We start from the raw sequence: 55,029 nt of genomic DNA, 5'->3' as shown, positions 1-55,029 counted from the left end.
AACGTCACCGATGTGCCCCCGAAAGACCGTGACATCGCCATGGTCTTCCAGAACTACGCGCTCTACCCGCACATGACCGTCGCCGAGAACATGGGCTTCGCCCTGAAGATCGCCGGCGTGAACAAGGACGAGCGCGCCACCCGCGTGCTCGAAGCCGCCAAGCTGCTCGACCTCGAGCCCTACCTCAGCCGCAAGCCGAAGGCACTCTCGGGTGGTCAGCGTCAGCGCGTCGCCATGGGTCGCGCCATCGTCCGTCAGCCCCAGGTCTTCCTCATGGACGAGCCGCTGTCGAACCTCGACGCGAAGCTGCGCGTCCAGACCCGCACCCAGATCGCGTCGCTCCAGCGCCGCCTCGGCGTCACCACGGTCTACGTCACGCACGACCAGACCGAGGCCCTCACCATGGGTGACCGCATCGCCGTGCTGAAGGACGGCGTCCTGCAGCAGGTCGGCACCCCGCGCGACCTCTACGAGAAGCCCGACAACGTGTTCGTCGCCGGCTTCATCGGCTCGCCCGCCATGAACCTCCTGCCTGCAGACATCGTCGACGGCGGCATCCAGTTCGGCACCTCGGTCGCCGCGGTCGAGCGCGACATCACCTCGCAGGCCACGCAGAAGAGCGTCACCGTCGGCATCCGCCCCGAAGACGTCGTCGTCTCGACCTCGGGCGAGGGTCTCAAGGTCGCGGTCGACGTCGTCGAAGAGCTCGGCGCCGACGGCTACCTCTACGGTCACGCCGATGTCGACGGCCAGCGCGCCGACATCGTCGCTCGCGTCGATGGCCGCGCGCACGCGTCGGCCGGCGACACGGTCTACATCACGCCGATCGCCCACCGCATCCACGTCTTCAACACCGAGTCGGGTCTCCGCCTCGGCGACAAGGCAGTGGTCAGCGCGTAATACGCTCCCTGACGACGGCCCGTCTTCGTCCCCGCGCTTCGGCCGGGCGACCGAGGCGGGCCGTCGTCGTCTGACACGCCGCCGGATCCTGCGACCCTCTTCGAACGGAACACCGTGACCTCGCTCAACATCACCTCGGCCACCGCCGACCCGGCCCTGCTCGACCTGCCGTGGAATCTGCCGCTCGACGTGTGGCCCGAAGACTCGATCGCGACGCTGCCGAAGGGCATCTCGCGGCACCTCGTGCGGTTCGCGTACCTCAGCGGCTACGTCATCGCGATCAAAGAGACCTCCGGCGAGATGGCCCGAAGCGAGTACGAGATGCTGCGGACGCTCCAGCGCATGGACATCCCGTGCGTCGACCCGCTCGCCGTGATCACGAACCGTCGCGACGACGACGGCAACGAGCTGAACCCGGTGCTGGTCACCCGTCACCTGAAGTTCTCGCTGCCCTACCGCGCGCTGTACTCTCAGACGCTACGGCCCGACACCGCGACCCGGCTCGTCGACGCCCTCGCCCTGCTGCTCGTGCGGCTGCACATCATCGGGTTCTACTGGGGTGACGTGTCTCTCTCGAACACCCTCTTCCGTCGCGATGCCGGCGCGTTCGCGGCCTACCTCGTCGACGCCGAGACCGGCAAGCTCTACCCCGGCGGCCTGTCGAACGGGCAGCGCGAGAACGACCTCGAGGTCGCCCGCGTCAACATCGCCGGCGAGCTGCTCGACCTGGAGGCCGGCGGTCGCCTCGACGAGGAGATGGACCCCGTCGACATCTCGGCCGGAATCGTCGCGAAGTACCGCAGCCTCTGGAAGGAGCTCACGGGCACCGAGACCTTCTCCGACAAGGAGCGCTGGCGCATCAACGACCGCGTCGAGCGCCTCAACGACCTCGGCTTCGACATCGAAGAGCTCGCCATCAAGACGACCGAGGGCGGCAGCCAGGTCAGGATCCAGCCCAAGGTCGTCGACGCCGGGCACCACTCGCGACGCCTCCTGCGCCTCACCGGCCTCGACGCGCAGGAGAACCAGGCCCGGCGCCTCCTCAACGATCTCGACGCCTACGCGATGCGGCCCGAAAAGCAGGATCTCGACGAAGAGCGAGTCGCCCACGAGTGGGCCGCCCGCGTGTTCGAGCCGGTGGTGCGGGCGATCCCCCGCGACCTCCGCGGTCGCCTCGAACCGGCCGAGATCTTCCACCAGCTGCTCGAGCACCGCTGGTACCAGTCGCAGGCCGAAGGCCGCGACGTGCCGATCGCCGAGGCCCTGACGTCGTACGTCAACGACGTGCTGCGCCACCGCCGCGACGAGAGCATGGTGATCGCGCCCGAGACGGGCTCGATCACCCTGCCCGTCGCCATTCAGGCCGAGCAGGAGATGGACGCCGAGGACTGGCGCTCGAAGGTCTGACCGCGCCTCGCCCTTACCTTTTCGGCTCGGCCGCCCCGTTCAGACGGGGAGGCCGAGCCGAAAAGGTAAGGGCAGAGGCTACTTCTTGGCGGCGCGGCGCTCGGCGCGCAGCTTCGAGATCTCGTAGAGGGTGACGCTCGCCGCGATGCCCGCGTTCAGGCTCTCGGCAGCCGCCGTGATCGGAACCGAGACGATTGCGTCGCACGTCTCCGTCACGATCCTCGACAGGCCTTTGCCCTCGCTGCCGACCACGATCACGAGCGGCTGGTCGGCCAGCTCGAGGCCTGGGAGCTGCACATCGCCGCCGCCGTCGAGGCCGAGCACGAACACGCCGCGCTCTTTGAACGCCTTGAGCGTCTGCGTGAGGTTGCCGGCCATGGCGACGGGGACGCGCGCGGCGGCACCGGCCGACGTCTTCCACGCCGACGCGGTGATGCCGACCGAGCGGCGCTGCGGCACGATGACGCCCTGGCCGCCGAACGCGGCGACCGAGCGGATGATCGCACCGAGGTTGCGCGGGTCGGTGATGCCGTCGAGGGCGACGAAGAGCGGCTTCTGCCCGCGGCGCTCGGCCTGGTCGAGCAGATCGGTCGGGTGGGCGTACTCGTACGGCGGCACCTTGAGGGCGAGCCCCTGGTGCACCGAGTCGGGGCCGGTGAGCCGATCGAGCTCGGGGCGCATGACCTCGAGCACCGGGATGCCACGGCGGGTCGCCAGCGTCAGCACCTCTTTGACGCGGTCGTCCATCTCGAGGCGGGTCGCCAGGTAGAGGGCCGTCGCCGGGATCCGGGCACGGAGGGCCTCCAGCACAGAGTTGCGGCCGGTCACGATCTCGCTGTCGTCGGCCTGCTTCTTGCCGCGCGGAGGTGCCGAGCGGTCGGTTGCCGTGCGGGCCGTGCGGATCGGGCGCTCGGCACTCGACCCGGCTCGGCCACGGGCCGTCTCGAGGCGCTCTTGGGCGGCCTTGCGCTTGCCGGCGGGGTGATAGGGCCGATCGACGGCTTTCGGCGTGGGCTTCTTGCCCTCGAGGGCCTGACGACCCTGGCCGCCCGACCCGACCTGCTTGCCTTTGCTGCCCTGGCGGACGGCGCCGGGGCGACCCTTTCGTGCTCCTGAGGTGTTCTTCACTGTTCCAGGCTCCAATGCGATCCGGTCGAGCTGTCTTCGATGGTGATGCCCGCAGCGGCCAGGTCGGCTCGAATGCGGTCGGCGTTCGTGAAATCCTTGGCCTCGCGGGCGCTCTGGCGTGCCTCGATCAGCTTCTCGACGAGGGTGGCGAGGGCGGTGTGCGCCGACGAGTCGTCGCTGCCGCGCCACTCGGGCGACGCGGGGTCGATGCCGAGCACGGCCACCATGGCGAGCGTGTGCTGCCATTCGCGAGCCGCCGTGTCGAGGTCGTCGTCGTCGAGGCCGGCGTTGCCGCGGCGCACGGTGTCGTGCAGCACGGCGAGCGCCTGCGGCACGTTGAGATCGTCGTCCATGGCCTCGGCGAAGGCGGTCGGCACATCGCGGGCGCCGACGCCGGCGAATCGGGTGTCGGAGAGACGGCGCTGAGCGCGCTCGAGGAAGGTCTCGATCCGGTCGAGCGCGGCTTCGGCCTCGTCGAGCGAGCCGTCGTGGTAGTCGACGGTCGAGCGGTAGTGCGCGGCGCCGAGGTAGTAGCGGATCACCACGGGGCGCGCGAGGGCCAAGAACTCGGAGGCGAAGATCGAGTTGCCGAGCGACTTCGACATCTTCTGCCCGTCGATGTTGACCAGCCCGTTGTGCACCCAGTGCGTCGCGAAGGCGTCGCCCGCTGCGGTCGACTGCGCCAGCTCGTTCTCGTGGTGCGGAAAACGCAGGTCGAGGCCTCCGCCGTGGATGTCGAACGCCGAGCCCAGGTAGCGGCGCGACATGGCCGAGCACTCGATGTGCCACCCCGGTCGGCCGGCGCCCCAGGGCGAGGCCCAGCTCGCCGACGACGGCTCACCCTCCTTCGTCCCCTTCCAGAGGGCGAAGTCGCGCGGGTCGCGCTTGCCGCGCGGGTCGGCGTCGGTCGCCGAGGCCATGTCGTCGAGCTTCTGGTGCGTGAGCTCGCCGTAGTCAGGCCACGACTGCGTGTCGAAGTAGACGTCGCCGGAAACATCGGGGGCGGCATACGCGTGGCCGTTGTCGATCAGGCGACCGATGATCTCCTGCATCTCGGTGACGCTCGCCGTGGCACGGGGCTCGTAGGTGGGCGGCAGGATGCCGAGAGCGTGATACCCGGCCGTGAACTCCAGCTCGTAGCGGTAGGCCCTCGCCCACCACTCCTCCGTCGTCTCGCTGGCGAGGTTCAGGATCTTGTCGTCGATGTCGGTGACGTTGCGAACCAGGGTGACGTCGAGGCCGCGGTAGGTGAACCAGCGCCGCCACAGGTCGTAGACGAGCGCCGAGCGGAGGTGGCCGATGTGCGGAGACGATTGGACGGTGGGGCCGCAGACGTAGAGCCCCACGCGGCCTGCGACGAGAGGTGCGAAGTCCACGAGCGACTGCGCGCGGGAGTCGTAGAGGCGAATGGTCACCGCCTAAGGCTACTTGGCGGCCCCGTCGTGTGAAGACGGCGGGCCTGCCGGCAGGGTGACGACGGCGGTCGCGAAGACGGCGAGGCCCTCCGTGCGGCCGGTGAAGCCGAGGCCGTCGGTCGTCGTCGCCGACACCGAGACGGGGGCGTTCAGGATGCGGGACAGCTCGCGCTGCATCTCGACCCGACGCTTCGCCACACGCGGGCGGTTGCCGACGACCTGCACGACCACCGAGCCGATCACGGCCCCCGCACCGTCGAGGATCCTGCGCGCCCCTTCGAGGAAGACGACGCCCGAGGCCCCCGCGTGCTGTGGGTCGGACGTGCCGAAGCGCGAGCCGATGTCGCCTTCGCCCGCCGCGGACAGGAGGGCGTCGACGATCGCGTGGGCGACGGCGTCGCCATCGCTGTGGCCGACGAGACCCGGCTCACCGGGGAAGTCGAGCGTGCCGAGGCGCAACGGCGGTGCGGCTTCGTCGGCGGGAGCGAACGCGTGCACGTCGATGCCCAGCCCGACCCGCGGCAGAGCCGGCGGAGCGCCAGTAGCGGCTCCCTCCCCCGCCAGCAGCTCGGCCCGCTGGAGATCCCACGGCGTCGTGATCTTGAACGCCTCGTGCGAGCCGGCGACCACCGTCACGCGGCGACCGGCTGCGGCGAACAGCGCGGCGTCGTCGGTGTGGTCGACCTCGGCCGAGGCGTAGGCCGCGTCGAGCTCGGCCCTCGGGAAGCCCTGGGGCGTCTGCATCGCGACCAGCTCGGAGCGGTCGACCGTGTCGAGCACGGCACCGTGCTCGTCGACGCGCTTGATCGTGTCGCTGACGGGCAGCCCGGGCACGATGCCGTGCCCGAGGGTCTCGACCGCCGCTGCGACGAGCTCGAACTGGGCGGCGGGGGTGAAGCAGCGAGCGGTGTCGTGCACCAGCACGGTCGTGATGTCGGGGGCGAGCGCCTCGAGGCCGCGGGCGACCGACTGCTGACGCGTCTCGCCTCCTGCGACCACCGTCACGTGCCGGGCGGCGTGGCCCGCGGCCGTCGACGAGAGCGCCCGCGCCTCGCCGAGCAGGGCCTCGGGCGCGACGACGACGATCTGGTAGGGCTCGGGCGAGCGCAGGATGCCACGGAGAGACCACTCGAGGATGCTTCGGCCCGCGACCTCGACGAACGCCTTCGGCCGCCCCTGCGCCAGGCGCGAACCGCTGCCGGCCGCCACGACCACGACCGCACGGGTGGGAGAGGCGGCAGCACCGCCTACGATGCGAGGACCTCGTCGAGCACGCTCTGGGCGTGCTCTTCGTCGGTGTGCTCGGCGAGGGCCAGCTCGGAGACGAGGATCTGGCGGGCGCCCGCGAGCATGCGCTTCTCGCCCGCCGAGAGGCCCTTGTCGTTGTCGCGGCGCCAGAGGTCGCGCACGACCTCGGAGACCTTGATGACGTCGCCCGAGGCGACCTTCTCGAGGTTGGCCTTGTAGCGGCGCGACCAGTTGCTGGGCTCTTCGGCGAAGGGGGCGCGCAGCACCTCGAAGACCTTCTCGACGGCCTCGTGGCCGATGACGTCACGCACCCCGACGAGGTCGACGTTCTCGGCGGGGACCTCGATGACGAGGTCGCCCTGAGTCACCTTGAGCGTGAGATACAGCTTTTCGGTGCCTTTGACGACACGCGTCTTGACCGCCGTGATCTCGGCCGCACCGTGATGCGGATAGACGACGGTCTCGCCGACCTCGAAGTGCATGTGCGGGCTCCGTTCCAGGGCCACCAGACTACCACGGGGTCGCTCGGAGGCGAGGGGTGGGACGTCTGGCACATGGAGTCTGGGCTAGGCTGAGAGCGCATTCGAATCACTCTGGAGGAACCTGTGAGAGCACGTATCGCGGCAACCGTCGTTCTGGCCGGAGCCGTGATGGTCCTCACCGCAGGCTGCAACTTCATCACCCCGCAGGACACGACGTCGATCACGACGACTGAGGCGGGTGTCAGCAGCGAAGTCGGCAGCCTCGACATCCGTAACGCCATCGTCTTCACCGACGACTCGGGCGAGACGGCGAGCCTGTCGATCACGCTGATCAACAACAGCAGCACGTCGAGAGACGTCAACTTCCAGTACGAGAGCACCAGTGGCAAGCAGACCGCCTCGGTCACGGTGCCCGGCAACACGCTCGTGCGCCGCGGCACGCAGAACGGCGACGAGCAGATCATCCTGACGAACCTCGAGGCCAAGCCCGGGGCCCTCGCCAAGATCTTCGTGCAGTACGGCAGTGCGACCGGCAAGAGCATCAAGGTGCCCGTGCTCAACGGCAGCTTCAAGATGTACGCGACGCTGCAGCCGAGCCCGACCGTCTCGAGCACGCCGACCGACGGCGCCTCCACGATCCCGTTCAACGCGCCGACGACGCCCGCCGGCTGAGCCGACTCGCGCGCGACGACGAAGGGCCCCGACCGCACTCCGGTCGGGGCCCTTCACTGTCGATGGGTGGGTCAGTTCCGTCGGCAGGGCGGTCAGGCCTCGATGCGGTAGCCGAGACCGCGCACGGTGACGAGAGCGACGGGCTCGGAGGGCACCGCCTCGATCTTCGAGCGGATGCGCTTGATGTGCACGTCGAGCGTCTTGGTGTCGCCGAAGTAGTCGGAGCCCCACACCCTGTCGATCAGCTGACCGCGGGTCAGCACCCGGCCGGCATTGCGCATCAACAGCTCGAGCAGCTCGAACTCCTTCAGCGGCATGGCGATGTCGCGCCCTCGGACGGTCACGACATGCCGTTCGACGTCCATCGAGATCTCCCCCGCGGTCAGGATCGCGTCGCTCAGCTCTTCGAGGTCAACGCGGCGCCTCAGCACGGCCCGGATCCGGGCGAGCAGCTCGCGGGTCGAGTACGGCTTCGTGACGTAGTCGTCGGCGCCGAGCTCGAGCCCGACGACGATGTCCACCTCGCTGTCCTTCGCGGTCAACATCACGATGGGCACCTGCGAACGGCTGCGCAGCTCGCGGCACACCTCGGTGCCAGGTAGCCCCGGCAGCATGAGGTCGAGCAGCACCAGATCGGCGCCGTCCCGATCGAACGACGAGAGGGCCTTGGGGCCGTCGTCGGCCACAGCGACCTGGTAGCCCTCGCGCTCGAGGATGAACGCGAGAGGCTCGGACAGGGACTCCTCGTCTTCGACGATCAGAATTCGGGTCATGGTTGTGCTTCTCCTCGGACGGGGACCGTGGCCTGGGAGGCCTCGGGAAGGCGGATGGTGAAAGTCGAACCGGAGCCGAGCTGCGACCAGAGCCGGATGTCGCCGCCGTGGTTCTGCACGATGTGCTTCACGATGGCGAGCCCCAAGCCCGTGCCACCCGTGCGCCTGGATCGAGCGGGGTCGACGCGGTAGAACCGCTCGAAGATGCGCTCACGGTCGGACTCGGCGATGCCGTCGCCCTGATCGGTCACGGCGATCTCGACGACGCCCTTGTCGGTGACGGTCGCACCGATGCCGATTCGCGATCCGTCCGGTGAATACTGGACGGCATTGGCGACGAGGTTGTGGACGGCGACCGAAAGCATGTCCTGATCGCCGACGACGGCCGCGTGTTTGCCCCCGCGGGTGACGATCTCGATGCCTCGGGCCTCGGCTTCGACCCGGTTGCGCTCGACGGCGGACCGGATCACGTGGCGCACGTCGACGAGTTCGGGGCCGTCGAGAGGGTCGGCCGACTGGAGGCGGGACAGCTCGATGATGTCCTGCGTGAGGCGGCCGAGGCGCAGGGACTCGCGGGTGAGGCTCCCCGCGAAATAGCGCACCTGATCGGGGTCGTCGGCGGCCGATTCGAGAGCCTCGGCGAGCAGGCCGACAGCCCCGATCGGCGTCTTGAGCTCATGGCTGATGTTGGCGACGAAGTCGCGCCGCACCTCTTCGAGCCGATGCGACTCGGTGTGATCCTCGGCCAGCACGATCACGTAGCGGTTGCCGAGGCGCGAGGCGCGCACCCGCATCCTGAGGTCGGTCTCCTGCCTCAGGGAGCGCGCCAGAAGCAGCTGCTCTTCGACCGGGTGCTCGGCATCGCGGGCACGCTCGATGAGGTCGACCATCTCGGGGTGCACCACGTGCTGACCCAGCACGAGACCGTTCGCGAGCGCCATCGCCGATGCCTTCTGCACGTTGTTCGACGGGTCGACCACGAAGCCGGCGGAGTCGAGAGTCTCGAGCACCGCGCCGACGCCGTCGGGCAGTGAGACGTCGCTGAGGGCTCGGGCCCGTCGGCCCCGGTCGACCGCCAGGACGACGAGGAGCACGAGGCCCGCGCCGACGACGATGCCGAATGCCAGCGAAAGCGGCACCAGCCAGGGGTTGTGCATGCCACTCAGGCTAGTGAACGGCAGGTGGACCGCCAGTGCCGGGAGCGTTTTCGTCCAGGCGGATCGGCAAGAGTTCTCTTGGGCATCACCGGGCGTTAACCTTTCCGGGAGAGGCTCACTCACACTGCGTGGGCAAAGGTCTGCCCATTGCAGACATGTACCTGAGGCCAGGAGGGTCACCACAACAATGCGCGAGGTATTCCAGCTGGAGCTCCAAGAGGTACAGGAGCGGCTCGTCGAGATCGCGACGCTCGTGGCTGCGTCGATCGAGAACGCCACCAAGGCCTTCCACGATTCCGACGTCAACCTCGCCGAGCTGGTGATCGCCAACGACGACCGCATCGACGCGCGCGCCGTCGCCCTCGACGAGCTCGCCATCGACATCCTGGCCCGACAGAACCCCGTGGCACGCGACCTGCGCATCGTGGTCAGCGCCCTGCGCATCAGCGCCTCGCTCGAGCGCATGGGCGACTTCGCCGAGCACATCGCCCAGCTCGCCCGCTACCGATTCCCCGAGAAGGTCGTGCCGAAGTCGCTGCGCCCCACGTTCACCGAGATGGGCCAGCTCGACGTGCAGATCGCCCAGAAGCTGATCACGCTGCTGACGACGGAGGACATCGCCCTCGCCGAGGAGATCCGCAACGACGACGACCGCATCGACGAGCTGCACCTGAGCGTGTTCGACAAGGTGCTCGGCGAGACCTGGAAGGGCGCCCCGGCCGACACCGTCGACGCCACGCTCGCCAGCCGGTACCACGAGCGCTTCGCCGACCACGCGGTCTCGATCGCCAAGAAGGTGGCCTACCTGGCGACCGGCGACTGGGTCGGCGCCGACCTCTGATCCAAGGTCACGGTTTGCGTTAACCTCTTGACGACACTCGTTCGGGAGGTAATGATTCGAGCGTGTCAAATCCCCAAGGCCCAATGACGGGCCGGCGGCAGAGCCCCGAAACGCGGCCACAAGCCCGCGCGCAGAGCCCCGGCTCGCAGACCTCCCTCCGCAAGCGCAACCAGCAGCGGGTCGTCGAGGCCCTGGTCAAAGTCGGCGCCTCCACGCAGGCCGACCTCGCGCGTCGCACGGGCCTCAGCACCGCCACCATCTCGAATATCGTCAGCTACATGGCCAAGAACGGCCTCGTCAGCCTGACGCCCACCACGAGCTCCGGCCGCCGCGCCGTCTCGGTGCGGCTGCTCACGAGCAACGGCACCGTCGCCGCCGGCATCGGCTTCGGCCGTCGGCACCTGCGGGTCGTGCTCGTCTACCCCGACTACACGATCGCGGCCGAAGAGAACGTGGTGCTGCCGCAGAAGTACGACCCGAGGGCCGGCTTCGACCTCGCGAAGCAGGTGCTCACGCGGCTGCTGGAGGAGACGGGCACCTCGTGGGAGGCGCTGAGCGGCGTGGGCGTCGGTATCCCCGGCTCCATCGACCGCCGCGACCTGATGCCCGTGATCGGGACGGTCTGGGCCGAGTGGGCGTTCGTCGACGTCGTCGTCGAGCTCGAGGACCGCCTCGGCGTGCCGGTGGTGCTCGACAACGACGCCAACCTCGGCAGCGTGGCCGAGACGATCTGGGGCCTCCACGGCGGGGCCACCAATCTCGTGTACCTCAAGGTCGGATCGGGGATCGGCGCCGGGCTGATCCTGAACGGCCAGCCCTTCAACGGCGCCACCGGGGTGACCGGCGAGGTCGGGCACGTGCAGGTGGTGCCCGACGGGCAGGCCTGCCGCTGCGGCAACCGCGGCTGTCTCGAGGCCGAGGCCTCTATCCAGGCGATGCTCGACCGGCTCGGCACCGTGACACCGATCCAGTCGACGGAAGACCTGGTGCGGGCCGTCCAAGGCGGAGACGTCGCGGCGCTTCGCGTGATCGAGGATGCGGCGCGGCTGATCGGGCGGGTGGTGGGCGACCTCGCCAGCATCCTGAGCCCCGAGGTGATCGTGCTCGGCGGCCCCCTCGCGGTCCTCGGCGACACCATCCTCGAGCCGATCTCGCGGTCGTTCGCCCGTCACGTCCTGCCTCTGGTCCGCGATGCGACCGACATCGTGGCCTCCACGCTCGACGATCGCGGTGAGGCGCTCGGGCGGCCGCGCTCGTCTTCCATCAGGCCGCAGTCCGCGTCATCTAGCGGATCGGAGGCCTCTGGAGTCATGAACGACCGCGTATGTGAGCGCTCTCGCGACCGAGACTCCTGAAGCCGTTACAAATTCGTTGCGTTAACCTTTTGACGCCAGGCCCGAGCAGGCCTAATGTAATCCCGGGCCCAAGGGCTCCGGGCGAAATGTCCAAGCGGGGCGGCATCACAGCCCAACCCGACAACGATGTCTTAGTAAATGGCGGTGCACAATGGCTGGTGAACCCACCATCCTCGAGATGCGCTCGATCACCAAGGAGTTCCCTGGTGTGAAGGCCCTCGACGACGTGACCCTGACCGTGAAGGCCGGCGAGATCCACGCGATCTGCGGCGAGAACGGTGCGGGCAAGTCGACTCTCATGAAGGTCCTCTCGGGGGTCTATCCCTTCGGCACGTACACGGGCGACATCGTGTACGAATCGGAGATCGTGCAGTTCTCGGGCATCAAGCAGTCCGAGGCCGCCGGAATCGTGATCATCCACCAAGAGCTGGCGCTGATCCCCGAGCTCTCGATCACCGAGAACATCTTCCTCGGCAACGAGCCGGGCAAGCGCGGCGTGATCAACTGGATCGAGGCCCAGCGCCTGGCCAAAGACCTGCTCGCGCGCGTCGGCCTCGACGAGGACCCCGACACGAAGATCAAGTCGCTCGGTGTCGGCAAGCAGCAGCTGGTCGAGATCGCCAAGGCTCTCAACAAGAACGTCAAGCTCCTCATCCTCGACGAGCCGACGGCCGCTCTCAACGAGCAGGAGTCGCAGCACCTCCTCGACCTCATCGTCGGGCTGAAGGGCCGCGGCGTGACATCGATCATGATCAGCCACAAGCTCAACGAGATCGAGCAGGTGTCCGACACCATCACGATCATCCGCGACGGCAAGACGATCGAGTCGCTCGACGTCAAGGCCGACGGCGTCAACGAAGACCGCATCATCCGCGGCATGGTCGGTCGGTCGCTCGAGAGCCGCTTCCCCGACCGCACGCCGAACATCGGCGAGAAGTTCTTCGAAGTCCGCAACTGGACGGTGCGCCACCCGCTCGACCCCGAGCGCCTCGTCTGCAAGAACGAGAACTTCTACGTTCGCAAGGGCGAGATCGTCGGCTTCGCCGGCCTCATGGGCGCCGGTCGCACCGAGCTCGCGATGAGCGTCTTCGGGCACTCGTACGGCAGCTACGTCTCGGGCGAGGTCTACAAAGACGGCAAGGAGATCCGCACCGACACCGTCGAGCGCGCGATCAAGAACGGCATCGGCTACGTGTCCGAAGACCGCAAGGCGCTCGGGCTCAACCTGCTCGACACCATCAAGCGCTCGACCGTCTCCGCGGGTCTGCCGAAGATCACGCACGGCGGGGTCGTGTCGAACGTCGAAGAGTACGAAGTCTCCGAGCGCTACCGCCGGTCGCTTCGCACGAAGGCCAACTCGGTCGACGAGGGCGTCAACAAGCTCTCGGGCGGCAACCAGCAGAAGGTCGTCCTGGCGAAGTGGATGTTCACCGACCCCGACCTGCTCATCCTCGACGAGCCCACCCGCGGCATCGACGTCGGCGCCAAGTTCGAGATCTACGGCATCATCCAGGATCTCGCCGCGCAGGGGAAGGCCGTCATCCTCATCTCGTCGGAGCTCCCTGAGCTCCTCGGCCTCTCCGATCGCATCTACACGATCTTCGAGGGCTCCATCACCAATGAATTGACCGCCGCCGAAGCGAACCCCGAGTCGCTGATGGTGAGCATGACCTCGAAAAGGACCACGGTTCGATGAAGAACTTCAAACGCAACCTCGACGCCGTTCTCGGCGGCAAGGGCGGCGGAATCAGCCAGTACAGCATGATCATCGCGCTCGTCGTGATCATCGTGATCTTCCAGTTCTGGACGGGCGGCGTCACCCTCTCGCCGGGTAACTTCATCAACGTCTTCCAGCAGTACTCGTACATCCTGATCCTGGCGATCGGAATGGTGATGGTGATCGTCGCCGGCCACATCGACCTCTCGGTCGGCTCGGTGGCCGCGTTCATCGGCATCATCGTGGCGCAGGCCATGGCGGTCTGGCACTTTCCGTGGCCGCTCGCCGTCCTCCTCGGCCTCGTGATCGGCGCCCTCGTCGGCGTCTGGCAGGGCTTCTGGGTCGCGTACGTCCGAGTCCCCGCGTTCATCGTGACGCTGGCCGGCCAGCTGATCTTCCGCGGTGCCAACCAGCTCATCGGCAACTCGACCTCGGTGCCCGTCAACAGCAACTTCCAGCTGCTCGGCGGCGGCTTCATCCCCGACTTCGGGCCCGACACCGGATTCAGCAACGGCACCCTGCTCATCGGCCTGGTCGTGATCCTCGCCCTCATCTGGAGCGAGATCCGCGCCCGTCGCAACCGCGTCCGCATGGGTGCGCAGCCGGCTCCGGTGTGGACGAGCGTCGTCCGCATCGTCGTCCTCGGTGCGATCACCGCCTACGCCACGTACCTGTTCGCCGACTACCGCGCCAACACCAGCGTGCCGATCGTCGCCATCATCCTCGGCGTGATCATGATCGGCTTCACGTTCATCTTCAACAACACGACCTTCGGCCGCCACGTCTACGCGGTCGGTGGCAACTCGAACGCTGCCGTCCTGTCGGGTGTCAACGCCCGTCGCGTCAACTTCCTGGTCATGATGAACATGTCGATCCTGGCCGCCGTCGCCGGCATCGTCTTCACCGCGTACTCCGGCGCCTCCGGCCCCTCCGACGGAACGGGCTGGGAGCTCGACGCCATCGCCGCCGTCTTCGTCGGTGGTGCAGCCGTCGCCGGTGGTATCGGCACGATCCCCGCCTCCATCATCGGTGGTCTGGTGCTCTCGTTCTTGGCGAACGGCCTCTCGCTGGTCGGCATCGACACGAACACCACCCAGATCATCCGCGGTCTGGTCCTGCTCTTCGCCGTCGCCTTCGACGTCTACAACAAGACGCAGGGTCGCCCCTCGCTCACCGGTCGCCTCCTCGGCGGCGCCCGGCGGGGCAAAGACAGCGAGGGCCCGACCGACGGCGGCATCAAGGGCGACGGGCAGCAGCCCGAGTCGATCGACGACCAGCCCCAGGTTTTGCTGCCCTGACGCGCGGTCACCCGACCGCCCTTGCCGCAGCAGAAACATGGGAGCGAGCCCCCGGCTCCTCCCGTAGCAAGACGGATGCATCCCTAGGCATCCACAATCCCCCACCACAGAGGAAAGAAGCATTTCAATGAAGAAACAGCTGATCATCGGCGTTTCCGTCGCGGCTCTCACCGCACTCGCGCTCACCGGTTGCTCCGGCGGAAGCAGCCGCGGCGGGTCCGGGTCGACTTCGACCTCGGGCGCGTCCAGCATCCCCAAGGGCTCCACCATCGGCGTCTCGCTTCCTGCGAAGACCTCGCAGAACTGGGTCCTTGCGAAGGCGGCCTTCGAGTCGGCGCTCGCTAAGGACGGCTTCAAGGCCGACGTGCAGTACGCGGCCGCCACCAACACGGTGCCCGACCAGCAGAACCAGATCTCGGGCATGATCACCAAGGGCGACAAGGCCCTGATCATCGCCGCGCAGGACGGCTCGCAGCTCGGCACGCAGGTCAAGCAGGCCAAGGCCGCCGGCATCCCCGTCATCGCCTGGGACCGCAACATCACCGGCACCGCGAACGTCGACTACTACGTCGCCTTCAACAACTACAAGGTGGGCCAGCTCCAGGGCCAGGCTCTCCTCGACGGAATGAAGGCCCGCAAGGCCTCCGGCCCGTACGACGTCGAGCTCTTCGCCGGCGCCTCGACCGACGCCAACGCCCCGGTCTTCTTCGATGGCGCCATGAGCGTCCTCGAGCCGAAGATCAAGGACGGCACCCTGAAGGTCCTCTCCGGCCAGACCACGTTCGCCCAGGTGAACACGGCCGGCTGGCTCGCTCAGAACGCCCAGTCGCGCATGAGCAACCTGCTGCAGAAGACCTACTCGGGCAACCAGGAGCTCGACGGTGTCCTGTCGCCGAACGACACCCTCGGTCGCGCGATCATCCAGGCCATCCAGCAGGATGGCAAGAAGGTCCCGATCGTCACCGGCCAGGACTCGGAGACCGCTTCGATCCCGCTGATCATGAACGGCACGCAGTACTCGACCATCTACAAGAACACCAACGAAGAGGCCAACGCAGCTGTGAAGCTCGTCAAGGACCTCTCCGACGGCAAGAAGGCCACCACGGTCATCGACAAGAAGAACAACTACAACGGCGTGAAGACGGTCCCGGCCGTCGAGCTCACCCCGATCCTCATCACCAAGGAGAACGCGGTCAAGGCGTACGTCACCGACCCGACGCTCGAGGCGCTCGCCAAGGCCGGCGCCAAATAGGCCCTGCCTGACACACTGCATCACAGCACCACAGCACCTGCCCCGCTCGGACTTCGGCCCGGGCGGGGCTTGTGCGTTTCGGGCGGGGCTTGTGCGTTTCGGGCGGGGCTTCTGCGTGCCTGCTAGGCGTCGAACTCGGGCCTCTGCAGGATGCGAGACCACCACGTGCCCGGGGCGATGGACATGGCATCCTGCTCGGTGAGCGTCTGGCGCAGGATCGCGACGCGGTCGGCTCGCGGGGCGGCCGCCGGCGCGACCGGGTCGGCGAGCGTCTCGCCCCGCTGCAGCGCGGCCAGGCGCTCGCGTGCCTCGGCCACCGTCATCTGCGGCACGACCGGGGGTCGATCGCCGAGGTAGAAGACGCGGAAGGCTTCGAGGAAGGCCTCGGTCTTGTCGAGGCCGGTGTTGAGCAGGGCCGGGTTCGCGCCGCTCGGGTCGATGATCAGCACTCGACCGTCGGGCGCCTGGACGATGCGCTCGGCGTCGCGGCTCCAGACGTGACCGACGATCGACATCTCCTCGCCCGCGACGAGCTGCGTCTCGGCGGGGCCGTCACCCGGGTGCGTCTCGCCGGAGTGCTCGTCGAGCTCGATGCCGAACCGTGCGTCGCCTGCCATGTGCGGAGCGTATCGCGAGCGTAGGGAAGGATGGAGGGATGGCTCAGGTCGCGATCATCGTCAACGGCTCTGCCGATCCCCGCAAGTCGGAGATCTCGCGGGCGCTCGGCATCCTGCTCGGGTGCCCCGTGCTGGATCCTGCACCCCTCGACGCCGTGATCACGACGGCCACCGGGCCCGTCGTGGCTGCGGACGACGTGCAGGCCCTCGCAGTCGAGACCGTGTGGCGCACCGTCGGGCTCGTCGAGGCCGGGGTCGTGGTCGACGGGGTGTTCGCTGCGGGCGACCGGGAGGCCGTGAGTCGTGGCATCGAGCTCGGCGGGGGCCCGCGCGTCGTCGAGGTGTGGTGCGGCGAGCCGGGCGGCGAGCTCGGGCTCTCGCCCGTGGTGCAGGTGCCCGACGTGGCTGCTGTCGACATGGACGCCCTCGTGCAGGAGATCGGCGAGCTGTTCGACTGACCGCTGTGCTCTGACGACCGGCACATACTCTAGTCCGCGGGCTAGAGCGTGTGCCGGTCGTCGGAGTTTAGGCGGCGAGCCGCGGCCCGGGCGGGCGTCAGGATCCGAGGGCGCCGGTCACGAAACGCAGGGCCTCGGCCCGCGAGATGCCCAGCTTCGACACCCGGTCGACGTAGGCGCGAGCAGCCTCTTGGGCCTGCCGCTCGGCCGCCTCGCCCTGCGGCGCGACGAAGGAGCCGTTGCGCCCGCGCGTCTGAATGAAGCCGTCGGCCTCGAGCTCGCGGTAGGCGCGCGCGACCGTGTTGGCTGCGAGACCGAGGTCTTCGGCGAGGCGCCGCACCGTCGGCAGGCGTGCGCCCGCGGGCAGCTCGCCACTGCCCACCTGCTCGAGCAGTTGCACGCGCAGCTGTTCGAACGGGGGCGTCGCCGAGCGGGGGTCGATCGTGATCATCGGGTCGCGGCCTCCTGCAGCCTTCGCGCCTCCGCGAGTCGACGGGCCTCTTCGTCGGGTGTGCGCCTGCGTGAGCCGGGCCACAGAGTCGCGAGGTACCAGTCGTAGGTGCGGCTCTGGATGTAGCGGAACCCGATGAGCGCCGCGAAGCCCAGGCCGGCGGGGATCAGGGTGAACCAGGATGCGGCGCCGACGGATGCGGCGACCAGCCAGGAAGCTCCGAGGCTCATCGCGAAGAGAGGCCCGTAGAGCAGGTCACGCAGGTCGAGAGAGCGGAGCGCATCGCTCCACACCAGCTCGTCGGTGCTGACCGCCGGCTGACCGCGACCGACGACGACGCGCGAGGCGATCTCGTAGACGACGATCGCGAGGGCCCCCAGGCCCCCGAGCGCTACCGCGGGCACGGTCACGCCGGCGCGAAGGGTGGCGACCGGGCCGAGGTTCATGACGACCGCGATGAGGGCCATGCCCAGCGCGAAGACGGCCAGCCAGTGCAACTGCGGCGGCACGTAGTCGGCGACTCGTGTCGGCCGCGCGCGTGCGATTCGCGGCCCGTCGCCCGAGCGCAGAGCGGAGCGGAGGGACGACCACGCGACAGCGAGCGCCGACCCGGTCAGCGTGACGGCGAGGACGCCGTAGTAGTCGATCATGATCGACGGGGAGACTTCGGACCATCTCGGGGAGCCGTCATCGAGGGCGGACGTCAACACGACCAGCGCGAGGCTCACCGCGACGCCGACCAGACCACCGGCGGCACCCCATCGCAGTCGCACCCGCATGCGACGCATGAGCTCGTCCGCCAGATCGGCAGGCACCCCCAGGCCGACACGACGGGCGGTCCGCCCGAGCTCCCAGGCCTGGAACGCGGGCAAGCCGGCCAGCACGATCGTGGCGACCAGCGCGACGGCCAGCACGGCGAAGACCACGGCTTGGAAGATCATCGGCGACTCCTTTGTAGCGCCCATTGTTGCAATGTACTGCCACAAACGCAAGGGCCGCGCCGAGGGCTTACCGAAACGGCGCACCCTGGCCGCCGAGGCGGTGAGGGTGCGCCGAAAAGGTCAGGGGCGAGGCTACTTCTTGCCCTGCGCAGCGACCGCGGCGGCACCAGCGGCGGCAGCCTCGGGGTCGAGGTAGGCGCCCGGCTTCGTGGGGCGGAAGTCGTCGTCGAGCTCGTAGACGAGCGGGATGCCCGTGGGAATGTTGAGCTCGGCGATGTCGTCGTCGCTGATGCCGTCGAGGTGCTTGACCAGGGCACGCAGCGAGTTGCCGTGGGCCGTGACGAGCACGGTCTTGCCGGCCGCGAGGTCGACGGTGATGTCGCTCTCCCAGTAGGGCAGCATGCGCTCGATGACGAGCTTGAGCGACTCGGTGCGCGGGGCGTCGGCGCCGAGGTCGGCGTAGCGCTCGTCGTGCGCCTGCGAGAACTCGGAATCGTCGTCGAGAGGCGGCGGCGGCACGTCGAACGAGCGGCGCCAGGTCTGGAACTGCTCGGGGCCGTACTGCTCGAGCGTCTGCGCCTTGTCCTTGCCCTGCAGCGCACCGTAGTGACGCTCGTTGAGACGCCACGATCGCTTGACCGGGATCCACAGGCGGTCGGCGACCTCGAGGGCGAGGTTGGCGGTCTGAATCGCGCGGGTGAGGAGCGACGTGTAGAGGATGTCGGCCTTGAGACCCGACGACGACAGCAACTCGCCGGCGCGCTTCGCCTCGGCGACGCCCTGCTCGCTGAGGCGGACGTCGACCCACCCGGTGAAGAGGTTCTTCTGGTTCCAGTCGCTGTTGCCGTGCCGAAGGAGGATGAGGGTCGAAGTCATGCCTCGAATCCTATCGCCGACGGGTTTCCTAGACTTGGCCCATGCCTATCGGCCAAGTGACGCGCGGCACCACCGGCACCAACCGCCTCCGCCGCGTCGACCGCTGGATCGCCGCGCTTCCGGCCTTCCGCCGCGCGGCCGACCCGCTGGTCGTCGACCTCGGCTACGGCGCGAGCGCGACGACGCCGCTCGAGCTGCACCAGCGACTGGCGAAGGTGCGCCCCGACGTCGAGGTGGTGGGCATCGAGATCGAGCCCGAGCGAGTGCGAGTGGCGCAGCTGGAGGCGCGGCCGGGAGTCTCCTTCCGGCTGGGCGGGTTCGAGGTGCCGCTCTCGCCGACGGACGAGGCGAGGGGCCGGCATCCTGCGATCATCCGGGCCTTCAACGTGCTGCGGCAATACGACGAAGACCAGGTCGCGCACGCGTGGGACCTGATGACGTCGCGCCTGGCGACCGACGGCATCCTGATCGAGGGCACCTGCAACGAGGTGGGCCGCGTGGCGAGCTGGGTCGACGTGACGAGCGAGGGGCCGCAGACCTTCACGGCGTCGCTGCACCTCGGGTCGCTCGAGTCACCGACGATCATCGCCGAGCGCCTGCCGAAGGCGCTGATCCACCGCAACGTCGAGGGCGAGCGGGTGCACTCGTTCTTGCAGGATCTCGACCGGCAGTGGGCCTACAACGCCGGGCTCGCGGTCTACTCGCCCGTGCAGCGCTGGGTCGGCACGGTCGAGGGGATGCGCGCCGCCGGCTGGCCCGTGCTGAACGGCCGCTCGCGCTGGCGCCTCGGCGAGGTCACCGTGCCCTGGTCGGCCGTCGCTCCCCTCTGACCTCTCCCCCTCCGTTTTACCTATAGGTAGGGCGTTTGCGGCCAGAAATTTCTGTGCGCGAACGGCTTACCTATAGGTAAAACGGGGGGAGGGGGTCAGCGGCGGGTGGCGCCGAGGCGCGGGAGGCGGGGCACGCCGGCTGCGGCGCCGGCCTCGGGCGGCACGATGGTCTGCTGCGCGGCGGCCACGACGGTGTCGCCGGCGACGACCGACAGGGGTGCGGCAGTGTCGGTCGAGCGCTTGACCACGGCCAGCGCGACGGGGCCCAGCTCGAAGTGGACGGCGCTGGAGGTGACGTGACCGACCTCGCGAGGCGAGTCGTCGGACAGTGCGGCCGGAGGCAGCACCACGAGCGAGCCGGGCGCGGGCAGCACGTTGTCGGAGCCGTCGAGGTGCAGCATCACCAGGCGACGCGGCGGGTGGCCGAGGTTGTGCACCTTCGCCACGGTCTCTTGCCCTCGATAGCAGCCCTTGTCGAGGTGCACGGCGCTGCGCAGCCAGTCGAGCTCGTGCGGGATGGAGCGCTCGTCGACCTCGGCGGTGAGGCGAGGTCGCCACGCGGCGATGCGCAGCGCCTCGAAGGCCAGCAGGCCGGCGGCGGGCACGTCGGAGGCGGCGAGCGCGGGCAGGTCGTCGCGCGCCACCAACGTCTCGCGATACGTCCACTCGCCGGCCGGATGGCCCGCCTCGGCGGCGTAGCCCACTCCCCCGATCGCGATCTCGTGCCAGGGGTCGACCCAGACGAGCGGCACACCAGCAGGTGAGGCGGCAGGAAGCCCGAGGTCGGCGAACGCGCCGATCACGGCGAAGTCGGCGCTGCGATCGGCGACCTCGACGCGCAGCATGAAGCGCATGCGGTCGAGCCACGTCGTGAAGGCCAGGGCTTCGGCGTGCTCGACGAGCAGCCACGTCGTGACGCCGTCGTCGAAAACTCCCGCGGCGTGCTCGAGGCGGCCGGCAGGATCGAGCAGCAGCGTCTCGGTCGATTCGCCGTGTTGCAGCCCCTTGAGGCTCTGGCTCGTCAGCGAGTCGAGCCACGACAGTCGGTCGGGCCCGGTGACCGTGAGGACGCCGCGAGCACCCATCTCGACGAGGGCCGTACCACCGATCAACCGGCGCTGCTCGACGAGCGGGTTGCCGTAGTGCGCGGCCGTGCCGGTGGCCTCGTCGGCGACGAAGCCCGCGCGCGATGCGAACGGGGTGCGGGCCTCTGCGCCGGCAGGAGACGTCTCAGTCGACATGCGCGAGCCGCCCCGACGCGTGCGTTCGCAGCTCGTTGCCGAGGGCGGCGACATCCCAGGCCCACAGCAGGTGGTTCTCGACGAGGCCGTACATGCGCGTCGCCGCCGAGTATTCTTTCGCGTTGCTCGATCTGACGACGGCGTCGGTCGCGAGATCGATGCGCGGCCCTTTGACTCGGCCGAGATAGAGCTCGTTGACGCCGGTGGGGTGCACGAGCGCGACCTCGATGTCGAAGCCGTCGTCGGGGGTGCGCAGGATTTCGACGGCCCGGGGGGTCGTGAACGGCTGGATGCCCACGCCCGGCAGCATCGCCGGCCCACGGTCGCCCTCTTCGGCGGGGCGGTCGAGGCGCCAGTAGCCCGTCTCGCTGACGAGAGGGGTGTGCTCTTCGTCGAGCAGCCACGAATAGGAGGAGTAGTTCAAGAACGGCAGGCCGTCATGACTGAAGCTGACGCGCTGCCCGAACTCGTGCGTGCGGCGGGTCTCGTCGCCTTCGCCGGTCTTGTAGTCGACTACACCGGTGCCCTCCCAGACGCCGATGAGCCACGACAGCGGCACGAGCTCGGCGGGGAGGTCGACAGGGATCTCGATCACGATTCGGTCAGCGCTGGCCCTTGAACAGTCGCACGACGACCGTGACGGCGACGAAGACGATGCAGAGCGACGCCAGAATGAGCAGGCCGATGTAGAACATCTCGAGAGGAAGCAGCGAATCCATGGCCCAAGACTACCCGCGACGCGAGCGATATCGCTTCAGATCGAGACAAGCGCCAGGATGCCGGTCGCGATCGCGAGCACGACGAAGCTGCCGGCGAGGCTCAGCATGGCTCGATCGACGAGCCCGTCCTTCTCGCGAGTGGCCAGCTGGAGGCAGAAAGTCAGGATGATGGTCGCGCCGAGCACGAGCGGCAGCCAGGTGAGGAAGCCGTCTCCGGAGGCCGTCAGGCCGACCACGATCGCACCGATGATCGCGACGACCCAGACGGGGATGGTCGTGGCGAGACGGAGGCGGGCGCTGCGAGTGGTTGCGTGCACGGTTCCATCCTCTCGCATCCTGGCCACTAGGGTTGTCCGGGGGCATGCCGGGCTCGATTAGACTCTCGGCAGTCCGTATCTACTGGAGGTCGTGTGGCGCAGCTCTTGGTCCTCACCTCTGCACCGACGCCCGATGTGCTGCCGGCACTGGCCCTCTTGAGCCACCGTACGCGCCAGATCCCCGCCGAGCCGTCGCATCTGGTGAACGCCCCCTCCAGCGATCTGATCTTCGTCGACGCTCGGGGCGACCTGTCGAGCGCGAAGTCGCTGTGCAAGATCCTGCGCACCACGGGCGTCACGGTGCCCATCGTGCTCGTGCTGACCGAAGGCGGTCTCACCGCGGTCAACTCCGAGTGGGGCGTCGACGACGTGATCCTCGAGTCGGCCGGGCCCGCCGAGGTCGACGCGCGCATCCGCCTCGTCACCGGTCGTCTCGCGCAGACGCAGTCGGGCTCGAAGATCCAGGCCTCCGGCGTGGTCATCGACGAGGCCAGCTATTCGGCCAAGGTGCACGGCCGCCCGCTCGATCTCACCTTCAAAGAGTTCGAGCTGCTCCGCTTCTTCGCGACGCACCCGTCGCGCGTCTTCACCCGCGAGCAGCTGCTCAGCGAGGTGTGGGGCTACGACTACTTCGGCGGCACCCGCACGGTCGACGTGCACGTGCGGCGCCTCCGCGCCAAACTGGGCGACCTCGAGTCGCTGATCGGCACCGTGCGCAACGTCGGCTACCGCTTCAACGTCTACGACGACGACACGCGTGACGTGCCGGTCCTGTCCTCCTAGCCCTCCCGGCATGGACTTCGCGCTCCTCTCCTCTCTCGCATCGACGGCCCAGGCCGCCGACGGGGCTCCCCCGTTCTCCGACCAGGCGCTGGTCGAGGCGCGGCGCGGCGACGCGACCGTCCTCGGGGATGCCAGGGCGGCGGCGATCCTGCGACCCGGCGAAGCCGAACTCGTGGTCGATCCCGCGGCTCGCCGGCACGGCCTCGGCACCGGCCTGCTGCGCACCGTCGTCGAGACGACCGAGGGGCCGCTCGCCGTCTGGGCACACGGCGACCACCCGGGTGCGCGGCGCCTCGCCGACGAGTTCGGGTTCGGGGCGACCCGTCGCCTCCTGCAGCAGCGGGCCTCGGTGCCGCAGGATGCCACGGCTCCCCGTCTGCCCGCAGGCACCGTCACGGCCTCGTTCCGCCCCGGCCTGGACGACGCCGTGTGGCTCGACCTGAACGCGCGCGCCTTCGCCACGCACCCCGAGCAGGGCTCCATGACGCAGGGAGACCTCGACGACCGGAAGGCCGACGCCTGGTTCGACGCCGACGACCTGCTGATGCTGTGGCAGGGCGACGAGCTCGTCGCGTTCTGCTGGTTGAAGGTCGAGCCGGATGCCCGCGGCTTCGCCGATCAGGATTCGCCCGCGACCGGCGAGCCGGGCGAGTTCTACGCGGTCGCCGTGTCGCCCGAGCGCCAGGGGCAGCACCTCGGCGGGGCCGCGGTCGACGCCGGGCTCGCGCGGCTTCGCTCTCGGGGCGTGGCCACGGCGTCGCTCTACGTCGAGGGCGACAACACCGCGGCGTTGCGCCTCTATGCCGCGCGGGGCTTCACCGACTACGCCGTCGACGTGCAGTACACCCTCTCGCGCTGACCCCGTCCCTGGCGAGTTATCAACAGTTCACCTCCCGCAGACCCTGGCGACGTGCCCAGGTGGCAGGATTGAGCAATGGACAGCGAACCTTACGTCGACGGTGCCGCCGTCTCGAACGACCTGATGGACGACTTCGACGACATCGTCGCGTTCGACGACGACGGGTCGCTGCCGACCGACCGTTATCTGGATCGTGAGATCAGTTGGCTCGCGTTCAACCAGCGCGTGCTCGAGCTCGCCGAAGACCCGGCCACACCGCTGCTCGAGCGGGTGAACTTCCTCGCCATCTTCGCGTCCAACCTCGACGAGTTCTTCATGGTGCGCGTCGCGGGCCTCAAGCGCCGCATCGCCACCGGGCTGGCCGTGCCGACCAACATCGGCACCGCGCCGAAAGACGTGCTCGCCGCGATCAACGCCAAGGCGTACGAGCTGCAGCTGCGCCACGCTCGCGCCTTCGCCGAGGACGTCAAACCCGACCTCGACACCGCGGGTATCCACATCGAGATGTGGTCCGACCTGGCCGAGGCCGATCGCGAGACGATGCACGACGTCTTCTCGACGCAGATCTTCCCCGTGCTCATGCCGCTCGCGGTCGACCCGGCGCACCCGTTCCCCTACATCTCCGGTCTCTCGCTCAACCTGGCCGTTCGCGTGCGCAACCCCAAGACCGAGAAAGAAGAGTTCGCGCGCCTCAAGGTGCCGCAGGTGCTGCCCCGCTTCGTGCAGCTGCCCGACGACAAGAGCGGTCGCCTCCGCTTCATCCCGCTCGAAGACCTCATTGCGAACCATCTGCAAGACCTCTTTCCCGGCATGGAGGTCAACGAGCACCACGTCTTCCGCGTCACGCGCAACGAAGACGTCGAGATCGACGAAGACGAATCCGAAAACCTGATCCAGGCCCTCGAGAAAGAATTGCTGCGCCGTCGATTCGGCCCGCCCATCCGCCTCGAGATCACCGAAGACATGGACGCCGTGACGCTCGAGCTGCTCGTGCGCGAGCTCGACATCACCGACCAGGAGGTCTATCGCCTCCCGGCGCCGCTCGACCTCGCCGGCCTGTTCGAGGTGGCCAAGATCACCAACCCGAGCTGCACTACGCCAAGCACCTGCCGACGACGGCCGTGCAGCTGCTGCCGACCGAGCCCAACATGAAGCCCGACATCTTCGCGAGCATCTCGCGTCGCGACGTGCTCGTGCACCATCCCTACGAGTCGTTCGCGACCAGCGTCCAGGCCTTCCTCGAGCAGGCCGCCACCGACCCCAACGTGCTCGCCATCAAGCAGACGCTCTACCGCACGTCGGGCGACAGCCCCATCATCGAGGCGCTGATCGACGCGGCCGAGGCCGGCAAGCAGGTGCTCGCCCTCGTCGAGATCAAGGCGCGCTTCGACGAGCAGAACAACATCACCTGGGCCCGCAAGCTCGAGAAGGCCGGCGTGCACGTGGTCTACGGCCTCGTCGGGCTGAAGACGCACTGCAAGCTCGCGCTGGTCATCCGCCAGGAGAAGGGCGGGCGGCTGCGTCACTACACGCACATCGGCACGGGCAACTACAACCCGAAGACGAGCCGCATCTACGAAGACATGGGGCTCTTCACCGCCGACGACCAGGTCGGCAAAGACGTCACGCGCCTGTTCAACGAGCTCTCGGGCTATGCCATCGAGAAGAAGTTCAAGCGCCTGCTCGTCGCACCGCTGCACCTCCGCAAAGGCCTGGTCAAGCGGATCGCCGTCGAGGCCGAAAACGCCCGCGCGGGCAAGCCCTCGGGCATCCGTATCAAGATCAACTCGATGGTCGACGAAGAAGTCATCGACGCGCTCTACCACGCGAGCAACGCCGGCGTGCCGGTCGACATCTGGGTGCGCGGCATCTGTTCGCTCAAGGCCGGCATCCCGGGTCTCAGCGAGAACATCCGGGTGCGCTCGATCCTCGGCCGCTACCTCGAGCACTCGCGACTCTTCTCGTTCGTCAACGACGACGACCCTCAGGTCTACATCGGCTCGGCCGACATGATGCACCGCAACCTCGACCGCCGGGTCGAGGTGCTGGTCCGTCTCGTCCAGCCCGACCACCTCGTCGAGATCGAGTCGCTCTTCGACCTCGCGATGTCGCCCGAGACGTCCTCCTGGCACCTCACACCGGACGAGGGGTGGGAGCGCCATTCGCGCAACCAGGACGGCGAGCCGCTCAACGACATGCAAGATGGACTCATGAGGCAGATCAGCAGAAGAAGGCGCTCGACGCGGTGAGCATCGCTCGAGCCTCCACGACCACGGCCACGACGGTCGTCGCCGCCGGCGCGGTCTGCTGGCGTGTCGTCGACGACAAGATCCGGGTGCTCCTCATCCATCGCGAGCATCACCACGACGTCTCACTGCCCAAGGGCAAGGTCGACGAGGGCGAGGCGACGCCCGAGACCGCCGTGCGCGAGATCCGCGAAGAGACCGGTTACCGGGTGACGCTCGGGGCTCCTCTCGGCACCGCCGAATACCTCCTGCCGGGTGGCCGAGACAAGGTCGTGCACTACTGGGCGGCCGAAGTCGACGACGAGTCGTATGCCGAAGCCGGTTCGTTCCGCCCCAACGACGAGGTCCAGCAGATCGAGTGGGTGGCGATCGCAAAAGCGCGCACTCAGCTCACCTACGAGCGCGACGCGGAGGTGCTCGACCGGTTCGCCGACCGCGTCTCGACCGACCACCTCCGCACGTTCGCGATAGTGGCCCTGCGGCACGCCAAGGCTCTCTCACCGAGCGAGTGGTCGGGGGTCGACGCGACCCGGCCTCTGCATCCTGCCGGCCGGAAGCAGGCGAAGGCCATCGCACCCGGCATCGCCGCGTGGTCGCCGAGCAAGATCATCGCCAGCACCGCCGCCCGCTGCCAGGCCACCGTCGAACCGCTCTCCGGTCGCCTGCACGTGGGTGTCAAGCAGTCGGACGACATCTCGCAGGATGCCTTCGAGACCGGCACGGATGCCGTCGCGGGCGTCGTGAAGAAGCGCCTCAAGAAGGGCGTCAACGCCGTGCTCTGCAGCCACGGCCCGGTGCTACCCGAAATCATCCGGCAGGTATCGGCTCAGACACGCGGCGGTCACCGCCTCGACCTGCGGCGCTACTCGTCGCTCGGCACCGCCGATTACACCGTGCTGCACATCTCGACCAGCGATCAGACGCTCGTCGCCGTCGAGACCCACGGCCCCGCCCAGTAGACCGATTCGTCGGATGCACGCGCCGGGGTCGGCATCCAGGATCCCCGGCGGGTGTTACCCGGCCGTTCACCTTCCGTTCACCGATACAGGCGAACGTCGTTAACGCACGGACGTAGCCTCGCTCGCGGGTCAGCACCGGCCCAGTCCAGCATCACGACTTCTACTTCCCGTAAAGGAAACTCTGTGAACAAGAAGCGAATCGGCAGCATCGCCGCCATCGCCGTTGTGGGCGTCCTCGCCCTCAGCTCGTGCGCCGCCAACGAGTCCTCGACGCCGGCCGCCAGCGCCACGTCCGGCTCCGGCTCGTCGAGCGCCCCCGTCTCGGGCACCATCAACGGCATCGGCTCGTCCGCTCAGGGCGTCGCCGAGACCACGTGGGCCGCCGGCTTCCAGACCGCCAACCCGAACGCCACGGTCAACTACGACCCGCAGGGTTCGGGTGCCGGTCGCACCAGCTTCGCCTCGGGCGCCGCGAACTTCGCCGGCTCCGACGCCGCCCTCGCCACCGCAGACCTCTCCGGCTCGTTCGCCGCCTGCGCCACCGGCACCAAGGGCATCGACATCCCCGTCTACATCTCGCCGATCTCGCTGGCCTACAACATCAGCGGCGTGAAAGACCTGACCCTCGACGCCTCGACCATCGCGGGCATCTTCTCGGGCTCGATCAAGACCTGGAACGACCCGGCGATCAAGGCCCTCAACTCGGGCGTCTCGCTGCCGTCGGCCGCGATCACCGTCGTGCACCGCTCGGACGACTCGGGCACCACCGAGAACTTCACCGAGTACCTGGCCAGCCAGGCGCCCAAAGTGTGGACGAAGCCCGCTTCGCAGACCTTCCCCTACACCGTCGGCGACGCCGCCAAGGGCACCTCGGGTGTCGCCTCGGCCGTGCAGAACTCGACCAACAGCATCGCCTACATCGACAAGTCGGGCGCCGGCTCGCTGTCGCTCGCCAAGGTCAAGTTCGGTGACAAGGCCACCACGATCAGCGCCACCGGTGCTGCCGCCGTCGTCACCAAGTCGCCGCTCGTGTCGGGTCGAACCAAGAACGACATCGCCGTGAACATCGACCGCAGCCTCACCGCCAAGGGCGACTGGCCGATCGTGCTCGTCTCGTACCTCATCACCTGCCAGACCTACAAGAGCTCGACGGTCGGCAAAGAGGTCAAGGCGTACGCCGAGTACGTGACCAGCCCGGCCGCTCAGAAGGCCGCCGCCGCCCAGGCCGGCTCCGCGCCGCTCTCGGGCACGCTGTCGACCGACGCCCAGAAGGCCGCCGCCAGCATCAAGTAGCAACCCGGCCAGACCGACCCGGGTCGCGCATGCTTGCGACCCGGGCCCGGTCTGGCTCACTCGTTCGGCCCGCACCACCGCCACACCGCAACACCGCTCGACCAGCACCGCAACACCGCTCGACCAGCACCGCCACCCGAACTGTCATGCGGCCCCCCGGCCAGATCAGGAATCCACTTCATGACCGCATCCGCGGAACGCCCCGCCCCGACGCGCAGCAGTCGCCCCAAGGCCACGGTTCGCATCGGCGACCGGGTCTTCTCTCTCGCGACACTGATCTCGGGGTCGCTGATCCTCCTGGTCCTGGTGCTCGTCGCGCTGTTCCTCATCGTGCAGAGCATCCCGGCCTTCACCGCCAAGCCCGGCACCCTGCCCGACGCGTCGAAGAACTTCTGGGTCTACGTGGGCCCGCTCGTCTTCGGAACGATCTGGGCGGCGATCCTGGCCCTGATCATGGCGACGCCGTTCTCGCTCGGCATCGCGCTGTTCATCTCGCACTACGCACCCCGCCGCATCAGCCAGGTGCTCGGCTACATCATCGACCTGCTGGCCGCCGTGCCCAGTGTCGTCTTCGGCCTCTGGGGCGTGCTCGTGCTCGCCCCCTTCGTGCAGCCCTTCTACAACACGCTCGTCACGCACGCCGGCTGGTTCCCGCTGTTCGCCGGCCCCGTCTCGGGCACCGGCAAGACCATCCTCACCGCGGCCATCGTGCTCGCCGTGATGTGCATCCCGATCATGACCGCCGTCATGCGCGAGATCTTCCTCCAGGCGCCGCGCCTCCACGAGGAGGCCGCGCTGGCCCTCGGGGCGACGCGCTGGGAGATGATCCGGATGGCCGTCCTTCCGTTCGCTCGCTCGGGCATCGTCTCGGCCATCATGCTCGGCCTCGGCCGCGCGCTCGGTGAGACCCTGGCCATCGCCATCGTGCTGTCGCCGGCCACCGTCATCAACGTCTTCCTGCTCACCAGCACGAACCCCAACACGATCGCGGCGAACATCGCCCTGCAGTTCAATGAGGCGCAGGGCGTCGGGCTCAACACCCTCATCGCGTCCGGACTGATCCTGTTCGTCATCACGCTGGTGATCAACATGCTCGCCCGCTTCGTCGTCAACCGCCGCAAGGCCTTCTCGGGAGCCAACTGATGTCGGTCGCCGTCCGCCCCTCCAGCGCCACCCGCTCGAACACCCTCACCGCCGGCAAGCTGCCGAAAGCCGCGCCCTGGGGCCTCCTGGTCATCAGCTGGGCCATCTTCACCGTCGTCTTCCTGCTGCTGAAGGCCTCGGGATCGACCAAGGACTTCAACATCGTCGGGGCGCTCTTCTTCGGCACCATCCTCTTCGACGTGCTCATCGTCGTGATCTCGATGGTGGTCGAGGGCGGGCGCAAGGCGAAGGACCGCCTCGTCACCTCGCTCGTGATGAGCGCCTTCATCGTCGTGTTGCTGCCGCTCGTCTCGCTGATCTACACGGTGATCTCGCGCGGTGTCGCCCGCTTCGACGTCATGTACTTCACGTACTCGATGCGCAACGTCATCAGCGTCGGCGGCGGTGCCCTGCACGCGATCGTCGGAACCCTCGAGATCACCGCGTTCGCGACGCTGATCAGCGTGCCCATCGGCATCCTGACGAGTGTCTACCTCGTCGAGTACGGGCGCGGTCGACTCGCCCGCGCCATCACGTTCTTCGTCGACGTCATGACGGGCATCCCGTCGATCGTCGCCGGCCTCTTCGCCTACTCGCTGTTCGCCCTCTTCGCCGGGCCGGCCATCCGCGCCGGCGTCGTCGGCTCGATCGCGCTGAGCGTGCTGATGATCCCGGTCGTCGTGCGGTCGAGCGAAGAGATCCTGAAGATCGTGCCGAACGAGCTGCGCGAGGCGAGCTACGCCCTCGGCGTGCCGAAATGGCTGACCATCCTGAAGATCATCCTGCCGACCTCGATCGCCGGCCTCACCACCGGCGTCATGCTGGCCATCTCACGCGTCATCGGCGAGACCGCGCCGCTCTTGCTCACCACGGGCTTCACGACCGACATGAACTACAACCTCTTCAGCGACCGGATGATGACGCTGCCGGTGTTCGTGTACACGCAGTACGCGAACCAGGGCCCCATCGCGACGCCGTACCTCGAGCGCGCGTGGACGGGTGCTCTCGTCCTGATCCTGATCGTCATGGCGCTCAACCTGATCGCGCGGCTCGTCGGCCGCCTCTTCTCGCCCAAGCTCCGCTAGCCCCGCATTCTTCTAGCCCCGCATTCATAAGGAAACCGTGTCCAAGCGCATCGAAGTCAAAGACCTCAACGTCTACTACAGCAAGTTCCGCGCCGTCGAAGACGTCAACATCACGATCGAACCCCGCACCGTCACGGCCTTCATCGGCCCGTCGGGCTGCGGCAAGTCGACCTTCCTCCGCACGCTCAACCGCATGCACGAGGTCATCCCCGGCGCCTACGTCGAGGGCGAGGTGCTGATCGACGGCAACGACCTCTATGCGCCCGGCGTCGACCCGGTCCTCGTGCGCCGCCAGGTCGGCATGGTCTTCCAGCGCCCGAACCCCTTCCCCACGATGTCGATCCGCGACAACGTCCTCGCCGGCGTCAAGCTCAACAACCGCCGCATGTCGAAGGGCGACCAGGACTCTCTCGTCGAGAAGAGCCTGCTCGGCGCCAACCTCTGGAACGAGGTCAAGGATCGCCTCGACAAGCCCGGCTCCGGTCTCTCCGGCGGCCAGCAGCAGCGCCTCTGCATCGCCCGCGCGATCGCGGTGTCGCCCGACGTCGTGCTGATGGACGAGCCCTGCTCGGCCCTCGACCCGATCTCGACGCTCGCCATCGAAGACCTCATCGAGGAGCTCAAGCAGGAGTACACGATCGTGATCGTGACCCACAACATGCAGCAGGCCTCGCGCGTCAGCGACAAGACGGCCTTCTTCAACATCGCCGGCACCGGCAAGCCCGGCAAGCTCATCGAGTACAACGACACCGCGACCATGTTCTCGAACCCGACCGTGCAGGCCACCGAAGACTACGTCTCGGGTCGTTTCGGTTGATCTGACCTCGTTCGCCCTGGGGTGGGCACCCGCGTTCGACAAGGGGCACCGTGTTCGCACGGTGCCCCTCTTCGTGGCACTAGTTTCTTGCCGAAGGGGCGGAGACGCATCGACTGCCATCAAGAATCACGCTTCTTCGCCCTCTCGACGAAGTGAAGGCACGCCTCTACCGCAACGGCCCCGCACCTAGTGAGGTGAAGGGCCGTGGGCGCAGGAGGCGAGACCTAGACCGAGATCGCGACGATCGGCTTGGTCGTGGGCTGGCGTGAGCCGCCGTTCGGCTCGACCGTGATGCCCACCGTGTCGCCCTTGGCGAGGTTGCCCTGGAGCACCTGCGTGACATCGTTCGACGAAGCGCTCACCGTGCCGGCCGACTTGATCGACTTCCCGTTGATGTACCAGAGCTGGTAGGTCTTGTCGCTCGGCAGCGAGGTGACACCGTTGAGGACGACCGCCGAACGCTGAAGCTTGTCCGACCAGTAGAGCGTGGCCTTGCCACCCGTCGAGACGTCGGCGACGGAGTGGGCGACGTCGGAGGCGGACAGGATCTGGGAGACGTCCGACCCTGCCTCCGACGATACCGACGAGGTCGGGTGGGTGATGTTGTTGGTCAGCGAGACACCGCCGAAGACGATGACGGCCGCGGCAGCGGCACCGATCAGGAGTGCACCGGGGCGCATGAACCAGCGCTGGCGTGCCAGGGGGATGGGCTGGAGGATCTGCGCGCCTGAGGTCTCGGTGGCCGAGTCGGCGTGGCGACCGGCGGCCGAGGCGACCGACGGGGTCGACGTGGCCGTGGCATCCTGCGGCTTCTCGAGGGGAGGGAGCTGCGGGGTGGATTCGATGAGGCCCAGGATGCTGGCCCGGAGGGCTGGCGAGGGCGCGACAGGCTTCACGGCGTGGCCGAGGAGCAGAGCCGTTTCTTTCAAGTCGGTCACCTCCGTTCTGATGTCGTCGGACTCGCTCATGCGAGCCTCGAAAAGGGTTCGTTCGTCGTCGTTCAGGGCGTTGAGCACGTAGGCGCCCGACAGGCTGTCGACCTCGGGGACGCTGCCATTGCCAGACGTCGAGCTGCGGTCGCTCATGACGCCACTCCTAGCTCGTCGCGCAGGCGGATCATGCCGTCGCGCAGTCGGGTTTTCACTGTTCCGATCGGAACGTGAAGCATGGTGGACACCTCGCTGTGGGTGTAACCGCCGTAGTAGGCCAGTTCAACAGCCTGACGTTGGAGATCGGTGAGACGTGAGAGGGCCCGTTCGACCCGCTCGTGCTCGATCCGGATCTCGACCTGCTCGGTGACCGAGTCGTAGTCGGTCTCGAAGTCGCGGATGCCGATCTTGGTGTCGCGGTCTCGGCTCGACTGGCTGGCGCGAACCCGGTCGACCGCTCGGCGGTGGGCCATGGTGAGCATCCAGCTCGCGGCACCGCCCTTCGACGTGTCGAAGCGAGCAGCCTGCTGCCAGATCTCGAGGAAGACCTCTTGCGTGACCTCTTCGGACTGCGAGTGGTCTTTCAGCAGCCGCTTGATGAGGCCCATGACGCGAGGCGCCGTCTGGTCGTAGAGCTCGGCGAACGCCTCGCGATCGCCGGTGGCGACCCGGCCGAGCAACTCTTCGGGCGACGCGGGCGCGACGACATCGTCGTATCCGGGGGTTTCTCTGTCGCGACTCACGAGTTCCAGCATGTCAGGTTGCACCTCCATCCGCACTTCTGGTCGATACACGACGGACAACAGTGGAGCCCCCGTACGAGGACCGTCTGGGATGGCATCACGCCCGGCTCGTACGAGAACTCCACTGCTGTGAACCGACCCGTCGGGGGCCGGCTCGCATGCGGTGGAGATCGCGGTGTATCTCTCAGAAGGGTGTTCGGCACCGGGGCGTGAGCGGATTGGACGAAAGTCGGAGAACTTCTCGACGACTGTCAGATTGGCTGCTGCGCTGTATGGCCGGCCCGAAACAGGCAGGCGCCTCGGCAGGCACCCTGACGAGAAAGCACCGGGCCGCAGAACGCCTCTCGGCGCGAGGCCGCTCGGAGCGGCGAATTTTGGAGCCCGGGGTTACTGCGGCCCGGCGGTCTCCACTGTAGCGACGTCTCACGCAGTCGCGCCCGGAGTCCGCATACAGCGAACGCGTGCGCGGTGGGCGAGTCGCAAGTCAGGACAGGCTGCCATCGCGCCAGAGGGCCGCGCACGCCGACAGATCGTGAGCGAGCTCGGAGAGACGCAGCGCGCGGCGCGTGAACTCCTGCGACCGATCCGGCTCGATGACGTCGAGGTCGTCGGCGACGCTCGTCGCGCCGAGCGACGCGAGCCGGCAGAAGGCCGCACCGCGGTCGAGTGCCAGACCGAAGTCACCGTCGAAGACACCGCGCAGGATGCGATCGGCCAGCTCGAGGATCTCCTCAGGGGTCGCCGGGGCAGGGGCACCTGCGACCACCGGGTCGATGGTCGACGTGATCGCCACCCCGCGCTCGAAAAGATAGGTGATGTCATCGGGATTGGCGCGGATGACGGCCCGCGCGAGGTAGATGCGCCAGAGGGCGCCGGGCAGGCTGTGCGGCGTGGCGCCCGCCCAGAGCTCGGCGAGGGCGTCGATGCCGTTGCTGTCGGTGAACGCGACGAGGCGGTCCAGTATCTCGGGGCGGGGATCCTGTCGCACTCTCGCGAGCAGCGCGTTCGCAGACTCGTGGGCGACGCGGTGCATCACGGCCGGGTCGTCGCCGCCCTGGAACGCCTCGAACTCATGGCCGGAGAACTGGGCAGGGCGGTGGAAGTCGCGGGGTGACATTGGGTCAAGGGTACTCGCCGGTATGTCGCCGACCCTTGGGCGGGCTTGCTACGCTTGGTGATCGTGCTAGGGCCTCTAGCTCAGTCGGTAGAGCATCGGACTTTTAATCCGTTGGTCGTGGGTTCGAGCCCCACGGGGCCCACTCGAATGGGCGTCGCTCCTGCGGGGCGGGTCGCCCGCTTCGTCGAAAGGGCGAAGAAGCACGCTTCTTTTCGTGGATCGATGCGTTCTTGCCCTCTCGACGGCAGGAGACTCCGGCCGACGGCTCTCCTACCGCTTCGACTTCGGCGCGACCTCGAGCGATTTGTTCTCGAGCGCCTGAGCGATCGCGATGGACGCGGCCGCGTGCGACTGCTGAGCCAGCAGGAGGCGGTCTTCGACGGATCGCTTCTCGTCCGTCGAGGCGTTGAAGAAGTTGCTCGCGGCGGTGATCCAGGGGGTGATCTCGGCGAATGGCATGGGTGCCTCCTTGGGCGTCGGGGTGCTCGTTTCACCCTACCGACGCGCGCCTCCGGCGTTCTGCCCGACCGGCCACCGCGAGTGCGTGGATTCCGCCGCTCTCAGGTCCACCGGGGCCGGAAATCGCGCATTCGGCGATGCGCGACTGTTGGCGCCACACGTCGCACGCACAGAGCTTTGCGCCGCACCTGCGAGCGGCACAGTCTTGTTATCGCGACGCGAGAGGGCCCGCGTAGCTGACGCCCCAGGATCCTGACCAGGTCTCGCCCTCGTCGAGCCAGATGAGGCTTTCGCCGGACGCGAGTGCGTTGGCCGGAGCCGTCATCGGCTCGGCGGCGAGCGCCAGGCCCTTCACGCCCTTGCGCGGGAAGTTGCGCGGGGTGAAGATCTGCACGTAGGGGAACGACTCGTCTTGCCACATCGTGGTGCTGGAGCCGTCGGGCGCGGTGAGGCGCGTGCGCCGTCGACCATCGGTGTCCTGCTCGAAGTCGCGGAAGCCTGCGTCGATGTCGAGGTCGCCGAGCAGCGCCCCGGCGGTGAGGTCGAACGGGGTGCCGGTGACGGGCGCTGTGCCGACGGGGATGCTGCGGACGTTCGTCTCGAACCGGGTGTGCGCCCTGACCGTCACTGTGAGGGTGGCCGGGTCGTGGTCGCCGACACGGAAGAACGGGTGCGAGCCGACCGCGAAGGGCGCACGCCCGGGGCCGCGATTGGTGATGGTGTGCGTGACGACGAGCCCATCGGCGACCAGCTCGTGGCGCACCGTCGTGTCGAGACGAAAGGGGTAGCCGTGCTGGGGAAGACGCTCGCGGCCTGCGTGATCGCGTCCGGCTCCACTTCGATCGCGCGATACGGCGAATACCGCAGGAGCCCATGGCTCGCGTTGCCCTTCGCGACCTCGGTGATGTCGAGCTGCTGTGTCGTGCCGTCGAGACTCCACGAGCCGCCGTCCACGCGGTTCGGCCACGGCACCAGGGTGATGCCGCACGCCGACGGAGGTGTCTCGTGCTCGTCGAACGTCTCGGCGATTTCGACCCCGCCGACCTGCAGCCCGCGGAGGCCCGCGGCGACCTCGGTGACGATGGCGGTGACCGTGGGGCCGTCGCCGGTCTCGAGGGTCAGGTGGTACTGCTCGCCGGTCGGGGCAGAGGTGGTCACGGAGGTCTCCTTGTGTCAGCTGGGGGTGCCGTCGGCGGCTTCGGCTTCGATGACCGCGAGGCCCGCGGCACGGAGCGCGTCCACCATCGACTCGTCGGCGCCCGCGGTGATCAGCCCGTCGAACGAGTGGAGGGGGCCGATGACACCGATGTGCGCCACCCCCATCTTGCTCCCGTCGGCGACGACGTACGAACGCCGGGCCGTCCGGGACATCAGCCGCTTGAGGTCGGTCTCGGGCAGGTTGACGTTGGTGACGCCGTGGGCGAGGTCGACCCCGGTGCAGCCGATGAAGGCGATGTCGGCGGCGATGCCCTCGAGCACCGACTGCGCGAGCGGGTTCACGAGCGAGTGTTGGAGCGGCCGCAGGGTGCCGCCCGTGACGATGACCGTGAAGCGCGGCACGGCCTGTTCGAGCGTCAGCGCGATCGTGAGGGAGTTCGTGACGACGGTGACGCCGATGAGGTCGAGGCGCTCGAGGAGGGCCTCGGCGATCTGCGTGGTGGTCGTGCCGACGTCGAGCACGACGCACTGGCCGTCGCGCACGAGGGCCGCAGCCCGGGCGCCGATGGCGCGCTTGGCGTCGGCGCCGACCGCCGAGACCTCTTCGAACGGGCGCTCGACGGGGCTCGCGTCGACCGAGATCGCCCCGCCGTGGACACGCGTGAGGCGGCCCGCCGCCGAGAGCACGTCGAAGTCGGTGCGCACGGTGACCTCGGACGTGCCGAGCTCGCGCGCCAGGTCGGTGGTGCGGGCGAAGCCGTGCGCCTCGACGACGGCCGCGATGCGGTCGCGACGGCGGAGCGAGCCGAGGCCTGCAGGATGCTCGTCGCGACTGGATTCCATCGTCCTAGTTTCGTATACTTTCATTTGGTTTCGCAAGACGAAGTCGTGCTCCACTGGCACGGCAATCCCAAGGAGGGGCATGCCCATCGAAATCCGCCCGACCGTCCTCGCAGACGGCCGCGAGCTGATCTACTTCGACGACGCCGACACGGCCCTGCCACCGTCGCGGAAGCCCGACACGCGCCCCCTCGACCCGCGCCCCGAGACGGCGACGATGCGGCAGGACGTCCTCACCGGCGAGTGGGTCTCGATCGCCGCGTCTCGCCAGAATCGCGCGTTCCTCCCGCCGGCGGAGTTCGACCCTCTCGCGCCGGCGAGCGAGACGAACCCGTCCGAGATCCCCGACCTCTACGACGTCGCCGTGTTCGAGAACCGGTCGCCGTCGTTCGGGCCGCTGCTCGCACCGGAGGCCCCCGACGCGCCTCACGATCTCGCCGACCTGGCGTCGATCGGGCTGGGCCGCACGCGCACGTCCGTCGGCCGCTGCGAGGTCGTCTGCTTCAGCCCCGAGACGCACGGCTCGTTCGCGAGCCTCAGCGAATCGAGAGCACGCACCGTCGTCGAGGCCTGGGCCCAGCGCACCGAGGCACTGAGCGCCCTGCCCGGCATCCAGGAGGTCTTCCCGTTCGAGAACCGCGGCGAGGCCATCGGCGTGACGCTCCACCACCCGCACGGCCAGATCTACGCGTACCCCTACGTCACACCCCGCACCGCGAACCTGCTGCGCAGCATCGAGACCTACGGCCCCACGCTGTTCGCCGACGTGCTCGAGCACGAGCGCACCGGCCCCCGTGTGGTGCTGGCCGGCGAGCACTTCACCGCGTTCGTGCCGTTCGCGGCGCGCTGGCCCATCGAGATCCACCTGCTGCCGCACCGGCACGTGCCCGACTTCGCCGCTCTGTCGGGCGACGAACGCGACGAGCTCGCAGTGATGTACCGTCGCATCCTGCGCGGTCTCGACGTGCTGTACGACGACCCGACGCCCTACATCTCGGCCTGGCACCAGGCCCCGGTGAACGCCGGGCGCGACGTCGTGCGACTCAACCTGCAGATCACGTCGCCGCGGCGCGCGGCCGACAAGCTGAAGTTCCTGGCCGGGTCGGAGGCTGCCATGGGCGCCTGGATCGGCGACCTCGTGCCCGAGACGCAGGCCGAGCGAATTCGAGAGGCGATCGACCGAGCATGACTGATTTCTCCGACGTGTTCGACACCGAGATGGTCGGCCGCTGGGCCGCGCCCGGCCGCGTCAACCTGATCGGCGAGCACACCGACTACAACGACGGCTTCGTCTTCCCGATGGCGATCGACCGGACGACGACCATCACGGTCGGGCGACGCGACGACCGTCTGCTGCGGGTCGCGTCGACCTTCGAAGACGGGTTGCACGAGATGTCGCTCGACGCCCTCGATCCTGAGGCTATGTCGGGGTGGTCGGCCTACGTCTTCGGCATCGCGTGGGCCCTGGGGCAGAAGCTGCCGGAGGTCCTGGGGCTGCCGTCGGCAGCGTCGGCCCTATCAGGGGCGATGGGGCTCGACATCTTCGTCGAGTCTTCCGTTCCGGTGGGCGCAGGGCTGTCGTCGTCGGCCGCACTCGAGTGCGCCGCCGCCGTCTGCTTCGCCGAGCTGTGGTCGCTCGACGTGACGCGACAATTCCTGGCCTCCGTGGGGCAGCTCGCCGAGAACGACGCCGTGGGCGCGCCCACCGGCATCATGGACCAGTCCGCATCGCTGCTCGGCCAGGCCGACTCCGCCGTCTTCCTCGACTGCCGCAGCCTCGACGCCGAGGTGATCGGCCTCGGCTTCGGCGTGGCCTCGCTCGAGCTGCTCGTGATCGACACCCACGTCGAGCACGCGCACGCCACCGGCGGCTACGTCGAGCGGCGGGCGTCGTGCGAGAAGGGGGCTGCGCTCATGGGCGTGCCCTCGCTGCGCGATCTCGACGTCGACGACCTGCCGCGGGCCTCGTCGATCCTCGACGACGTGACGTTCCGCCGCGTTCGCCACATCCTGACCGAGAACCAGCGCGTACTCGACACGGTGCGCACGCTCCGCACCAACGGCCCAGGTGCCATCGGGCCGCTTCTCGACGCCTCGCACGTGTCGATGCGCGACGACTTCGAGATCTCGGTGCCCGAGCTCGACCTCGCCGTGGCGACGTCGCAGGATGCCGGGGCCATCGGGGCCCGCATGACGGGTGGCGGCTTCGGCGGGGCCGCGATCGCTCTCGTGCCGACGGCTCTCCGCGACGCCGTGAGCGCCGCGGTGCTCGACGCCTTCGCGGCGGCTGACTATCGCGAGCCCACGATCTTCGCGGTGCACGCCGCGGACGGCGCCCACCGCGTCGACTAGCCTGCGCGCGCCGTGCCCCGACGCACCCGCCGTCGGGCTCCCGCACCCGCCCTCGGCGTGGTGCCGCTGCCCGCCACCGGCCTCCCGCACCCGCCGCCGGCCTTCCGCACCCGCCCTCGGCGTGGTGCCGCTGCCCGGCGGCGGGTGCCGCTGCCCGGCGGCGGGTGCCTCGGCCGCCGCGCGCGGACGGGACGGGACGGGCCTAGCGGCGCTCGGCGGCCTCCACCACGTTCTTGAGCAGCATGGCGCGCGTCATCGGGCCGACGCCGCCGGGCACGGGCGACAGGTAGCCCGCGACGGCGCTGGCCGCGGGGTCGACGTCGCCACGTAGCTTGTACTTGCCGGTCTCCTCGTTCAGCACGCGCGTGATGCCCACGTCGATGACGGCGGCACCCGGCTTGATCCAGTCGGGCTTCACCAGACCCGCGACACCTGCGGCGGCCACGATGATGTCGGCTCGGCGACACTCGGCAGCCACGTCGACGGTGCGCGAGTGCGTCAGCGTCGCCGTCGCCTCGAGCCTCGTCAGCAGGAGGCCCAGAGGCCGCCCGACAGTGAGGCCCTGACCGATGATCGTGACGTGCTGCCCCGCGATCGGGATGTCGTAGGCGCCGAGCATCTCGACGATGCCGCGCGGCGTACACGGCAGCGGCGTGTCGATCGAGCCGTTGCCGCCCGGCACGGCCAGCACCAGCTCGCCGAGGTTGAGGGGGTGCAGGCCGTCGGCGTCTTTGGCAGGATCCATGAGCTCGAGCATCGACGTCGGGTCGATCCCGTCCGGCAGCGGCAGCTGGATGATGAAAGCGGTCACCAGCGGGTTCTGGTTCATGAACCGGATTGCATCGCGGATGTCGTCCGACGACGCCGTCTCCGGCAGGTCCAGGCGGATCGACTCGATGCCGACCTCGGCGCAGTCGCGGTGCTTGCCCGCGATGTACGAGAGCGAGCCCGGGTTCGACCCGACGAGGATGGTGCCGAGGCCGGGGTGGACCCCTGTCTCTTTGAGCGCGGTGACGCGCTCTCGCAGGTCGTCTTTCACGGCGGAAGCGAGGGCTGTGCCGTCGATGCGAACGGCCTGCCCTGGATCCTGCGCCGTTGACGTAGTCGTCGTCATGGGCGCGACCTACGCGTAGAGCGGGAACGCGTCGGTGAGCACCTTGACGCGTGCGGCGAGCGCAGCGATGTCGGGGTTCGGCATCAGCGCCGAGGCGATGATGTCGGCGACCTCGGTGAACTCGACGTCGCCGAAACCACGCGTCGCCAGCGCCGGGGTGCCGATGCGGACGCCGGAGGTGGTCATCGGCGGCCGGGGATCCCACGGCACCGAGTTGCGGTTGACGGTGATGCCGACCTCGTGCAGGAGGTTTTCGGCCTGCTTGCCGTCGACCTCGCTCGAGCGCAGGTCGACGAGCACGAGGTGCACATCGGTGCCGCCAGTGAGGACGTCGATGCCCGCGGCCTTCGCGTCGGGCGCGGTCAGGCGCTCGGCGAGGAGCTTGGCGCCGCGAATGGTGCGCTCTTGGCGGTCTTTGAACTCGGGCTCCATCGCGAGCTTGAACGCGGTGGCCTTGGCGGCGATCACGTGCATAAGGGGGCCGCCCTGCTGGCCGGGGAAGACGGCGGAGTTGAGCTTTTTGAAAAGGGGCTCGTGGTTCGACAGGATCACACCGGAGCGGGGGCCCGCCAGCGTCTTGTGCACGGTCGAGGAGACGACGTGGGCGTGCGGCACGGGCGACGGGTGGAGGCCCGCGGCGACGAGGCCGGCGAAGTGCGCCATGTCGACCCAGAGGTACGCGCCGACCTCGTCGGCGATGGCGCGGAAGGCGGCGAAGTCGAGCTGGCGGGGGTAGGCCGACCAGCCGGCGATGATGACCTTGGGCTTGTGCTCGAGGGCCTGCGCCCGCACGGTCTCCATGTCGATGAGGTAGGTCTCGGGGTTCACTTCGTAGGCGACGGCGTTGTAGAGCTTGCCCGAGAAGTTGAGCTTCATGCCGTGGGTGAGGTGGCCGCCGTGCGAGAGCTCGAGGCCGAGGATCGTGTCACCGGGGGTGGCGAGGGCAGCCAGCACGGCGGCGTTCGCCTGGGCGCCCGAGTGCGGCTGGACATTGGCGAAGTCGGCGTCGAAGAGCTTCTTGGCGCGCTCGATGGCGAGGTTCTCGGCGATGTCGACGAACTCGCAGCCGCCGTAGTAGCGGCGCCCCGGGTAGCCCTCGGCGTACTTGTTGGTGAGCACGGAGCCCTGCGACTCGAGCACGGCGCGCGGAACGAAGTTCTCGCTGGCGATCATCTCGAGGTAGTCGCGCTGGCGGCCCAGCTCTTGCTCGAGGACGGCCGCGATCTCGGGGTCGACCTCGGACAGCGGGGAGTTGAAGGTGGAGGGAAGGCGATCGGTAGGCGTGGTCGACATGGGGCTGCTCCTTTTACACGGACTGCGGCACCTCAGCGCGAAGCGCGGATGTTTGCTGGTACGAGATGGCCCAGGCGTACGGCCACCAACCGTGTGAGTCGCTCCCCGGTGGTTGACCACCCGAACGCCAGTCGCGACCCGTCGAGCATAACAAGCGACGGTGCCGACGCTCAAGGAAACGTGACACCCTTGTGGGTGTGAGCATGACCCTCGACGAGACTGATACCCGGCAGCTCGTCGCCCCCGACGTCCCGTGGGTGACCCTGGTCTGGGACGACCCGGTCAACCTGATGTCGTACGTCTCGTACGTCTTCCGCACCTACTTCGGCTTCGAGAAGACCGAGGCCGAGCGCCTCATGATGCAGGTGCACACCAAGGGCAAGGCGGTCGTCGCCACGGGCTCGCGCGAGCGCATGGAGATGCACGTCGAGGCCATGCACGGCTACGGCCTCTGGGCGACCGTGACGAAGGCCGACAGCGATGCGTAGCGGCGGTCGACACGCGGCCCGCCGACGAGCGACAGGATCCGACTGCTGATGCTCCCCTTCCAGCGGAAGCGCAACGGCGTGCACCTCGGTCTCGCCGAGCACGAGCGCACCCTCATCGGCGATCTGGCGAGACAATTGGTCGACATGCTGCAGGGCGGTGACCAGAAGGATCCTGCGCTCTCGCGCCTTTTGCCCGACGCGTACAGCGGCGACGACGAGGCCGCCGCCGAGTTCCGGCGCCTCACGGCCGACGACCTCACCGAGGCCAAGGTCCGCAACGCCGAGACGATCATCACGACGCTGGGGCAGGATCGCAAGGCGGTGCTGACCCCCGAGGCCGAGCAGGCCTGGTTGCGCTCGCTGACTGATATCCGGCTGACGCTCGGGTCGCGCCTCGCCGTCACGGGCGAGGGCTTCCGGCCCTCGACCGACCCGCAGGTGCTGCTCATGCGCGACATCTACGACTGGCTCGGGTACGTGCAGGAGGCGCTGGTCCGCGCCATCGACCGCTAGCTGCGGTTCATGTCGCGTTGGCGGTGCCGCGCATGAATCTGCGGCTGCGGCGCGGCGTCCGGTTGGCTCGGGTCGGCTCGGGTCGGCTGGCCCGGCCCGGCTCGCGTCGGCTGGCCCGGCTCGGCTCGGGTCGGCGTGCGGCTGGCTCGGCTCGGCGTCCCGTCGGCTCGGCGTCCGTTCGGCGCGGCGTCCGTTCGGCGCGGCGTCCGGTCGGCGCGGCCCGCCTCGGCTCGGCTCGGCTCCAAAAGCGAATCGCTTTTTGTTTTAGGTCGCTCGACTACGTAGTTGAGCGCAAGGCCCCGCCAACGTGCCGCTCGACTACGTAGTTGAGCATGAAAGCCAGTACACCGGAGGCGCTCCACTACGGAGTTGAGCGCGGAGGGGCGCAGGCCGGGCACGCTCCACTACGTAGTTGAGCACGAGGGCCGGCACACCGGAGGCGCTCGACTACGTAGTTGAGGGGCCCAAAAGGGAAAGCACTTCTCGGCTGGGCTACGGGCCGGCGCCAGCGACGCAACGCGGCGGCCGGCGGCGCGCGAGCACGCAGCACGCAGCACGCAGCACGCGACGGGCAAGGCCAGGCAGGGCAGGCCTACCGCGGCACGCGCCGAGCTGCCCCGGCGGCAGCAGCCCGGGGCGGGCGGCGGCGTGCGAGCACTCGGTCGGAGACCACCGTGATGACGAACATGACCGCGGCGACGACGGCGTACAGGACGGGCAGCGCGCCGAGCCCGGCGCCAGCCAGCACGAGGCCACCGACGAGGGCGCCCGCGCCGATGCCGGCGTTGAACGACGACGTGTAGAACGAGTTCGCGAGGTCGCGGATGCGGGCGGGCGCCCGCTCGAGCAGTCGGATCTGCAGCAGCGGCGGCAGCGACCCGAACGTGATGCCGAGCACCACGAACACGACGAACGAGGGCGCGGGTCGACCTTCGAGAGCGAGCAGCCCGAGCACGGTCAGCGCCGTCAGCGCCATGAACAGCGGGATAGTCAAGCCGGTGCGCCGCCCGAGCGCCCAGCCGACGAGCAGCAGACCGACTGCGCCCGCGATGCCGTAGGCGAAGAGCGCAAGGCTCAGCTGCCCGTCCGACAGCCCTGACGTGCGGGTGAGGAACGGCGCCACGTACGTGTAGAGCGAGTAGTGGCCGATCATGAAGATGCCGGTCACGACGCAGCTGAAGACGACACCGAGCTTGCTGGGGTCGGGCAGGGCGCGGAGGCGGGCGTCCTCCCGCGCCGACGAGTCGCCGATGATCGGGATCGACCCGGTCGCCAGAGCACCGGGGCCGACCGGCGTCGCACCCGTGGCCGCGTCGCTGGCCTCGCGACGGAGGGTCTCGGCATCCTGCGCCCCCGACCCCACGTCGGGCAGGAGCCGCCAGACCAAGAGGGCCCCGCCCACCATCAGGATCGCCAGGATGCCGAAAGCCCAGCGCCACCCCACCGCCTGCCCGAGCGCGGTGCCGAGCGGCACACCGAGCACGAACGCGAGCGTGCCTCCGCTCGAGGAGACGGCGAGCGCGCGCCCGACCTGCTCGCGCGGCACGAGGTGAGCCGCGTACGCCCCCGTGATCGCCCAGAACACCCCGTGCGCGAGGCCGCCGAGGATGCGGGCCACGACGAGCAGCCCGAAGGTCGGCGCGAGAGCCGTCCCTGCCGCGCCGATCGCGATGACGATGATGAGCCCGACGAGGAGGCGGTGCCGCGGGATACGCGACAGGAGATGCGTCAGGATCGTCGACGTGAAGACCACGGTGAACGCGAACACCGACACCAGAAGGCCCACCGACGTCTCGCTGACGTGCAGATCGGCGCCCATCTCGGGCAGCAGGCCGGTCGGCAGCATCTCGCCCGAGATCGAGAAGAAGGAGGCCACGGCGAGGGCGATCAGGCCGCCCCACGGAAAGCGGGCGGCGGGCGACGTCGACAGCGGTGAGGGCACGTTCAAGCCTATCGACCAGGTGCGGTGGAGTACGACTGGCGACATGCCCGCCGCTTCGAAGAACGTGCAGAACCACGACGACAAGACCTGTCGCTCGTGCGGCCGTCGCATCGAATACCGGGCCAAGTGGGCGAAGAACTGGAGCGAGGTCGCGTACTGCAGCGACGCCTGCCGCCGCCGCAAGGTGCAGCCTGTCGACCGGAAGCTGGAGGACAGCATCCTGACGCTTCTCGAAGCCCGTGCGGCGACGTCGACCATCTGCCCGTCGGACGCGGCCCGCGACGTCTCCGGGAAAGACGACGAGGGCTGGCGCGACCTCATGGAGCCCGCCCGCCGGGCCGCCCGTCGCCTCGTCGCCCGCGGTGAGGTCGACGTCACGCAGAAGGGGCAGGTGGTCGACCCGTCGACCGCCAAGGGGCCCATCAGGATCCGGCGGCACCGGTAGGCCCGTCGCGCTCGGCTAAGTTGGGCGGGTGCGCCGCCTGCAGACCCGACCGTGGCTCGCGGCCCTCGTCGTCTACGCCCTGTCGCGGGTCGTCTCGACCGTGCTGCTCGGCACGATGTTCACCGTCGCGACGGTGAATCACTGGGCGTTCGCCAGCCACCGCGCCCACGCGTCGCTCATCACGTTCTCGGCGTCGTGGGACAGCTCGGCCTACAAGGGCATCGCCGAGCACGGCTACCCGACAGCGCTGCCGGTCGACGCCGCCGGACACGTGCTGCCGAACGCGTGGGCGTTCCTCCCCGTCTTCCCGGCGATCGTGCGCGCGCTGACGACGGCGCTCGGGCTGAACGCCGTGGTCAACGGCTACTACACCGTGGCCGTCGTCACCGCGACGCTCTTCGGGGCGGGGGCGGTGCTCATGCTGTCGGCGATGCTGCGTCAGCGCGTCTCGAACGAGCGAGCCCTCTTCGCGGTCGTGCTCTTCTGCATGGGTCCGATGGGATTCCTGCTGCAGGCCGCCTACGCCGAGAGCGCCTTCCTCTTCTTCTTGTTCGCGGCCCTCTGGTGTCTGCAGACGAGTCGGTACCTGCTGCTGGTCCCGTTCGCGGTGGTGGCGGCGTTCACACGGCCGGGTGTCCTCGCGCTGGCACTGACGCTGGGCATCCACTTCGTCGTGCGAATCCGCGAGCGCAGGATCGGGACGGCACGGTTTCCCCTGCGAGATGCGGTCTCGATCGGGGTCGCTGCTCTGGTCACGGCGGTGGCGGGTCTCGCGTGGCCTGTGGTCGCCTCCGCCGTGACCGGGCGCTCGAGCGCCTATCTCGACACCGAGCTCGCGTTCTGGGTCGGGTTCGTCGGGCATCGGCACTTCGCGCCGCTGACCCCGTGGTTCGCGATGGCGACGACGTTTCTCGGGCCTGTCGGCATCGTGGTGGTGGTGCTCGCGCTCGCGGCCGCCGCCTTCTGGTTGACGCGGCGCGGAACGAAGGCGCTGGGGCACGAGATCGTCGGCTTCACGGCGTCCTACTGGCTCTACCTCGTCGCAGTGTTCCTGCCGCAGCAGAGCCTCGTGCGCCTGCTGATGCCGGCCGCGCCGATGCTCGGGAGCCCGGTCTTCTGGGGGCCCGGCGTCGCGGGCAGTCGTCGGCGTCGCATCCTGCTGGTGGCCGGGGCGATCCTGCTGCAGGCGGTCGCCATCGTCTTCCTCTGGTTCCTCGGCTACCCCTGACCGTCGGGCGTGCGGACGAGGTAGGTCGGTGACGCCGCGAAGCCCGCGCGCTGGTAGAGCGTGACGGCGCCGTCGCTGGAGTGCACTGTCACGTGGCCGAGCTCGAGTTGGTCGGCGCGCGACAGGACCGCGCCCATCAGTCGCCCGCCGATGCCACCGCCCCTTGCATCCGGCACGACGTACACGCTCTGGACGTCGCCCGAAGCACGCTCCAACTGCGTCGGGCTGGGCACCCGCGAGACGACCGCGAGCCAGGCCATGCCGACGACGACTCCGCCCCGCACGGCAACGGCGCAGTGGTGATCAGGATGCCGGGCCGCGAAGTCGACGAAGAAGCTCACGAACTCCTCGTGACCGACGACCGGCACCCGGCGGTTCTCGGCCAGCCAGCGCCAGCGCAGCTCGGCCACGGCGTGGATCTCGTCGGCCCGGGCCGGCCGGATGTCGACGTCGTCCATCGCACCATCCTATATCGACAGGTAAACTTGCAATACTAACTGCGCAGGCGTACTGTACAAATCATGCAGACGGCCACCAGCATCGACGTCGCCGACCGGCTCATCACGGCCACCGGCCGCATCCGCCGCTCCGTTCGGCGAGACGCTCTCCCCGGCAACGCTGCCGACGACACCAACCTGACGCTGTCGCAGGAGGCCGTGATCGGCCACCTCACCCGCGGCGGCGCCATGACGACGGCCGATCTCGCCCGACTCGAGGGCGTCCGCCCCCAGTCGATGGGCCTGACGGTCGCCGGGCTCGAAGAGCTCGGGCTGATCGCCAAGAAGCCCGACCCGGCCGACGCGCGGCGCAGTCTCCTCGAGCTGACCGATGCCGGCGTCGAGTCGCGGGCCAGCGCCCGCGACCGCCGGGCCGGAGTCCTCGCCGGCCGATTCGACGCCCGCCTCACCCCCGACGAGCTGGCAGCCATCGAGCACGCCCTCGACCTCATCGACAGAGTCGTCGACCGCTGACCTCCCCTTCACCCCGAAATAAGTAGGCGACCACCACGACCACCACAGCCCCCACCACCCGGCGAGCACCCCGCGAGACCGGCTTCGGCCCGCGCTTCGTCGTCCCGATCCTGTTCGGCCCGCTGCTGAACCCGATCAACACCACGATGATCGCCGTCGCGCTCGCGCCGATCTCGAAAGACCTCGGCATCGGCAGCGACCAGGCGATCTGGCTCGTGTCGTCGCTCTACCTCGCCAGCGCGATCGCGCAGCCCACGATGGGCAAGCTGGCCGACCGGTTCGGCCCGAAGAAGATCTTCCTGATGGGCATGGTCATTGTGATCGTGGCGGGCCTCCTGCCCGAGTTCGCGCCCAGCTTCGGCGGGGCGCTGCTCTCGCGCGTGCTGATCGGCATCGGCACGTCGAGCGCCTACCGGCGGCGATGAGCGCGATCCGCAACCAGTCCGATCGGCTGCAGGTGAAGACGCCGCCGCTCGTGCTGGGCGGCCTGTCGATCTCGTCGCTGGTGTCGGCCGCGGCCGGGCCGCCCCTCGCCGGCGTGCTGATCGGCGCCTTCGGCTGGCACTCGATCTTCCTCGTCAACGTGCCGCTCGCGGGCGCCGGCCTCGTGCTGGCCGCCCTGTGGATGCCGTCCGACCGCATCCGCCCCGTCCGTGAAGCGCCGCTGCCCGTGCGCCAGGCCATCGATCCGCTCGGCCTGACCCTGTTCGCCATCGCGATCGGCGGCCTCCTGGTGTTCCTGCTCGACCTGTCGGCCGGGCTCTACTGGCTGCTCGCCGTCACCGTCGTGGCGATCATCGCCCTGATCGTCTGGGAGCGCCGTGCGGTCGCCCCGTTCATCGACGTGCGCATGCTCGCGTCGAACGGCCCGCTCACCCGCACCTACCTGCGGCTGTTCCTCCTCTACGGCATCGCCTACACGATGACCTACGGCTTCTCGCAGTGGGTGCAGGATGTGGCGCACCTCTCGTCGCAGACCGCGGGGCTCGTGCAGCTGCCGGGCGCGATCCTGGCCGGGGTGGCGTCGTTCTGGTTCGCTCGCAAGCAGGGCGTGCGGGCTCCGCTGATCGCGGCAGCCCTGGTTCCGCTCGCCGGCGGCATGCTGATCCTGGCGCTGACCGGGGCGTCCAGCGTGTGGATGTTCGTGGTCGTCACCCTGTTCTTCACGATCCCGCAGGGGCTCGCGTCGGTCTCGAACCAGGCGGCGCTCTACCGCCAGGTGCCCGCGTCGGGAATCGGTGCGGCCGCCGGGCTCTCGCGCACGGCGATCTACATCGGCGCGATCGCCTCGACGAGCCTGATCGGCGTCGCCTACGGGCAGGCGCCGACGACCCCGGCACTGCACGAGCTGGGCTGGGTCATCATCGGAATCGGAGTGGCGCTGAGTGCGCTCACCATCCTCGACCGCAAGCTGAAGGCGCCGAAGCCGGGCGCCACCGACGCCCCCGACGGGGCCGCCACGACTCTCGAGGCGGACGCCGCGAGCGCCGACGAGCCCGAGTCGGTCACCACCCCGTAGCGGGCCTCTCCCCTTACCTTTTCGGCCTTACCTTTTCGGCTCGATCTGACCCGCAGGACGGTCGGATCGAGCCGAAAAGGTAAGGGTGCGGGCCGCGGAGGGTCAGAGCCCGGTGAGGTCGAGCACCTCGGCGGTCGACGCGGCCTGCACGGTGGGCGCCGGGCCACCCGGCCACGGGCGGCCGAGACTGACCCACCCGGTGCGGAGCCCTGCATCCTGCGCCCCACGGATGTCGTTGTCGGCGCTGTCGCCCACCATCCACGTCTCGGCGATCGCCGCCCCGCGCTCGTCGACCGCACGGCGGAAGATCTCGGGGTCGGGCTTCACGAGCCCGGCCGCCTCCGAGATGACCGCCCCGTCGATGAGGTGCTCGAGCCCGACGTGCGACAGCTTCATGGTCTGCTGTTTCACGCTGCCGTTGGTCAGCACGGCGAGGTCGACCCCGCGGTCGGCGAGCGCCGTGAGCCGCTCGCGCACGCCCTCGTTCAGCTCGACGTAGTCGACGTGCTCGTGTCGGATGCGGTCGACGAGGTCGTCATGCTCGTCGTCGAGGCGCAGGATCCGGCGCATCGCCTCCGCGACGTCGTCACGCTCGGCATAGCCGCTGTCGTCGATCGCGATGACCTGGTCGGCGGCCGAGGGGTCGGCCCCGGTCTCCTCCGCCACCCGGCGCACCCACGAGCCGAACGCCGCGTCCCGATCGATGAGCGTGTTGTCGAGGTCGATCAAGAGGAGCGGCATCCCTCGACGCTAGCCCCGGGCCGAAGCCGACGGCCGCGGTGCCATACGCTGGACGGGTGACCGAGACCCACTGGACCCTGACGCTCGTCTGCGAAGACCGCCCGGGCATCGTGCACGCCATCAGCGGCGCCGTCGTCGAGGCCGGCGGCAACATCACCGAGTCGGCGCAGTTCTCGAGCCACGACACCGGCACCTTCTTCATGCGACTGCAGGTCGTCTCGTCGACCGGGCGCGACGCGTTCACGGCGGCTCTCGCGCCGGTCGCCGAGCACTACGCGATGGAGTGGAAGCTCGACCTGGTCGGCCGGCCGCTCCGCACCCTGGTGCTCGTCAGCAAAGCCGCGCACTGCCTCAACGACCTGCTCTTCCGGCAGCGGGCCGGGCAACTGCCCGTCGAGATCCCGCTCGTGCTCGCGAACCACCCGGATCTGCAGGGGCTGGCCGAGTTCTACGGGGTGCCGTTCGAGCACCGGGCCGTGGTCGGGCCCGAGCTGAAGGCGGAGTTCGAGCGTCGCATCCTGGAGGCCGTCGACGAGTACGACATCGAGCTCGTCGTGCTCGCCCGCTACATGCAGATCCTGAGCCCTGAGCTGTGCGCGGCCCTCGGCGGCCGGGCGATCAACATCCACCACTCGTTCCTCCCCGGCTTCAAGGGTGCGAACCCCTACCGCCAGGCCCACGCCCGCGGCGTCAAGCTGATCGGCGCCACCGCCCACTTCGTCACGAGCGACCTCGACGAGGGCCCGATCATCGAGCAGAACGTGGTGCGGGTCGACCACACCCGCGACGCCGCCGACCTGATGGCCATCGGGCAGGACGAGGAGTCGCGCACCCTCACACAGGCGGTCCGATGGTTCGCCGAAGACCGCGTGCTGCTCGACGGGGCCCGCACCATCGTCTTCCGCTGATCGGCCGCCCCAGCTCGCGTCCGCTCTGGCACGATAGAGGCAGCATGTTCGACACACCGAAGAGGCGCCCCGGTCGCGGCGGCGGGGGCAACGGCCAGCCGCTGCGGGCAGGCGACGTCCTCCGCTTCTTCCTCGAGCTCTTCGCGTTCTTCAGCCTCGCCTTCTGGGGCTACATGGCGTGGCCCTTCCCGCTGCCCGGCATCTTCTTCACGCTCGGCCTGCCGATCTTCGCGATCGTGATCTGGGGGCTCTTCCGGTCGCCCAAGGCCGTGATCAAGAGCGACCCGGTCGGGCGCGCGATCGTCGAGATCGCGATCATGGGCGCCGCCGTCTACACCTGGTTCAGCCTCGGCTACCCGGTCGTGGGCGTCGTCTTCGGCGTGCTGGCGCTCGTCTCGGGCATCCTCAACTTCCGTCGCGAGAACGCGTCGTGATGCGTCGGCCGGCTCGGGGCGGGGGCTCACTGTGAGTTTCGTCGTCACGAACGCCGTGGCAGTGGACGCCGGCGGCGAGCGCCTCGGCGCCTGGCTGCTGATCGACGGCGACACCATCCAGGCGGTCGGCACCGGCAACGCGCGCGCATCCGGGCTGGTGCCCCTCGAGGCCGAGACCGTCGACGCCGGGGGGCGCACAGTCACTCCGGGGCTGATCGACCTGCACGTGCACGGCGGCGGGCGCCACTCGTTCGACGACGGGGCGAGCGACATCGAGGCGGCGCTCGCGGTGCACCGGGCGCACGGCACCACCCGCACCCTGCTGAGCCTCGTGGCGAACCCGCTGCCGGCGCTGCGCGGATCGCTCGAGACCATCGGCACGCTGATGAAGGCCGATCCGCTCGTGCTGGGCGCGCACCTCGAAGGCCCCTTCCTCTCTCCCGACAACCGAGGCGCGCACCGGCACGACTACCTGGCCACTCCCGATCCTGAGGCCGTCGCGTTTCTGCTCGAGGCGTCGCCCGGCACGGTGCGCAGCGTCACGATCGCGCCCGAGCTGCCCCACGCACTCGACGCGATCGAGACCGTGGTAGCGGCCGGGGCGGTCGCGGCGGTCGGCCACACGCAGGCCGACTACGAGACCGCGCGGGCCGCGTTCGACCGCGGGGCGACACTGCTGACGCACGCGTTCAACGCCATGCCCGGCATCCATCACCGCGCACCCGGCCCGATCGTCGCGGCGATCGACGACCCCCGGGTGACTCTCGAGCTGATCCTCGACGGCGTGCACGTGCACCCGTCGGTGGCGCGCGTGCTGTTCGAGCAGGCTCCCGACCGCGTCGCACTCATCACCGACGCGATGGCCGCCGCCGGCTCGAACGACGGGCAGTACCGGCTCGGCACCCTGGACGTCACGGTGCGCGGCGGCACGGCGCTCCTCTCGGACGCGCTGGCCACCGGGGTCGAGACGATCGCAGGATCCACGCTCCTCCTCGACGAGGCGCTGCGGCTCGCGATCGGCACGCTGGGCCTGTCGCCGGTCGACGCCGTCACCGCCCTCACGCGCACACCGGCCCGCGCTCTCGGCGTCGACGGCAACCTCGGGCTCCTCGCCCCCGGCCACCAGGCCGACCTCGTCGTCTGGAACGACGACTGGACGGTGCAGCGCGTCTGGGCGGCCGGCCGACGACTCTGACATGATCGACGGATGACAACGAAGTCACTCCTCGTCATCGGGGGCACGGGTCAGATCAGCGCGGCATGCGTCCGCGACGCCGTCGCGCGGGGGTTCGACGTCACTGTCGTCAACCGGGGCGCGACCAGCAGCAGGCACGTGCCGGCCGAGGTCGAGACGCTCACGGCAGACGTGCGCGACGAGCGCTCGGTGCAGGATGCCCTCGGCAGCCGCCGGTTCGACTCCGTCGCCGACTTCCTCACGTTCACGCCCGACCAGATGCAGTGCGCGATCCGCCTCTACGGCGAGATCTGCGACCAGTACGTCTTCGTCAGCTCGGCGTCGGCCTACCAGAAGCCGCCCGCCGCTCTGCCGATCACCGAGAACACCCCGCTGTTCAACCCGTTCTGGCAGTACTCGCGCGACAAGATCGCCTGCGAGCGGCTGTTGCGCGACGAGCACGCCAGAGGCCGCGTCCGCGCGACCGTCGTGCGCCCATCGCACACCTACGACCGCACTCAGGTGCCGCTGCTCGGCGGCTGGACGGTCATCGACCGCCTGCGCCGCGGCCTGCCCATCTCGCTGCACGGCGACGGCACCTCCCCTTGGGCTCTGACCCACTCCGACGACTTCGCGCCGGCCTTCCTCGCCGTCCTCGGGGCCGAGGCTGCCATCGGCGAGGCGTTCAACATCATGTCGCCCGAGCTGCTCACCTGGAACATGATCGCTCTCGACCTCGCCGACGCAGCCGGGGTCGAGGTGCCGCACATCGTGCACCGCACCACGCACGACACCGTGCAGATCGCGCCCGAGTGGGACGAGCCACTGCGGGGTGACCGCACTCACGCGGCGATCTTCGACTGCACGAAGATCCTCGAGCTCGCGCCGACGTGGCAGCAGACGATCCCGTTCGCCGAAGGCGCCCGACGCATCGTGCGGTGGTACGACGCCGACGAGTCGCGCCGCGTCGTCGACCCGCACATCGACGCGCTGTACGACCGCCTGACCGCGTCCGAGCGCCAGGCGGCCTGACGGTCTTGCTGCCTGACCGGCTGACCGGTCTGCCGGCCTGCTGGCTTGACCGGTCTGCCGGCCTGATCGCCGGCCCCAGCCGCTGTCCTCCGAAGGTCCGACTGCGGCGGAGGCCCGCCGGCACCTAGTCTTCGAGAATGAAGACGGAGCACCGCCGGGTCTGGGAGCGCATCGCCATCATCTCGGGGATGGTGGGTGGGCTCTTCCTCGTCGGCGCCTTCACGCTGATGCTGACGACCGCCCCGATCATGGCGTCGGCCATCTGCCTGCCGGTCGGGTTCGTGGCGCTCGTGTTCGCGATCCTGCTGGCCCTGTATCTGCGCCGCGGCGTGGCCGCCGAGTCGTGGCCGCGCTCGGGGCGTAAAGCCCCTCGCTGAGAAGCTCGCCGACGGGGCCTCGCTGACGAGCCGTCGACCAGGCTCTCGGCCGAGCCGCGACCGCTAGCGCACCCCCACCGGCAGCCACGACTGCGCCAGCACCTCGTCGCGGAAGCGCGTGAGTGCGGCAGCATCGGCGCCGGCCCCCTCGAGGGCCAGAAGCCCCGCGCCGAGCAGCGGCGGCACCGTCACGACGTGGGTGCGGGCGAGCGGTGCGCGCTCGGCGAGACCCGCGTGGATGCCCGCGAAGAGCCGCTCGTCGCGCGCGGCGAGCACCCCGCCGCCGAGCACGACGGGCACCGGCACGTCGAGCAGCTCGAGCCGCGTCAGGGCGGTCGCGACGAGCGTCACGATCTCGGCGGCCTGCTGGTCGACGACGCCCTGCGCCACCGCGTCGCCGAGGCTGGACGCCTCGAACAGCACCGGGCTCAGCAGCGAGACCACACGCCCCTCGAGGCGCCCGAAGTGCAGCGCCTCGGTGACCTCGCGCACAGTCGACAGGCCCAGGGCGGCCGGCACGAGTCGCTGCAGCATCGACGCCGGGCCCCGGCCGTCCTCGGCGCGGGCCGCATGCCAGAGGGCCCGCCCGCCCAGGAAGGAGCCACCGCCCCAGTCGCCCGAGATGTCGCCCAGGGCGGGGAAGCGCGCGGTGGCGCCGTCGTGTCGCACCCCGATCGCGTTGATGCCGGTGCCGCAGATGACGGCGACTGCATCCTGCTCACGGTCGGGCCCGTCGTGCAGGCCACCGCGCAGCAGGGCGAAGAGGTCGTTGTCGATCACGTCGGCGTGCCACTGGGCGAGCGCCTCGGTCGCCGTGACGATCTCGGCAGGGAGGTCGAGCCCCGAGAGGTAGACGTGGGTGCGGGCGACGCGCACGTCGAGGCCGTCGAGAGCTGTGGCCCTCAGGTCGTTCAGGATGCCGAGGGCCGTGTCGAGGCCGAGCACCTGCGGGTTCGACCCCGGGCCGCGGGCGTGCGCCACGAACTCGCCGTCGAGGCCCACCACGATGACGTCGGTCTTGCTGCCGCCGCCGTCGACAGCCAGCACCACCTCGCGCGGGGCACCGGCTGCAGCCGGAGCGCTGCTGTCGGCGACACCCCTGCCCGCCGCCCCCGTGTCGGTCGTCATCTCGCCCACGCGAGGTGCTTCGCGTTGTCGGCCAGCAGCAGATCCGTCATCTTCTCGGCCTTCTCGAACTGACCGACCATCGGGTGCGCGAGCAATGCCCGCACGATCCGGTCGCGGCCCCCGTGCACGGCAGCGTCGAGGGCGAGCCGCTCGTAGCCGGCGACGTGCGCGATCAGCCCCTGCATGTCGGCGGGCAGCGGCTCGATCGGCAGCGCCGTCAGCCCGGCCGAGCCGACGACGGTCGGCACCTCGATCACGTGGTCGTCGGGCAGGAAGGGCATCGTGCCGTCGTTGCGGACGTTCAGCACCTGGGTGTCGCCCTTGTTCGTCGTCAGCGAGGCGAGCACGTTGACGGCGGCGTCGGAGTAGTAGGCCCCGCCTCGCGACTCGAGCTCGACCGGCTTGGTGTCGACGGCAGGATCCGCGTACTTGCGCAAGAGCGCCCGCTCGGTCTCGTACACGACCTGAGCCCGCGTCGGCTCGAAGATCTGCTCGCGGAAGACCTCGTCGAACGCGTAGTAGTAGCGGAGGTAGTACGACGGCAGCGCCTGCTGCATGAGCAGCTGACGCGGGTCGGCGTGCACCGAGATCGCGGTCTCCTCCAGGTGGTCGCGCAGCAGCGACGGCAGCACGTCGGTCTCGACGCCGTCTTTCGTCACGTGGACTCCGCGCTCCCAGGTGAGGTGGTTGAGCCCCACGTGGTCGAGGCGCACCGCTTCGGGGGCGACGTCGTAGCGGTCGGCGTAGCGACGCTGGAAGCCGATGGCCACGTTGCAGAGGCCGACGGCGCGGTGGCCGGCCTCGAGCAGCGCCCTGGTGACGATGCCGACGGGGTTCGTGAAGT

57 protein-coding genes, 1 tRNA gene, 2 pseudogenes and 1 riboswitch (2 of these 61 running past the window's edge) are annotated in these 55,029 nt (G+C 69.1%); of the genes and pseudogenes, 33 read left to right on the top strand and 27 right to left on the bottom strand.

Annotated elements, in window-relative coordinates:
• Both AX769_RS06885 and AX769_RS06880 read left to right on the top strand, forming a co-directional pair.
• A protein-coding gene (locus AX769_RS06885; RefSeq protein WP_066277461.1) for an ABC transporter ATP-binding protein crosses the window boundary here: on the top strand, window positions 1-900 show its 3' portion. The gene continues 201 nt to the left of window position 1, outside the view; only the last 900 of its 1,101 coding nucleotides appear in the window; its start codon lies beyond the left edge, outside the window; its stop codon occupies window positions 898-900.
• 114 nt (window positions 901-1,014) lie between these two features.
• Window positions 1,015-2,307, top strand: a complete 1,293-nt coding sequence (locus tag AX769_RS06880; RefSeq protein ID WP_066277460.1) for a DUF4032 domain-containing protein — start codon at window positions 1,015-1,017, stop codon at window positions 2,305-2,307.
• Window positions 2,308-2,385: 78 nt separating this feature from the next.
• Here AX769_RS06880 and rlmB read toward each other — a convergent pair whose 3' ends face one another.
• Genes rlmB through AX769_RS06860 form a run of 4 tightly spaced genes read right to left on the bottom strand, consistent with a single transcriptional unit; the run spans window position 2,386 to window position 6,580 of the window.
• A complete protein-coding gene (gene rlmB, locus AX769_RS06875) occupies window positions 2,386-3,435 on the bottom strand; it encodes a 23S rRNA (guanosine(2251)-2'-O)-methyltransferase RlmB (protein WP_066277458.1) in 1,050 nt (349 codons plus the stop codon).
• Complete coding sequence (cysS, locus tag AX769_RS06870) at window positions 3,432-4,850, bottom strand: cysteine--tRNA ligase (protein WP_066277456.1); 1,419 nt, start codon at window positions 4,848-4,850, stop codon at window positions 3,432-3,434. Before cysS ends, rlmB begins: the two co-directional genes overlap by 4 nt.
• 9 nt (window positions 4,851-4,859) lie before the next feature.
• Window positions 4,860-6,065, bottom strand: a complete 1,206-nt coding sequence (gene ispD / locus AX769_RS06865; protein ID WP_369824071.1) for a 2-C-methyl-D-erythritol 4-phosphate cytidylyltransferase — start codon at window positions 6,063-6,065, stop codon at window positions 4,860-4,862.
• Window positions 6,066-6,097: 32 nt separating this feature from the next.
• Entirely contained in the window at window positions 6,098-6,580 is a 483-nt protein-coding gene (locus AX769_RS06860) for a CarD family transcriptional regulator (protein ID WP_066277447.1), read from the bottom strand.
• 123 nt (window positions 6,581-6,703) lie between these two features.
• On the opposite strand from AX769_RS06860, the gene AX769_RS06855 reads away from it, so the two are divergent.
• Window positions 6,704-7,252, top strand: coding sequence for a hypothetical protein (locus tag AX769_RS06855; RefSeq protein WP_157887493.1), 549 nt, complete (start codon window positions 6,704-6,706; stop codon window positions 7,250-7,252).
• A gap of 92 nt (window positions 7,253-7,344) precedes the next feature.
• Here the strand turns inward: AX769_RS06855 and AX769_RS06850 are convergent, their stop codons facing one another.
• Together AX769_RS06850 and AX769_RS06845 are read right to left on the bottom strand one after the other, a co-directional pair.
• Window positions 7,345-8,025 (bottom strand): response regulator transcription factor, encoded by a 681-nt coding sequence (locus tag AX769_RS06850; protein ID WP_066277443.1) that lies wholly within the window; start codon window positions 8,023-8,025, stop codon window positions 7,345-7,347.
• Window positions 8,022-9,182: a cell wall metabolism sensor histidine kinase WalK gene (locus AX769_RS06845; RefSeq protein WP_066277441.1), complete on the bottom strand. Its 1,161-nt coding sequence runs from the start codon at window positions 9,180-9,182 to the stop codon at window positions 8,022-8,024. Before AX769_RS06845 ends, AX769_RS06850 begins: the two co-directional genes overlap by 4 nt.
• 187 nt (window positions 9,183-9,369) lie before the next feature.
• On the opposite strand from AX769_RS06845, the gene phoU reads away from it, so the two are divergent.
• From phoU to AX769_RS06820, 5 genes are all read left to right on the top strand, one after another.
• Window positions 9,370-10,023 carry a phosphate signaling complex protein PhoU gene (gene phoU, locus AX769_RS06840; protein WP_066277438.1) on the top strand — a complete coding sequence of 218 codons (654 nt, stop codon included), beginning with the start codon at window positions 9,370-9,372 and terminating at the stop codon, window positions 10,021-10,023.
• A 62-nt stretch (window positions 10,024-10,085) separates the two neighbouring features.
• Window positions 10,086-11,378: an ROK family transcriptional regulator gene (locus tag AX769_RS06835; protein WP_369824070.1), complete on the top strand. Its 1,293-nt coding sequence runs from the start codon at window positions 10,086-10,088 to the stop codon at window positions 11,376-11,378.
• A gap of 151 nt (window positions 11,379-11,529) precedes the next feature.
• Window positions 11,530-13,074: a multiple monosaccharide ABC transporter ATP-binding protein gene (gene mmsA / locus AX769_RS06830; protein WP_066277435.1), complete on the top strand. Its 1,545-nt coding sequence runs from the start codon at window positions 11,530-11,532 to the stop codon at window positions 13,072-13,074.
• The gene (mmsB, locus tag AX769_RS06825; RefSeq protein ID WP_066277433.1) at window positions 13,071-14,393 is read left to right on the top strand and encodes a multiple monosaccharide ABC transporter permease; all 1,323 of its coding nucleotides are present in this window, start codon (window positions 13,071-13,073) and stop codon (window positions 14,391-14,393) included. Before mmsA ends, mmsB begins: the two co-directional genes overlap by 4 nt.
• 127 nt (window positions 14,394-14,520) lie before the next feature.
• A complete protein-coding gene (locus tag AX769_RS06820; RefSeq protein ID WP_066277425.1) occupies window positions 14,521-15,645 on the top strand; it encodes a sugar-binding protein in 1,125 nt (374 codons plus the stop codon).
• A 122-nt stretch (window positions 15,646-15,767) separates the two neighbouring features.
• Here AX769_RS06820 and AX769_RS06815 read toward each other — a convergent pair whose 3' ends face one another.
• Entirely contained in the window at window positions 15,768-16,262 is a 495-nt protein-coding gene (locus tag AX769_RS06815; RefSeq protein WP_066277419.1) for a hypothetical protein, read from the bottom strand.
• A gap of 38 nt (window positions 16,263-16,300) precedes the next feature.
• Between AX769_RS06815 and AX769_RS06810 the strand changes: the two genes are divergently transcribed.
• A complete protein-coding gene (locus AX769_RS06810) occupies window positions 16,301-16,720 on the top strand; it encodes a hypothetical protein (protein ID WP_066277416.1) in 420 nt (139 codons plus the stop codon).
• Window positions 16,721-16,817: 97 nt separating this feature from the next.
• Here AX769_RS06810 and AX769_RS06805 read toward each other — a convergent pair whose 3' ends face one another.
• The 3 genes from AX769_RS06805 to AX769_RS06795 form a co-directional block, all read right to left on the bottom strand.
• Entirely contained in the window at window positions 16,818-17,171 is a 354-nt protein-coding gene (locus AX769_RS06805; RefSeq protein ID WP_066277413.1) for a GntR family transcriptional regulator, read from the bottom strand.
• The gene (locus AX769_RS06800; RefSeq protein WP_066277411.1) at window positions 17,168-18,112 is read right to left on the bottom strand and encodes a hypothetical protein; all 945 of its coding nucleotides are present in this window, start codon (window positions 18,110-18,112) and stop codon (window positions 17,168-17,170) included. The genes AX769_RS06805 and AX769_RS06800 overlap by 4 nt, the downstream gene beginning before the upstream one ends.
• A 132-nt stretch (window positions 18,113-18,244) precedes the next feature.
• Complete coding sequence (locus tag AX769_RS06795) at window positions 18,245-18,988, bottom strand: phosphoglyceromutase (RefSeq protein ID WP_066277408.1); 744 nt, start codon at window positions 18,986-18,988, stop codon at window positions 18,245-18,247.
• Between the two features lie 41 nt (window positions 18,989-19,029).
• On the opposite strand from AX769_RS06795, the gene AX769_RS06790 reads away from it, so the two are divergent.
• A complete protein-coding gene (locus tag AX769_RS06790; RefSeq protein ID WP_066277406.1) occupies window positions 19,030-19,818 on the top strand; it encodes a methylase in 789 nt (262 codons plus the stop codon).
• 95 nt (window positions 19,819-19,913) lie between these two features.
• Here the strand turns inward: AX769_RS06790 and AX769_RS06785 are convergent, their stop codons facing one another.
• The 3 genes from AX769_RS06785 to AX769_RS06775 all read right to left on the bottom strand — a co-directional run bounded on the left by AX769_RS06785 (window position 19,914) and on the right by AX769_RS06775 (window position 22,095).
• Window positions 19,914-21,059 (bottom strand): folate-binding protein YgfZ, encoded by a 1,146-nt coding sequence (locus AX769_RS06785; protein ID WP_066277403.1) that lies wholly within the window; start codon window positions 21,057-21,059, stop codon window positions 19,914-19,916.
• The gene (locus tag AX769_RS06780) at window positions 21,049-21,654 is read right to left on the bottom strand and encodes an FABP family protein (protein WP_066277401.1); all 606 of its coding nucleotides are present in this window, start codon (window positions 21,652-21,654) and stop codon (window positions 21,049-21,051) included. Before AX769_RS06780 ends, AX769_RS06785 begins: the two co-directional genes overlap by 11 nt.
• Window positions 21,655-21,813: 159 nt before the next feature.
• Window positions 21,814-22,095 carry a hypothetical protein gene (locus tag AX769_RS06775; protein ID WP_157887492.1) on the bottom strand — a complete coding sequence of 94 codons (282 nt, stop codon included), beginning with the start codon at window positions 22,093-22,095 and terminating at the stop codon, window positions 21,814-21,816.
• Window positions 22,096-22,188: 93 nt separating this feature from the next.
• Here AX769_RS06775 and AX769_RS06770 point away from each other — a divergent pair, with 93 nt between their 5' ends.
• From AX769_RS06770 to pstB, 8 genes and pseudogenes are all read left to right on the top strand, one after another.
• Window positions 22,189-22,878, top strand: a complete 690-nt coding sequence (locus AX769_RS06770) for a winged helix-turn-helix domain-containing protein (protein WP_066277396.1) — start codon at window positions 22,189-22,191, stop codon at window positions 22,876-22,878.
• A 10-nt stretch (window positions 22,879-22,888) separates the two neighbouring features.
• Window positions 22,889-23,737: a mycothiol synthase gene (gene mshD, locus AX769_RS06765; protein ID WP_066277393.1), complete on the top strand. Its 849-nt coding sequence runs from the start codon at window positions 22,889-22,891 to the stop codon at window positions 23,735-23,737.
• Between the two features lie 75 nt (window positions 23,738-23,812).
• Window positions 23,813-25,986, top strand: a pseudogene (locus AX769_RS06760) (RNA degradosome polyphosphate kinase).
• Window positions 25,983-26,942 (top strand): NUDIX domain-containing protein, encoded by a 960-nt coding sequence (locus AX769_RS06755; protein ID WP_239451961.1) that lies wholly within the window; start codon window positions 25,983-25,985, stop codon window positions 26,940-26,942. Before AX769_RS06760 ends, AX769_RS06755 begins: the two are co-directional and overlap by 4 nt.
• A 183-nt stretch (window positions 26,943-27,125) precedes the next feature.
• Window positions 27,126-28,235 (top strand): phosphate ABC transporter substrate-binding protein PstS, encoded by a 1,110-nt coding sequence (locus tag AX769_RS06750; protein WP_066277391.1) that lies wholly within the window; start codon window positions 27,126-27,128, stop codon window positions 28,233-28,235.
• A 180-nt stretch (window positions 28,236-28,415) separates the two neighbouring features.
• Complete coding sequence (gene pstC, locus AX769_RS06745) at window positions 28,416-29,378, top strand: phosphate ABC transporter permease subunit PstC (RefSeq protein WP_066277388.1); 963 nt, start codon at window positions 28,416-28,418, stop codon at window positions 29,376-29,378.
• Window positions 29,378-30,463: a phosphate ABC transporter permease PstA gene (pstA, locus tag AX769_RS06740; RefSeq protein ID WP_066277386.1), complete on the top strand. Its 1,086-nt coding sequence runs from the start codon at window positions 29,378-29,380 to the stop codon at window positions 30,461-30,463. Before pstC ends, pstA begins: the two co-directional genes overlap by 1 nt.
• 37 nt (window positions 30,464-30,500) lie before the next feature.
• Complete coding sequence (pstB, locus tag AX769_RS06735; RefSeq protein ID WP_066277384.1) at window positions 30,501-31,280, top strand: phosphate ABC transporter ATP-binding protein PstB; 780 nt, start codon at window positions 30,501-30,503, stop codon at window positions 31,278-31,280.
• A gap of 224 nt (window positions 31,281-31,504) precedes the next feature.
• Here the strand turns inward: pstB and AX769_RS06730 are convergent, their stop codons facing one another.
• From AX769_RS06730 to AX769_RS06720, 3 genes are all read right to left on the bottom strand, one after another.
• Window positions 31,505-32,365, bottom strand: a complete 861-nt coding sequence (locus AX769_RS06730; RefSeq protein ID WP_066277383.1) for an anti-sigma factor domain-containing protein — start codon at window positions 32,363-32,365, stop codon at window positions 31,505-31,507.
• Window positions 32,362-32,964 carry a sigma-70 family RNA polymerase sigma factor gene (locus AX769_RS06725; protein ID WP_066283279.1) on the bottom strand — a complete coding sequence of 201 codons (603 nt, stop codon included), beginning with the start codon at window positions 32,962-32,964 and terminating at the stop codon, window positions 32,362-32,364. The genes AX769_RS06730 and AX769_RS06725 overlap by 4 nt, the downstream gene beginning before the upstream one ends.
• Window positions 32,965-33,436: 472 nt before the next feature.
• Window positions 33,437-34,069 carry a DNA-directed RNA polymerase subunit beta gene (locus AX769_RS06720; protein ID WP_066277382.1) on the bottom strand — a complete coding sequence of 211 codons (633 nt, stop codon included), beginning with the start codon at window positions 34,067-34,069 and terminating at the stop codon, window positions 33,437-33,439.
• 69 nt (window positions 34,070-34,138) lie between these two features.
• Between AX769_RS06720 and AX769_RS06715 the strand changes: the two genes are divergently transcribed.
• Window positions 34,139-34,211, top strand: a tRNA-Lys gene (locus AX769_RS06715).
• A gap of 128 nt (window positions 34,212-34,339) precedes the next feature.
• On the opposite strand, the gene AX769_RS06710 is transcribed toward AX769_RS06715, so the two are convergent.
• From AX769_RS06710 to AX769_RS06700, 4 genes and pseudogenes are all read right to left on the bottom strand, one after another.
• Window positions 34,340-34,528 (bottom strand): hypothetical protein, encoded by a 189-nt coding sequence (locus tag AX769_RS06710; RefSeq protein WP_066277380.1) that lies wholly within the window; start codon window positions 34,526-34,528, stop codon window positions 34,340-34,342.
• A gap of 208 nt (window positions 34,529-34,736) precedes the next feature.
• Complete coding sequence (locus tag AX769_RS25670) at window positions 34,737-35,291, bottom strand: hypothetical protein (protein ID WP_255359427.1); 555 nt, start codon at window positions 35,289-35,291, stop codon at window positions 34,737-34,739.
• A gap of 113 nt (window positions 35,292-35,404) precedes the next feature.
• Window positions 35,405-35,686 (bottom strand): annotated as a pseudogene (locus AX769_RS25665) (aldose epimerase); the annotation flags it as partial.
• Window positions 35,687-35,701: 15 nt separating this feature from the next.
• Window positions 35,702-36,529, bottom strand: coding sequence for a DeoR/GlpR family DNA-binding transcription regulator (locus AX769_RS06700; RefSeq protein ID WP_066277377.1), 828 nt, complete (start codon window positions 36,527-36,529; stop codon window positions 35,702-35,704).
• Between the two features lie 79 nt (window positions 36,530-36,608).
• Here AX769_RS06700 and galT point away from each other — a divergent pair, with 79 nt between their 5' ends.
• Both galT and galK read left to right on the top strand, forming a co-directional pair.
• Complete coding sequence (gene galT, locus AX769_RS06695; protein ID WP_066277374.1) at window positions 36,609-37,715, top strand: galactose-1-phosphate uridylyltransferase; 1,107 nt, start codon at window positions 36,609-36,611, stop codon at window positions 37,713-37,715.
• Window positions 37,712-38,878, top strand: coding sequence for a galactokinase (gene galK / locus AX769_RS06690; protein ID WP_066277371.1), 1,167 nt, complete (start codon window positions 37,712-37,714; stop codon window positions 38,876-38,878). The genes galT and galK overlap by 4 nt, the downstream gene beginning before the upstream one ends.
• Window positions 38,879-39,080: 202 nt before the next feature.
• On the opposite strand, the gene AX769_RS06685 is transcribed toward galK, so the two are convergent.
• Window positions 39,081-39,992 (bottom strand): bifunctional methylenetetrahydrofolate dehydrogenase/methenyltetrahydrofolate cyclohydrolase, encoded by a 912-nt coding sequence (locus AX769_RS06685; RefSeq protein WP_066277369.1) that lies wholly within the window; start codon window positions 39,990-39,992, stop codon window positions 39,081-39,083.
• Window positions 39,993-40,001: 9 nt separating this feature from the next.
• Complete coding sequence (gene glyA / locus AX769_RS06680; RefSeq protein WP_066277366.1) at window positions 40,002-41,285, bottom strand: serine hydroxymethyltransferase; 1,284 nt, start codon at window positions 41,283-41,285, stop codon at window positions 40,002-40,004.
• Between the two features lie 61 nt (window positions 41,286-41,346).
• Window positions 41,347-41,430, bottom strand: a riboswitch (ZMP/ZTP riboswitch).
• 58 nt (window positions 41,431-41,488) lie between these two features.
• On the opposite strand from glyA, the gene clpS reads away from it, so the two are divergent.
• Entirely contained in the window at window positions 41,489-41,773 is a 285-nt protein-coding gene (gene clpS / locus AX769_RS06675) for an ATP-dependent Clp protease adapter ClpS (protein ID WP_066277363.1), read from the top strand.
• Window positions 41,774-41,821: 48 nt separating this feature from the next.
• Window positions 41,822-42,286 (top strand): DUF2017 domain-containing protein, encoded by a 465-nt coding sequence (locus AX769_RS06670; RefSeq protein WP_066277362.1) that lies wholly within the window; start codon window positions 41,822-41,824, stop codon window positions 42,284-42,286.
• Window positions 42,287-42,878: 592 nt separating this feature from the next.
• On the opposite strand, the gene AX769_RS06665 is transcribed toward AX769_RS06670, so the two are convergent.
• Window positions 42,879-44,228, bottom strand: coding sequence for an MFS transporter (locus AX769_RS06665; protein WP_239451960.1), 1,350 nt, complete (start codon window positions 44,226-44,228; stop codon window positions 42,879-42,881).
• A 43-nt stretch (window positions 44,229-44,271) separates the two neighbouring features.
• Here AX769_RS06665 and AX769_RS06660 point away from each other — a divergent pair, with 43 nt between their 5' ends.
• A complete protein-coding gene (locus AX769_RS06660; RefSeq protein WP_066277355.1) occupies window positions 44,272-44,673 on the top strand; it encodes a DUF3253 domain-containing protein in 402 nt (133 codons plus the stop codon).
• Between the two features lie 28 nt (window positions 44,674-44,701).
• Complete coding sequence (locus AX769_RS06655) at window positions 44,702-45,901, top strand: mannosyltransferase family protein (RefSeq protein ID WP_066277353.1); 1,200 nt, start codon at window positions 44,702-44,704, stop codon at window positions 45,899-45,901.
• On the opposite strand, the gene AX769_RS06650 is transcribed toward AX769_RS06655, so the two are convergent.
• Window positions 45,892-46,359, bottom strand: coding sequence for a GNAT family N-acetyltransferase (locus AX769_RS06650; protein WP_066277351.1), 468 nt, complete (start codon window positions 46,357-46,359; stop codon window positions 45,892-45,894). The genes AX769_RS06655 and AX769_RS06650 overlap by 10 nt on opposite strands.
• 63 nt (window positions 46,360-46,422) lie before the next feature.
• Here AX769_RS06650 and AX769_RS06645 point away from each other — a divergent pair, with 63 nt between their 5' ends.
• The 3 genes from AX769_RS06645 (at window position 46,423) to AX769_RS06635 (ending at window position 48,391) form a co-directional block, all read left to right on the top strand.
• A complete protein-coding gene (locus AX769_RS06645; protein ID WP_066277346.1) occupies window positions 46,423-46,872 on the top strand; it encodes a MarR family winged helix-turn-helix transcriptional regulator in 450 nt (149 codons plus the stop codon).
• A gap of 146 nt (window positions 46,873-47,018) precedes the next feature.
• Window positions 47,019-47,297, top strand: a complete 279-nt coding sequence (locus tag AX769_RS06640) for an MFS transporter (RefSeq protein ID WP_066277344.1) — start codon at window positions 47,019-47,021, stop codon at window positions 47,295-47,297.
• Window positions 47,294-48,391 (top strand): MFS transporter, encoded by a 1,098-nt coding sequence (locus tag AX769_RS06635; protein ID WP_066277341.1) that lies wholly within the window; start codon window positions 47,294-47,296, stop codon window positions 48,389-48,391. Before AX769_RS06640 ends, AX769_RS06635 begins: the two co-directional genes overlap by 4 nt.
• Window positions 48,392-48,493: 102 nt before the next feature.
• On the opposite strand, the gene AX769_RS06630 is transcribed toward AX769_RS06635, so the two are convergent.
• The gene (locus tag AX769_RS06630) at window positions 48,494-49,132 is read right to left on the bottom strand and encodes an HAD family hydrolase (RefSeq protein WP_066277339.1); all 639 of its coding nucleotides are present in this window, start codon (window positions 49,130-49,132) and stop codon (window positions 48,494-48,496) included.
• Window positions 49,133-49,188: 56 nt separating this feature from the next.
• Here AX769_RS06630 and purU point away from each other — a divergent pair, with 56 nt between their 5' ends.
• The 5 genes from purU (at window position 49,189) to AX769_RS06605 (ending at window position 53,057) form a co-directional block, all read left to right on the top strand.
• Complete coding sequence (purU, locus tag AX769_RS06625) at window positions 49,189-50,040, top strand: formyltetrahydrofolate deformylase (RefSeq protein WP_066277337.1); 852 nt, start codon at window positions 49,189-49,191, stop codon at window positions 50,038-50,040.
• Between the two features lie 44 nt (window positions 50,041-50,084).
• On the top strand, window positions 50,085-50,474 hold the full coding sequence (locus AX769_RS06620; protein WP_082763539.1) for a YrdB family protein: 390 nt from the start codon (window positions 50,085-50,087) through the stop codon (window positions 50,472-50,474).
• A 31-nt stretch (window positions 50,475-50,505) separates the two neighbouring features.
• Entirely contained in the window at window positions 50,506-51,669 is a 1,164-nt protein-coding gene (nagA, locus tag AX769_RS06615; protein WP_066277336.1) for an N-acetylglucosamine-6-phosphate deacetylase, read from the top strand.
• A 12-nt stretch (window positions 51,670-51,681) separates the two neighbouring features.
• Window positions 51,682-52,680 carry an NAD-dependent epimerase/dehydratase family protein gene (locus tag AX769_RS06610; RefSeq protein ID WP_066277335.1) on the top strand — a complete coding sequence of 333 codons (999 nt, stop codon included), beginning with the start codon at window positions 51,682-51,684 and terminating at the stop codon, window positions 52,678-52,680.
• A gap of 137 nt (window positions 52,681-52,817) precedes the next feature.
• Window positions 52,818-53,057 (top strand): hypothetical protein, encoded by a 240-nt coding sequence (locus tag AX769_RS06605; protein WP_066277333.1) that lies wholly within the window; start codon window positions 52,818-52,820, stop codon window positions 53,055-53,057.
• Window positions 53,058-53,120: 63 nt separating this feature from the next.
• On the opposite strand, the gene AX769_RS06600 is transcribed toward AX769_RS06605, so the two are convergent.
• Window positions 53,121-54,185 carry an N-acetylglucosamine kinase gene (locus AX769_RS06600; RefSeq protein ID WP_066283273.1) on the bottom strand — a complete coding sequence of 355 codons (1,065 nt, stop codon included), beginning with the start codon at window positions 54,183-54,185 and terminating at the stop codon, window positions 53,121-53,123.
• A protein-coding gene (locus AX769_RS06595; RefSeq protein WP_066277330.1) for a 6-phospho-beta-glucosidase crosses the window boundary here: on the bottom strand, window positions 54,182-55,029 show its 3' portion. 424 nt of this gene lie beyond the right edge of the window; 848 of the gene's 1,272 nt are visible here — the last part of the coding sequence; its start codon lies beyond the right edge, outside the window; its stop codon occupies window positions 54,182-54,184. The genes AX769_RS06600 and AX769_RS06595 overlap by 4 nt, the downstream gene beginning before the upstream one ends.

The organism is Frondihabitans sp. PAMC 28766 (assembly GCF_001577365.1).
GTDB lineage: Bacteria > Actinomycetota > Actinomycetes > Actinomycetales > Microbacteriaceae > Frondihabitans.
The sequence above is the reverse complement of the archived record's forward strand: the minus strand, read 5'-3'. Positions and strand labels throughout refer to the sequence as shown.

Bases quoted from the DNA above. Each gene is read 5' to 3' on its own strand.
- AX769_RS06845 (WP_066277441.1), bottom strand. From the start codon at position 9,182: ATGCACAACCCCTGGCTGGTGCCGCTTTCGCTGGCATTCGGCATCGTC.
- mmsB (WP_066277433.1), top strand. From the start codon at position 13,071: ATGAAGAACTTCAAACGCAACCTCGACGCCGTTCTCGGCGGCAAGGGC.
- AX769_RS06800 (WP_066277411.1), bottom strand. From the start codon at position 18,112: ATGATCTTCCAAGCCGTGGTCTTCGCCGTGCTGGCCGTCGCGCTGGTC.
- AX769_RS06605 (WP_066277333.1), top strand. From the start codon at position 52,818: ATGAAGACGGAGCACCGCCGGGTCTGGGAGCGCATCGCCATCATCTCG.
- AX769_RS06640 (WP_066277344.1), top strand. From the start codon at position 47,019: ATGATCGCCGTCGCGCTCGCGCCGATCTCGAAAGACCTCGGCATCGGC.
- AX769_RS06805 (WP_066277413.1), bottom strand. From the start codon at position 17,171: ATGATCACGATCGACCCCCGCTCGGCGACGCCCCCGTTCGAACAGCTG.
- mshD (WP_066277393.1), top strand. From the start codon at position 22,889: ATGGACTTCGCGCTCCTCTCCTCTCTCGCATCGACGGCCCAGGCCGCC.
- AX769_RS06700 (WP_066277377.1), bottom strand. From the start codon at position 36,529: ATGGAATCCAGTCGCGACGAGCATCCTGCAGGCCTCGGCTCGCTCCGC.
- AX769_RS06670 (WP_066277362.1), top strand. From the start codon at position 41,822: ATGCTCCCCTTCCAGCGGAAGCGCAACGGCGTGCACCTCGGTCTCGCC.
- AX769_RS06630 (WP_066277339.1), bottom strand. From the start codon at position 49,132: ATGCCGCTCCTCTTGATCGACCTCGACAACACGCTCATCGATCGGGAC.
- AX769_RS06660 (WP_066277355.1), top strand. From the start codon at position 44,272: ATGCCCGCCGCTTCGAAGAACGTGCAGAACCACGACGACAAGACCTGT.
- AX769_RS06815 (WP_066277419.1), bottom strand. From the start codon at position 16,262: ATGGCAGGCGACGCACGGTTCGGCATCGAGCTCGACGAGCACTCCGGC.
- AX769_RS06730 (WP_066277383.1), bottom strand. From the start codon at position 32,365: ATGAGCGACCGCAGCTCGACGTCTGGCAATGGCAGCGTCCCCGAGGTC.
- AX769_RS06720 (WP_066277382.1), bottom strand. From the start codon at position 34,069: ATGTCACCCCGCGACTTCCACCGCCCTGCCCAGTTCTCCGGCCATGAG.
- AX769_RS06810 (WP_066277416.1), top strand. From the start codon at position 16,301: ATGGCTCAGGTCGCGATCATCGTCAACGGCTCTGCCGATCCCCGCAAG.
- AX769_RS06685 (WP_066277369.1), bottom strand. From the start codon at position 39,992: ATGACGACGACTACGTCAACGGCGCAGGATCCAGGGCAGGCCGTTCGC.
- AX769_RS06600 (WP_066283273.1), bottom strand. From the start codon at position 54,185: ATGACGACCGACACGGGGGCGGCGGGCAGGGGTGTCGCCGACAGCAGC.
- pstC (WP_066277388.1), top strand. From the start codon at position 28,416: ATGACCGCATCCGCGGAACGCCCCGCCCCGACGCGCAGCAGTCGCCCC.
- glyA (WP_066277366.1), bottom strand. From the start codon at position 41,285: ATGTCGACCACGCCTACCGATCGCCTTCCCTCCACCTTCAACTCCCCG.
- AX769_RS06795 (WP_066277408.1), bottom strand. From the start codon at position 18,988: ATGACTTCGACCCTCATCCTCCTTCGGCACGGCAACAGCGACTGGAAC.
- AX769_RS06645 (WP_066277346.1), top strand. From the start codon at position 46,423: ATGCAGACGGCCACCAGCATCGACGTCGCCGACCGGCTCATCACGGCC.
- AX769_RS06785 (WP_066277403.1), bottom strand. From the start codon at position 21,059: ATGTCGACTGAGACGTCTCCTGCCGGCGCAGAGGCCCGCACCCCGTTC.
- AX769_RS06790 (WP_066277406.1), top strand. From the start codon at position 19,030: ATGCCTATCGGCCAAGTGACGCGCGGCACCACCGGCACCAACCGCCTC.
- AX769_RS06610 (WP_066277335.1), top strand. From the start codon at position 51,682: ATGACAACGAAGTCACTCCTCGTCATCGGGGGCACGGGTCAGATCAGC.
- galK (WP_066277371.1), top strand. From the start codon at position 37,712: ATGACTGATTTCTCCGACGTGTTCGACACCGAGATGGTCGGCCGCTGG.
- AX769_RS06710 (WP_066277380.1), bottom strand. From the start codon at position 34,528: ATGCCATTCGCCGAGATCACCCCCTGGATCACCGCCGCGAGCAACTTC.
- AX769_RS06635 (WP_066277341.1), top strand. From the start codon at position 47,294: ATGAGCGCGATCCGCAACCAGTCCGATCGGCTGCAGGTGAAGACGCCG.
- galT (WP_066277374.1), top strand. From the start codon at position 36,609: ATGCCCATCGAAATCCGCCCGACCGTCCTCGCAGACGGCCGCGAGCTG.
- AX769_RS06820 (WP_066277425.1), top strand. From the start codon at position 14,521: ATGAAGAAACAGCTGATCATCGGCGTTTCCGTCGCGGCTCTCACCGCA.
- AX769_RS06860 (WP_066277447.1), bottom strand. From the start codon at position 6,580: ATGCACTTCGAGGTCGGCGAGACCGTCGTCTATCCGCATCACGGTGCG.
- pstA (WP_066277386.1), top strand. From the start codon at position 29,378: ATGTCGGTCGCCGTCCGCCCCTCCAGCGCCACCCGCTCGAACACCCTC.
- mmsA (WP_066277435.1), top strand. From the start codon at position 11,530: ATGGCTGGTGAACCCACCATCCTCGAGATGCGCTCGATCACCAAGGAG.
- AX769_RS06725 (WP_066283279.1), bottom strand. From the start codon at position 32,964: ATGCTGGAACTCGTGAGTCGCGACAGAGAAACCCCCGGATACGACGAT.
- phoU (WP_066277438.1), top strand. From the start codon at position 9,370: ATGCGCGAGGTATTCCAGCTGGAGCTCCAAGAGGTACAGGAGCGGCTC.
- AX769_RS06650 (WP_066277351.1), bottom strand. From the start codon at position 46,359: ATGGACGACGTCGACATCCGGCCGGCCCGGGCCGACGAGATCCACGCC.
- clpS (WP_066277363.1), top strand. From the start codon at position 41,489: ATGACCCTCGACGAGACTGATACCCGGCAGCTCGTCGCCCCCGACGTC.
- AX769_RS06850 (WP_066277443.1), bottom strand. From the start codon at position 8,025: ATGACCCGAATTCTGATCGTCGAAGACGAGGAGTCCCTGTCCGAGCCT.
- AX769_RS06620 (WP_082763539.1), top strand. From the start codon at position 50,085: ATGTTCGACACACCGAAGAGGCGCCCCGGTCGCGGCGGCGGGGGCAAC.